The following is a 56,191-nucleotide window of genomic DNA, read 5'->3' on the forward strand; positions in this document are numbered from 1 at the left end:
CTGGCGGCGGCGAGCGTCGGGGCCGACGCGCGTGGCGCGGCTGGGCGCGCCACGCCGACCCGTCCCGCTGACGCCGCCCGCCGCCGGGCCGGGCTGCCGCAGTGGCTCAGCCGCGCAGCGGCTGCCGCTCGTCGATGTCCAAGTGGCGGGTCGGGATCGCCGGGTCGCCCTCGCTCAGGCGCCAGCCCTCATAGGGCAGCTCGGCACGCGCCACCTGGTGGCGTTCGGCCGCAGCCGTCAGCGCCTCCGGACCGCGGTGCTCCTCCACGATGACGCCGTCGCGTACCAGGTCTACTTGCAGCGGCCGCGCGCCGGCCGCCTCCAGGGCGGCCAGGCCGGAGGCCTCAGAGCGGGCCGAGACGATCAGCTCCTCGGTGGCCGAGCCTGCGGCGTTGAGTACCCGCCCGGCCCACTTGCGCCCTCCCACCGTCGACTTGCCGCCGGCGGAGAACTTGGCGACCTCCTGCATCTGCCCGTCACTGCCGGCGCGCTCGACCAGCTTGTACACCAGGGCTGCCGTGGGCCGCCCCGAGCCGGTCACCAGCTTGGTGCCCACGCCGTAGGAATCCACCGGCGCGGCGCCCAGGGCCGCGATCGCGTACTCGTCCAGGTCGCTGGTGACGGTGATGCGCGTCGTCGTCGCCCCCAGGCCGTCCAGCTGGGCGCGTACCTTGAAGGCCTCTGCCACCAGGTCCCCGGAGTCAAGGCGCACCGCGCCCAGCTCGCCTCCGGCAGCCCGGGCGGCGGCAACCGCGCGGGCCACGCCGCGCTCGATGTCGTAGGTGTCCACCAGGATGGTGGTGCCCGGGCCGAGGCTGGCCACCTGGGAGGCGAAGGCCTCCTCCTCGGTATCGTGCAGCAGGGTGAACGAGTGCGCAGAGGTGCCCACGGCCGGGATCCTGTAGCGCATGGCCGCCTCCAGGTCACTGGTGCCGACGAAGCCGCCCACGACGGCGGCGCGGGCGGCCGCCACCGCGGCGCGCTCGTGCGCGCGCCTTGCGCCGAACTCCACGCAGGGGCGCCCATGGGCGGCGATGGTCATGCGCGAGGCCGCTGCGGCCACCGCGCAGTCGTAGTTGTAGATGGAAAGGGCCAGCGTCTCCAGGATGCAGGCCTCGGCGAAGGTTCCCTCCACGGTCAGCAGCGGGGAGCCGGAGAAGTAGCACTCGCCCTCCGCGTATCCCCGGATCGTCCCGGAGAACTTGTACATGCGCAGGTAGTCGAGAGTGGCGTCGTCGACGATGCCGGCCGAGTGCAGGTAGTCGATCTGCGCATCGGTAAAGGTGAAGGCCTCAATGGCGTCCAGCAGCCGCCCCGTGCCCGCGACCACTCCGAAGCGACGTGAGGCGGGCAGGTTGCGGCCGAACAGCTCGAACACGCTGGTGCGCTCGGCGACGCCGGCGTGCAGGGCCGCCTGCAGCATGGTCAGCTCGTACATGTCGGTAAGCAGGGCGGTGCTGGGTGCGTCCGGGGTGGGGACATCCCGCAGATTGGCTGTCATGACACAAACTTATCGCAGGATGACCGGCTGCGGAACGAGCCCGTCCTCACAGGCCGCCGCGACTAGGGTGGAGGCATGCAGTCCGCAGAACCCGTCCATGCCGCCCCCGCCCCGGGGGCGGAGGCGCTGGCGGACGCCCGCACCGCCCCCGGGCGGCTGTGGTGCACCGTGGTCCACGACGACCCCGTTAACACGATGGACTACGTCACCTGGGTGTTCCACACGTATTTCGGCCTCTCGATCCCGGTGGCGCGCCTGCGCATGCTGGAGGTGCACACCACCGGCAGGGCCGTCGTATCCCGCGGTGCCCGTGAACGCATGGAGGTCGACGCCACTGCTATGCACTCCTACGGTCTGCACGCCACCATCGAGCCGCTCCCCGCCGGTGGCGAGGGAGCCGTCGGCGGGGGAAGCGGCCCGGCCGCGGGAGGCGCCTGATGCACGCCTTCCACCCTGACCCGCAGGGCTGGACCAGCGTGCTGGAGGCCTGGGAGCGGGAGTACCTGGCCGGTCTGTTCAAGCAGATCGCCGACCTGCTCGCCGCGGACACCCCGGCACCAGGCGGGGCCGGTGCCGCGGAAGCGGCCCCATCCGGGCCGGTTTCAGAGGGGCCCGAGTCGCACGCCACCGGCGTCCGGGCGGGTGAGACCCCGCGCGACGGGGACGTGCTGGCCGCACTCGACTTCGATCCCCTGCCCGACGATGCCTCCCGCGGGCGCACCGCCGGAGGGGTTCCCGCCACCCTGGCTCCACTGCTGGACGTGCTCCTGCCCGACGCCTCAGAGGACCCGGAGGTCGCCGTCGAGGTCTCCTCCCTGACCCGGGACCGGCTGCGGGAGGACAAGCGCTCTCGCCTTGAGGAAGTGGTATGGGAGCTGCTTGAGCCCACCGGGGCCGGTGGGGCAGTGCTCGTGCGCGCCGGCCAGGAGGGCCGCTGGCTGGGGGCCCTGAACGACGCCCGCCTGGTACTGGCCGAGCGCCTGCAAATCGATTCCCCCGAGGCGGGCGAGCGCGTGCATGCCGCGGCCTGGGAAGACGCCCCCGTCGGCGAGGGGGAGACGGAGCGCTGGAATCGGGCTATGGCGCTGTCCTACGACATGCTTTCCTGGTGGCAGGAATCACTGGTGGCCGTGCTATTGAATGGGGATGGGGCCGCATAGTCTCGGCGCTGTGAATGATGCGGCCATCGGGATGTTCGACTCCGGCGTCGGCGGCTTGACCGTGGCCCGCGCGGTGATCGACCAGCTTCCCGGTGAGCAGGTGCTGTACATCGGGGACACCGCCAATACCCCGTACGGGCCGCGCCCGGTGCAGGAGGTGCGCCGCCTGGCCCTGAGCATCATGGACGAGCTGGTCGACTCAGGCGTGAAAATGCTGGTGATCGCCTGTAACACGGCTTCCGCCGCCGTTCTGCACGATGCCCGCAGCCGCTACACGCGCGGCAAGGGCGTGCCCGTCGTGGAGGTCATCCACCCGGCCGCCCGCGCCGCCGCCCGCGTCACGCGTAACGGCCGAGTCGGGCTGATCGCCACCCAGGGCACCGTGGACTCCAATGCCTATGCCGATGCGCTGGCCGCCGTGCCCGGCGTGCACCTGTTCTCCCAGGCGTGCCCACGCTTCGTGGAGCTGGCCGAGCGCGGTATCACCACCGGCCCGGAGGTCATGGCCACGGCCGAGGAGTACCTCGCCCCCGTCAAGCGGGCGGGCGTAGACACCCTCATCCTGGGGTGCACCCACTACCCGCTGCTGGCCGGCCCTATCTCCTACGTCATGGGGGAGGACGTCACCTTGGTGACCTCCAGTCAGGAGACCGCCAAGGACGTCTACCGCGAGCTCGCTCGCCGGAACCTGCTACGCGCCCCCGACGCGCCGGCGCCCCGGCACGAGTTCCGCGCCACCGGCGATCCCGCCTCCTTCTCCGTGTTGGCGCGCCGCTTCCTAGGGCCCGAGGTCGGCCGTGTCCACCACGCCGAGATCGGCCCCGGCGCCCCGTCACCAGACGCCCCGTCACCAGACCCCGCCCCCGTCCCCAATTCGAGCGAGGATCCCGCATGAGACTCACGATCATCGGCTGTACCGGATCCATGTCAGGTCCTGAGGCCGCGGCCTCCTCCTATCTGGTGCAGGCCGACGACGCATCTGGTCGCACCTGGTCGGTCGTGCTCGACCTCGGCCCCGGCTCAATGGGGCAGCTGCTGCGCTACCTGGACCCGGCTGAACTGGACGCCATCGTCATCTCCCACTGCCACGCCGACCACATGGTGGACCTGGTGGGTATGCACGTGTTCCGGCGCTGGAACCCCTCCGGACGGCTTGCGCCGGTGCTGACGCTCGGGCCGGCGCAGCTGCGGAGCCGGCTCAACGGCGTCGACGGCACTTCGGAGCAGGAGACCTACGCGACTGAATTCGCCTTCCGCACGGCGTCGGCGGGTCAGAGCCTGCAGGTCGGGCCGCTGACTATCACCCCCTTCCCGGCGCTGCACCCGGTGGATGCCTTCGGCTACCGGGTGGAGGGCCCCGGCCGAGTCGGCGATCGCGTCAGCCTGGCCTTCACGGGCGACACGGACTTGTGCGACGGCATCGAGGCGATGGCCGACGGCGTCGACCTGCTGCTGTCCGAGGCGGCCTTCCTAGAGGGGCGCGACGCCGTGCGCGGCATCCACCTGACCGGTCGGCGGGCCGGACAGCTTGCCGCGGGTACCTCGGGGCGGGGCGGGCGCCGTCCCGCAGGCCGGCTGGTGCTGACCCACATTCAGCCGTGGACGGACCCGGATGATCCGCTGCGTGAGGCCGCCGCTGTGTATGACGGCCCACTGGCCCGCGCCACCCCCGGCGCCTCCTGGGAGATCTGAGCGGTGCGGCAGGAGTCTTCACAGTCGGGAGCCGCCCCGGAAACGCGTCCCGGGGCCGGTCCCCAGCGAGACGCCGGGCGCGGGTCCGCCCCGATCAGCTACACGCCGCCGGTGCCTGACGGGCCGGATCGTCCCTGGACGCGTGGGCGCCGCACCCGCTGGTGGCTGGTGCTGCTGGCCGACACGATTTCGGTCGCACTGATCGCCTGTTTCGCCGCCGCCTCGGTACACGACCTGGCCCAAGTGCCCGGGCTGCTCGTTCGCGGAGCGGTCGCCGTCGTCGTCGCCTGGGCGGTCGCATGGCTGGTGCGTCGCCCCGACGACCACCTGGAGGTGGGCTGGCCCGACGGCGCCTGGGTAATCGGCCTGACCTGGGCGCTGTGGGCGGGCCTCTACGCGTGGGGCGGGGCGTGGGGGGCTATCCCCGGAGCCGGTGGAACAGTGTCGTTCGCGGTGATGCTGGCCGCGTTCCTGGTGGTCTTCTGCGGCGGCTGGCGCAGCCTGTACGGCTACGTCAAGGCGCACGACTCGTTGGTTCCCAAGGGCGTGCAGCGGCGCCTTGACGCCCAATCCCGCCGAGACCGGCACTTGTAACACACCGAGACCGGCACTTGTAACACGCCGAGACCGGCACTTGTTACGTGCTGAGGTCGGTTGACGTGACCGGTGTCAATCGCCGGCGATCTCTCGCAGTGCGGCGACGTGATCCTCGAACGCCTTCAAGCCGCGCGGGGTGAGCGACACCCAAACCACATCCATCGCCCGAATTACACCGTAGTCGCGGTGGCGGCGGATGTAGTCCGCATCCTCCAGTGCCTTGAGCTGCTTGGACAGACTGGCGTCGGACAGGCCAACGGCGTCACGCAGCGCGGAGAACTTCATCTCGGTTCCGGTCCACACTAGGGCGCCGTCGTTCACGGCCCCGACTGACTTGAGCGTTGCGCAGATCCGCAGACGATTGATCGGGTGGATGACGGGGTCAAGCACGGCTGCCCTCCGGCCAGACCACGACGACGCAGTACCAGGCGTGAACCGTAGCGAGCAGAGCGAACACGACGGCGAGCACCGGATGTATGGATAGCCCCCGTAAGACGGCGCCCGCAACCAGCGCCCACACGAATAAGCTGTTTCGCCTCCACCACTGCCGATCGGTGCCGATGAGGTCGTCTCGGGTACGGACCCCGGGGCGGAGAAGCTGGTTCCGCAGCAGTACATGTATGAGCACGAGTGCGGCGACACCTCCGAGCAGCACCCAGTGCTGCTCGGTTAGTAGCGCACCAACCGTGCTGCCGAAGGCAATTGCGAACAGCGCGACCGCCCAGGTGGCGGGATGCCATTGTGCGGCCTCCTGCTCGGTGGCGGCGACATCGTGTAGGCGGCTGCGTGCCTCGTTAGGGGACACGGATGACGGTGGGGACGAGGACACGACTACACCTTCCTTTCTTGTGTGGAAAGTATGAGGTTTTCCGTAGCGGAAAGCAAGGGTTGGTGTCGGTGGAGTGGCGTGTCCGGTTTGGGGGTGTGGTGGATGTTTGGTGGAGGTCGCTTGGGCGGTGCTGACGTGGCCCGGCGTCCCGGCGGGCGCGACGTGGGGGTGTGAGCACGATGAACCACGGTGGATCGAGAGCGACGGTTCGTCATGTTCGGGTAGGCGGTCTGCTACCCGCTGCGACGGTTTGTGAGGTGGGCGCACGAACCGTCGTCGTTCATGCCGAGCCGTAGGTGGTACCTGGCGAACCGTCAGCCGACTGTGCGAGCCGTTCCCCGTGACGCCGCACCCTGAGGCCGTCCCTTAATGGCCTGCGCGTCACAGCCGTCCGGCGCCGCACGACACCAGAACCAACCACCACACCCACAAACTAGAAGAGCGGGTTGAAGCTCGTGTACTGGCGCGCATCTTCTACCGATCTCGGCACGTAACGTCTACCGACCTCGGCGGGCTAGGTGAGCAGGTCCCGCAGGGCGGGGGCCAGAGCGCGCAGGGCCTGGCCGCGGTGGGAGATGGCGTTCTTCTCCGCCGAGCTCATCTGCGCCGTCGTCCGCCCGGAACCGCCCGGGGCGTCCTCCTGGACCGGCACGAAGATCGGGTCGTAGCCGAAGCCGCCGGCGCCAACCGGCGCGTGCAGCAGCCGCCCAACCATGGAGCGCTCCACCACGGTCACTGATTCCGACTCGCCGTCCCGGCTCGGCACCACCAGTACCGCGGCACAGGTGAAGCGCGCCGTGCGGTGCGGGTCGGCGACGTCGGCGAGCTGCCCCAGCAGCAGCCGCAGGTTGCCCTCGTCATCGCCGTGGCGGCCCGACCAGCGGGCCGAGAAGATGCCCGGCGTGCCGCCCAGCACGTCCACACACAGCCCGGAGTCGTCGGCAACCGCCGGCAGCCCGGTGGCCTGCGCCAGGGCGCGCGCCTTGAGGGTGGCGTTGTCGGCGAAGGTCAGCCCGTCCTCCACCGGCTCGGGGGCGCCGAGCCCGGCCGAGGAGATGATCTGCTCGGCCGTAAGCCCGTCCACCAGCGGTGTCAGGATTGCGCGCAGCTCGGCCAACTTGCCGGGATTGTGGCTAGCCAGCACCAGCCGGGCACCTTCAGGCACAGTGACCGCAACTTCGGCCGACGCCGTCGTGGCGCCGCGCTGCTCGGACTGCGCTACCACCGTCAGCCCTCCTCGACGTCGGCCGCCGGGCCGGTCCCGGCGGAGGACTGCACGGCCTGGTCGGAGGTGGAGACGGTAAAGGGAACATCGTCGGGCCCGGCCAGCACGCGGGCCTGCAGTGCGGCCAGCTCGGCGTTGCCCTTGGTGGCCAGGTCGAGCAGGGTGCCGAGCTCGGCGCGGTCGAAGGGGGCGTGCTCAGCGGTTCCCTGCACCTCGATGAAGGCGCCGGCGCCGGTCTGGACCACATTCATGTCGGTCTGGGCGCGCACGTCCTCCTCATAGGGCAGGTCGAGGCAGGGGAGGCCGTCGATAATCCCTACGGACACCGCCGACACCGAGTCGGCGATGACCCGCTTGCCGGCGCGGGGCTTGACGTAGCCGCGGCGGGTGCCCCAGGCGACGGCGTCGGCCAGCGCCACGTAGGCGCCGGTGACGGCGGCGGTGCGGGTGCCGCCGTCGGCCTGCAGCACGTCGCAGTCCAGGGTGATCGTGTTCTCGCCCAGCGCGGCCACGTCCACCACGCCGCGCAGGGAGCGGCCGATCAGCCGTGAGATCTCGTGCGTGCGGCCGCCGATCTTGCCGCGCACGGACTCACGCCCGGAGCGCTCGGAGCCGGCGCGCGGCAGCATCGCGTACTCGGCCGTCACCCAGCCCTCGCCGCCGCCCTTGCGCCAGCGCGGCACGCCCTCGACGAACGAGGCGACGCACAGCACGCGCGTGCGGCCGAACTCGACGAGGACCGAGCCTTCGCCGTTGACCTGCCAGTTGCGGGTGATGGAGACGGGGCGCAGCTCGCTGGGGGAGCGGCCGTCCTTACGGGTCTTGGTGTCAGTCACGCGGATCAGGTTACCCGGATGCGTGCGGCCCCTGAGTCGGCGGGTCCCGTTGCGAACGTGGCATTGCGCGGCGCCGTAACTGGGCTGGTCTGCCGCGCCCGGGCGGCAGCGCCCGGTGGTGCGCGAGAAGGGACTCGAACCCTCACGCCCGAAGGCACCAGAACCTAAATCTGGGGCGTCTACCAATTCCGCCACTCGCGCTCGCGGCCGCGCCTGGCCGAACGTGCCAGCACCGTGCGGTGCCAGCCGGAGCGTTCGGTTGCCGGCCGGGCACAGCCTAGCAGTGGCCGGGGGCTGCGTGGGACGTGGGCCCGCCGGGGCGCCGACGACCTCCGCCCCCGCTCCCACGACCGGTGGTACTGCTACGCGGCAGCGGTGAGGTGTGGCGCTGGAACGCGGCGCGACCTACAGTTTTGGTATGGCGCTAAACAATTCCTCTCGCACAACCGACCGACTGCCCGCCATTCCCGATCCCGTCCTTCAGGCGCTGGCCGACGCCGACGCCCCCTTCGACCTGGCTGCCGCCGTGCCCGAGCCGCAGGACGCGCCCGTCCTGCGCTGGGGAATCCTCGGTGCGGGCGGCATCGCCTCCACCTTCGCCACCGACGTGCCTGCTTTCTCCTCGGGGCGGATCGTCGCCGTCGGCAGCCGCGACCGGGCCCGCGCACAGGCATTCATCGATGCCCACCCCGACGCCGGCAAGGGACAGCCGGTGCGCGCGCACGGCTCCTACGAGGCACTCGTCGGTGACCCGGAGGTGGACGCCGTATACGTCGCGACCCCGCACAACTTCCACTGCGAGCAGGCGCTGCTGGCGCTGGAGGCGGGCAAGCCGGTGCTGGTGGAGAAGTCATTTGCCCGCAATGCCGCCGAGGCGCGCCGGGTCTTCGACGCCGCCCGGGCTACGGGGCTGTTCGTCATGGAGGCCATGTGGACGCGCTTCCTGCCCGGGCAGGTGCTGCTGCGGGCACTGGCTGGCAGTGGCGCGCTGGGGGAGCTGCGTTACGTGCGCGCCGAGCACCTCCAGTCCCTGGAACACGTCGAGCGGTTGAACCGGCCCGAACTGGCCGGCGGCGCCCTGCTTGACCTGGGCGTGTACTCGGTCAGCTTCGTGCACTCGCTCCTGGGCGCGCCGACGTCGTTGAGCGCTGCCGGGAGGCTGTCCGCGGACGGCGTCGACCTGGATGAGGCGGTCTCCATGACCTACCCGCGCGCGCTGGCGGTGGCGACCTCAAGCATGTCCGCCGCCTCCGAGACCGGCGGCGAGGTGGTCGGCACCCGCGGCCGGGTGGTGCTGCCGACGCAGTTCTACCGGCCCACGCGCCTGGAAATCGTCCTGGGAGGGAGCCGCGGGGCGCCGCGCTTCGAGTGGGACGCCACCGTGCCCGGCGGCTTCCAGTTCCAGGCCGCCGAGGTCGCCCGCTGCATAGCGGCGGGCAGAACCGAGTCGGGGACCATGCCGTGGAGCGAGACGCTCGCGGTACTGGAGACCATGGATGAGGCGCGCCGTCAGCTCGGCGTGACCTACCCCGGGGAGTAGTCGCCGGTCGCTGCGCGCTTAGGCGTCCAGGCCGAGTTCGCGGCGCAGGCGGTCGACGTGGCCGGTGGCGCGCACGTTGTAGCGGGCCAGGGCGACGTCGCCGTCGGTGCCTACCACCACGGTGGAGCGGATCGGGCCGGTGGTGGTGCGCCCGTAGTTCTTCTTCTCTCCCCACGCGCCCCAGGCCTCCATGACGGTGTGCTCGGGATCGGAAAGGAGCGGGAAGGGCAGGGACTGCTTCTCGGCGAAGCGCGCCTGTGCGGCGGGCGGGTCAGGGGAGATGCCGACGACGGCGTAGCCGGCGCTGCGCCAACCGTCCAACGAGTCGCGGAAGTCGCAGGCCTCCTTGGTGCAGCCGGCGGTTCCGGCCCTGGGGTAGAAGTAGACGACGACGCCGCGTTCGGCGCCGGCGCGCAGGGTTGCCAGGGAGACCGGGCTGCCGGATTGGTCGGGGAGAGTGAAGTCGGGGGCGGTGTCGCCTACGGAAAGCTGTGGCACGGCGTCCTCCTGTTGTCTGCGGAGTTAGTGGTGACTGCGCAAATGTAGTCCGTCGCCGGCGCGGCGGGCATGACGAGGGCCGCCACCGCGGTGTTTGCGGTGGCGGCCCAAGCGTGTTCAAGGCGTATCCGACGGCGTCCGAGGCCTTGCGCCGAGTCGAACGCCGCCGGTCGTTTAGACCGGTCTGGCTGTGTCACGAGTGCCGGTCTTGGCACGTGATTGGTGCCGGTTTGGGTGCGTAAGTAGTGCCGGTTTCGCGGTTTTGGCGCCGACGATTACGGCGGCGCGAGACCCGCTCAGGCGGCGGGCGCGAGGGCGGCTTGCGCTGCGCGTACGCGCTCAAGCGCGCGCTCCAGGCGCGAGGGCGAGCTGGCGGCGCTCAGCGATTCCAGCTCGGCGCGGGCGGCGGCGAGCTCGCGCACCGCGGCGTCGTGACCGGTGCTAGAGGTGACTAGGTGCATCATGTCTTCCTTCCCTTCATGGCCCAGGTGGGCCCCTCTGTGCCGGGCGGAGCGCAGGCGCTCCCTGCAACCCGGCGTGGTGCTGTGGGTCTGCTCAGGCGCACCGAGGCTGCGCGTCTATGCAACGCCCCACGGCTTCGCCATGCCCGGCAGGAGGGTGGGCCGGCGCACACAGCGCACGGTGTCCGCTCACTTCGAGACCTGGAAGTGACTAGTCCCGCCTGGCTACGCAGGGGCAACAACAGATGCGGCGGGAGGTATTCCCCCGTGGCAATTACTGGTCTGTATGCCCGGCCGGATCGCCGCGGTGGCGGGAACAGTGCTCACCGAATCCGGTACCGTGCCGCAGCCACGTGCTGCTCCGCGTGGTACCCCCTCAGGGACTCGAACCCTGGACACCCTGATTAAGAGTCAGGTGCTCTAACCAACTGAGCTAAGGAGGCCTGGCCGTTCAGGCGCTTCCGCCTGGCGACGAGTAGGACTCTACGCGCCGAAGCCCCCGGCGTCCAATCGGAAGGCCTGAAAATGCCATTGTGTGCGCGATGTCTCAGTGCTCGCCCGGCTGGTGCGCCGCGCCGGCAACGGGGGAGAGGGCCGCCGCGAAGCGGTCGGTGGCAGTGATCAGCGCCGACAGCGTCTCCGGCTCGGCGAAGGAGTGTCCCGCCGTCGGCGAGATGTGCAGCTGCGCCTGGGGCCAGGCCCGGTGCAGCGCCCAGGCCGTGCCCATCGGGCAGACGACGTCGTAGCGTCCCTGGACAATGACTCCCGGAATACCGTGCTCGGCCAAAACGCGCGCGTCGGCGATCAGCTGTCCGTCGTCCAGCCAGCCGCGGTGGTGGAAGAAGTGGTTCTCGATGCGCGCGAAGGTGATGGCGAAGGCCGGGTCCTGCACCTCGTCGATGTAGGCCTGGTCGCGCAGCAGCGTGGAGGTGGCCGCCTCCCAAGTGGTCCAGGCGCGGGCGGCCGGGCCGTGCACCGCCGGGTCCGGATTGGTCAGCAACTCGTGGTAGCGGTCGATGAAACCGCCCGGGGCGACGCCCTCGCCGGCGGCCGCCACGTACGCCTCCCATTCGTCGGGCCAGATCATGTCCGCGCCGGCGCCCTCGTAGAACCAGTCCAGCTCGCGCTTGCGCAGCGTGAAGATGCCGCGTAGCACCAGCGCCAGGACGCGGCTCGGGTGTCGCTCGGCGTAGGCCAGTGCCAGCGTGGAGCCCCAGGACCCGCCGAACACCAGCCAGGCATCCACGCCCAGGTGCTCGCGCAGTCGCTCCATGTCCGCCACCAGGTGCCAGGTGGTGTTGGTGCTCAGGTCCGCCTCGGGCTCCCAGGCGTGCGGCAGGGAGCGGCCGCAGCCGCGCTGGTCGAACAGGATTATCCGGCAGCGCCCCGGGTCGAAGCAGCGCCGGTGCTCGGGGGAGCAGCCGCCGCCCGGGCCGCCGTGCACGAATACCGCGGGGATCCCGTCTGGGTTGCCGCAGGCCTCCCAGTAGATGCTTTGCCCATCACCGACGTCGAGCATGCCCGAGTCGTAGGGCTCGATGGGTGGGTAGAAGGAGCGACGCCGGCCGGGGGTGGATTCATGCATGAGCGCATTGTGCTGGATCGTGGGCGCGAGTGGGCCGCACGGGCCGTGGGCGGGCGGTACCGTAGACATGTGAACGCCCCGATCGTGACTCTTGCGACCTCAGCCGACTATGCGGACCTCGATGACGACGACCGCGGGCTGCCCGACGCGCTGCGCGAGCGCGGCATCGAGCCCCGGATCGCGGTGTGGAACGACCCGGACGTGAACTGGGACAACGCCGGCGTGGTGGTGCTGCGCTCCGTGCGCGATTACGCCAAGAACCGCAACTACGCCGACTTCCTCGCCTGGGCGCACTCGATTAAGCGGCTGATCAACCACGCCGACGTCGTCGACTGGAACTCCGACAAGCACTACCTGACGCGCATGGCGGAGCTCGGCGTCCCCATGATCCCCACCACCTGGCTGGAGCCGGCAGCCGGCTACTCCAAGCACCAGGTGCACACCCGCTTCCCCGCGCACGGCGACTTCGTGGTCAAGCCCGCCATCTCCTCCGGCGGCCGTGGCACCGGCCGCTACACCGCCACCGACGCCAAGTCCCGCGCCGACGCCATCAACGACACCATGCACCACCTCGGTCGCGGCCGCAGCGTCATGGTGCAGCGCTACCTGGAGGAGGTCGACCGCAAGGGGGAGCTGTCCCTGGTCTACTTCAACGGAGTGCTGTCCCACGCGGTGGAGAAGGCCCCCATGCTGCACCCCTCGTTCCGCTCGGTGGATGAGGTGCACGAGGAGATTGTCACCGCCCGCGAGCCCAGCGAGCAGGAGTGGCTGTGGGGTGAGAAGGTCCGCAAGGCCATCCACACCATCATCAAGGAGCGCTCGGGCCGGGACATGCAGCTGCTGTTCAACCGGGTAGACGTCGTCGGCGACGGCCAGGGCGGGTTCTACCTGATGGAGGTCTCCCTCATCGACGCCGGCCTCTACCTCGGCTCCGCCCCCGCCGCCCTGGACAACTTCGCCGACGCCATTGCCCAACGCGTCTTCTGGTGAACCCGCGGCCACTTGTGCGGCGGGCACGCGGTTCCCCTCAGGGGTGAATCAGGGGCTCCTCCTGCGCAAGGATGAGGCCGCCCCGGCGGGCGTCGGGTAGACAGGAGCCATGCGCACACTGCTCAACATCATCTGGGTGGTCTTCGGCGGCTTCTGGCTGTGGTTGGAGTACATGTTCTTCGGGGTCATCGCCTGCCTGCTGATTGTGACGATCCCCGCCGGCATCGCCTCCTTCCGTATCGCCTCCTACGCCCTGTGGCCCTTCGGCCGGCAGGTGGTGGAAATGCCGCAGGCGGGTGTGATGAGCGGCCTGTCCAATGTGATCTGGTTCCTGGCGGCCGGGCTCTGGCTCGCCATCGGCCACATCACCACCGCGGCCGCGCAGGCGGTCACCATCGTCGGCATTCCGCTGGCCGTCGCCAACCTGAAGATGATCCCGGTGACCTGCTTCCCCTTCGGCAAGCAGATCGTGCCCGGCCGCGGCATCATCTGAGCCGCCGGTATTGCCGCCTCTCAGCTCTGCGGGCCGACACGCAGCAGGTGGACGACGGCGGCCTCGGCCCGGTCGCATTCGTCCAGGTCCACCAGGGCCGTCAGCCGCCAGTCGTGGTCGCCCGCCGAGTCCTCCAGGATCTGGGTGGCCAGCCACACGCGCCGCCCCGAGCCGGCCAGCGCCTCGCGCAGCCGTTCCGACACCCCGGCCGCCGCCAGAGCCGCATCATCCGGCGCCTCATCCAGTGGTGCCAGCGCCACGGCCCGGGCGGGGGTGTCCGTGCTGATCCAGTCGTACTCGTCCCAGTAGCGTCCCAGTGCCTCGTCCCAGCGGTCCTCGCCCCAACCGGAGGCGGCGTCCAGCCGTCCCAGGCCCTCGACGTCGTCGCGAGCCATGAGCTCCACCCGGCGGAACATCTCCCGACGTACCGCCACCCGGAAGGCGTGCAGGTTGCGGGTGAAGGGCAGCTTGCCGTCGGCGTCGGCACCGAAGGCCCGTTCCGTCCCCGCGGCCTGATCGGCGCGATCCGGCTGTAGCAGCGCCGCACCCTCCTGTGCATTGCCGGACTGGGCGGCACCCAGCGCCTCCCACTCGTCCAGCAGGGAGGAGTCCACGGCGCGCACCAGGTCGCCCAGCCAGTCGGTCAGCTGCTCCACCTCCTCGGTGCGGTGCTCTTCGGGCACCACCTGCCGCAGCGCCCGGTAGGCGTCGGTCAGGTAGCGCAGCACCACGCCCTCGCTGCGCCCCAGGTCGTACCGGGAGATCAGGTCGGAGAAGGTCATGGCGCTCTCCACCATGTCCCGCACCACGCACTTCGGGCTGAGCTCGTACTCCGCCGCCCACGGGTTGGACTGCTTGTACATCTCCAGCGCCGGAGCCAGCAGGTCCGCCAGCGGCTGCGGCCAGGTGATGTCCTCCAGGGCCGCCATGCGCTCGTCGTAGTCCATGCCCTCGGCCTTCATGGCAGCGACCGCCTCGCCTCGGGCCTGCCGCTGCTGGGCGTACAGCAGTGGACGCGGATCGTCCAGGGTCGCCTCCACCACGGAGACCACGTCGAGCGTGTGCTCGGGGTCCTCCAGGTTCAACAGGTCCATGGCCGCCAGGGCGAACGGGGCCAGCGGCTGGTTCAGGGCGAACTCATCGGGCAGGTCCACGGCCAGGCGCAGTCGCGGGCGGCCGTCCGCGGCAGCCTGAGCGGAGGAGACGTGCTCCAGCACGCCGGCGGTACGCAGGGACAGGTAGATTTCGATCGCCCGGCGCACGTGCCTGCGCCGGGCCGCTTCCGGCTCGTGCACGCGCTCCAGCAGCTGCGCCATGGCCCGCACCGGGTCGCCGTCGCGCTCCATCAGGTTCAGCACCATGGTGGTGGTGACCTGGAACTGGCTGGTCAGCGTCTCCGGGGCGGCGTCGCGCAGCCGCTCGAAGGTCTTGTCCGTCCAGTTGACGCGCCCCTCGGGCGCCTGCTTGCGCACGATCCGGCGGCGCTTGCGCGGGTCGTCGCCCGCCTTGGCCAGGGCGCGCGCATTCTCGATGACGTGCTCGGGCGCCTGCACGATCACGTAGCCGCGGGTGTCGAAGCCGGCCCTGCCCGCGCGCCCGGCGATCTGGTGGAACTCCCGCGCCGTCAGGTGCCGCTCCTTGGCGCCGTCGAACTTGACCAGGCTGGTCAGCACCACCGAGCGGATGGGCACGTTGATGCCCACCCCCAGGGTGTCGGTGCCGCAGATGACCGAGAGCAGTCCGGTGCGGGCGAGGCGCTCCACCAGCCGACGGTAGCGGGGCAGCATGCCGGCGTGGTGCACGCCGATGCCCGAGCGCAGCAGCCGTGACAGGGTGCGCCCGAAGCCGGTCCCGAAGCGGAAGTCGCCGATCGCCGCCGCCAACTCATCCTTACGCTTCTTGGCGCCCAGGTCCACGCTCAGCAGCGCGGAGGCCCGCTCCACCGCCTCCTTCTGGGAGAAGTGCACCACGTAAACGGGCGCCTTGTCCTGCTCCACCAGCCGCTGCAGCAGATCACCGATCGGCTCGATCGCGTACTCCCACTCCAGCGGTACCGGCCGCACGGCGTCGTCGACGACGGCGACCTCCCGGCCCGTGCGCTCACGCAGGTCCCGCACGAAGAAGGACACGTCCCCCAGCGTGGCCGATAGCAGCACCATCTGCGCCTGCGGCAGCTCCAGCAGCGGCACCTGCCAGGCCCAGCCGCGCTGCGGGTCGGCGTAGTAGTGGAACTCGTCCATCACCACCGTGTCCACGTCCAGCGCCTCGCCCTCCCGCAGCGACTGGTTGGCCAGGATCTCCGCCGTGCAGCAGATGATGGGGGCGGCCGCGTTGATGGAGGTGTCGCCGGTGACCATGCCGACGTTGTCCGCCCCGAACAGGCCCACCAGCTCGAAGAACTTCTCACTGACCAGCGCCTTGAGCGGGGCCGTGTAGTAGGAGCGGCCGCCGCGCGCCAGGGAGGCGGTGTGCGCGGCCAGGGCGATCATGGACTTGCCCGAGCCGGTGGGAGTGGCGGCAATGACGTGCCGACCGGACAGGATCTGGCTCAGGGCCTCGTCCTGGTGCGGGTACAGCGGTCGCCCGGTGGACTCGGCCCACTCGGCGAAGGCCACATAAACCTCCTCCGGCTCCGGGACGCGCTCCGGGTCGTCGGCGGGGATGAGGGCGTCGAGCATGACGTTGAGCGCGGGCGCGGAGGTGGCGGGCATGGCGCCCATCGTTTCACATGCGCGTTGAACACCGCGGCGGTGCTGAGCCACCCGGGGAAGCGGAGTGGTCCGGAGCCCCGAGAAGTGGCAACGCGTATGAACATGCGGACGGTTGTCGGGCCGGTGCGGGGATTGTGCGATGATGCCGCGCGTTCCCGTATCCCCACGTGGAAGGCCGCTAGTTCATGGAAGCTCTCGCCGACAGCCTGCTTTCGATCGCCGACTGGATCACCGCGCACATCACCATGTGGGTGCTGGTCGGCACCGGGCTGTTCCTGACCATCCGCACCCGCGGCGTCCAGGTGCGCCACCTGCGGGACATGTTCCGGGCGGTGACCTCCTCGCGCACCGGCGCTCACGGCGGCATCTCCTCCTTCCAGGCCTTCGCCATCTCCCTGGCTGCCCGCGTGGGGGTGGGCAACATCTTCGGGGTGGCCGCCGCCCTGCTCATGGGCGGTCCCGGTGCCGTGTTCTGGATGTGGGTGGTGGCCCTGGTGGGCATGGCTACCGCATTCTTCGAGGCCACCCTCGCCCAGATCTTCAAGGTCCGTACCGACGACGGCTCCTTCCGCGGCGGTCCCGCCTACTACATGCGCGCCGGCGTGGGCAGCCCGGTGCTGGCCGGCGTCTACGCCGTCATCACCCTGGTCACCTGCGGCTTCATCATCACCTCCGTGCAGTCCAACGCGGTGGCCGGCACGCTCCTGGGCGCCATTGGCGACGACGGCGCCGCCATCGAGGGCTTCGGTGGTCTGTCCGCCGCCCAGCTGGTCATCGCCGCCCTGATCTTCGTATTCACCGCCATGGTCATCTTCGGTGGCATCCGCACCGTCGCCCGCGTGACCGAGTGGATGGCCCCGATCATGGCCGGTATCTACATCGTCCTGGTGTTCATCATCTGCCTGATGCACCTGGGCCGCTTCGTGGAGGTGCTCGGCCTGATCATCTCCTCCGCCTTCGCCCCCCAGCCGCTGGTCGGCGGCCTGGGCGGCGGCATCCTCGCCGCCGTCGTCAACGGCACCAAGCGCGGCCTGTTCTCCAACGAGGCCGGCCAGGGCACCGCCCCCAACGCGGCCGCCACCGCCACCGTCGCCCACCCGGTGCAGCAGGGCCTGATTCAGTCCCTGGGCGTGTTCATCGACACGATCGTGGTGTGCACCGCCACCGCCTTCGTCATCCTCATCGCCGGCCCCGAGGTCTGGGGCGCCGACGGCGCCAACCCCTCCACCCTGACCATCATGGCCGTCTCCCACGAGCTCGGCGGCTGGACCATCCTGCCCATCGCCGTCCTGATCTTCGTGCTCGCCTACTCCTCGATCATCGCCGCCTACGTCTACTCCGACACCAACATGTCCTTCCTGACCGGTGGCAAGACCTGGGCCACCTGGACGGTACGCGTGGTCTCCGTCGTCTCCGCCACCGCCGGCGCTGTGCTGTCGCTCGACGTCGTGTGGAACGCCGTCGACATCGCCATGGCCGTCATGACCGTCACCAACCTCGTCGCCCTCATCGCGCTGTCCAAGTGGGGTGTGGGTGCCCTGCGTGACTGGGAGAGCCAGCGCCGCGCCGGGGTTGAAGAGCCCGTCTTCGTTGGACACGACAACCCCCACCTGCCCGCCGACGTGCCCGGCGACGTCTGGAACTGACCGCCTACTGCCTCCCAGCCCGCCCCCTAGAGCCCCACCCGCAAGGAGCCCCGATGCCTCAACCCGCCATGAGCCTCGCGAACCTGGAGAACACCCTCAATCAGGTCGACGACATCTTCTACACTTACTTCCTGGCTGCCCTGCTGATCGCCGTCGGCATCTACGTCACCATCCGCACCCGCACCGTGCAGCTGCGCCACTTCGGCTCCATGCTGCGGGCGGTGGCCTCCTCCCGCTCCGGCGCCCAGGGCGGCATCTCCTCCTTCCAGGCCTTCGCCGTTGGCCTGGCCGCCCGCGTCGGCATCGGCAATATCGCCGGGGTGGCGCTGGCCGTCGTGGCCGGCGGCCCCGGCGCCCTGTTCTGGATGTGGGTGGTGGCCCTGATCGGCATGGCCACCAGCTTCACCGAGTCCACCCTGGCCCAGATCTTCAAGGAGCGCGGCCGCGACTTCACCTTCCGCGGCGGCCCCGCCTACTACATCAAGAACGGGCTCGGCTCCAAGACCTGGGGCGCCATCTTCGCCGTCATGTGCATCGTCAGCGTCGGCGTAACGGTGGTGATGGTGCAGACCAACTCCCTGGCCGGCGTCGTCAACGCCACCGTGCCCACGGTTGAACCCTGGATGGTCGGTGTGGCCCTGGTGCTGCTGACCGGCCCGGTGGTGCTCGGTGGGCTGAAGTCCGTGGCCCGCGTCACCGAGGTCGTCGCACCCCTGATGGCCCTGGCTTACGTGCTGGTCACCCTCGTTGTCATCCTCATGAACCTCGGTGAGATCCCCACCGTCTTCTGCGAGATCTTCCGCGGCGCCTTCGGCCGGGACCAGGCCCTGTTCGGCACCGCCGGCGGCATGCTCGCGGCCGTCCTCAACGGCGTGCGCCGCGGCCTGTTCTCCAACGAGGCGGGCCTGGGCACCGTCCCCAACGCCGCCGGCACCGCCACCACCACCCACCCAGTCCGCCAGGGCCTGATCCAGTCCTTCGGCGTATTCGTGGACACCGGCCTGGTGTGCACCGCCACCGGCCTGCTGATCCTGCTGGCCACCGACACCTACCAGCCCGGCAACGAGGGACTGGTCGGTGCCGTCCTCACCCAGCAGGCCGTAGCCGAGCACCTGGGGCAGTGGACCACCTGGCCGATCGTCGTCCTGATCTTCGTGCTGGTCTTCTCAACCGTGCTCGGCTGCTACTCCTACTCGCAGGTCAACGTCAACTTCCTGGGCGGCGAGCAGCGCGCCGAGCAGGCCTTCGGCATCCTGCTCACCGCCGCCGCCTTCGCCGGCACCGTGCTGACGCTGCCGATCGTGTGGGCGCTTACGGATATTGCGCTGGGGCTGATGGGCGTTATCAATCTGGTGGTGATCGTCCGGCTGTTCCCATGGGTGCGCGGCGCCCTGCGTGACTGGGAGGCCCAGCGCGGCGTCGGCGCCATACCCGTGTTCGTCGGCCATGGCAACCCGCTGATGCCGGGGGACACGATGCCGGGTGTATGGGAGCTGGACACCGACCCCGCACTCGCCCATAGCCTCGACCCCGAAGATGCGGCACCCGCAGCACCCGACCACCTGGGGAACTGAACTATGAGTACCCTCAACGCATTCCTGACCAGCGTCTCCAACCTACTGTTCGGCACGATTCTGATCTGGCTGCTCCTGGGCGCAGGCGTGTGGTTCACCATCTGCACTCGCGGTCTGCAGCTGCGCCACCTCGGCTCCATGATTCGCTCGGTGGCCTCCTCCCGCTCCGGGGCGCGCGGCGGTATCTCCTCCTTCCAGGCCTTCGCCGTGGGGCTGGCCTGCCGGGTGGGTACCGGCAACATCGTCGGCGTTGCCCTCGCCCTGGTCCTGGGCGGGCCGGGCGCCGTGTTCTGGATGTGGGTGGTCGCGCTGCTGGGCACCGCCACCGCATTCGCCGAGGCGACCATGGGACAACTGTTCAAGGTGGGCCGCGGAGACGGCACCTACCGGGGCGGTCCCGCCTACTACATGGCCCGCGGCATGCGCCTGCCCGTCCTGGGAGGCATGTTCGCCGTCGTCTTCATGGTGGCCAACGGCCTGGCGATGCCCATGGTGCAGGCCAATGCGATGACCGCCGCCCTGGGTGCCTCCGCCGACGTGACGCCCTGGCAGGGGGCGGTGATCGTCACCGTGCTAGTCGCCCCGGTGCTGCTCGGCGGCCTGCGCTCGGTGGTGCGCGTAACCGAGTGGCTCGCACCCGTGATGGCGTCGGTGTACCTGGCGCTGGTACTGGTCATCATCGTCACCCACCCGCTGCAGGCCGTAGCGGCCATCGGTGACATCTTCGCCGCGGCCTTCAACCTGCGTGCGGGCCTGGCCGGGGTTGCCGGCGGCATCACCGCGGCGCTGCTCAACGGCGTGCGCCGGGGACTGTTCTCCAATGAGGCCGGCCTGGGCGGGGCCGCCTGCGCCGCCGGGTCGGCCACCGTGGCGCACCCGGCTCAGCAGGGCTTCGTACAGGTCTTCGGCGTACTGGTGGACACGCTTTTCGTCTGCACCGCAACGGCCCTGGCCATCCTCATCGCCGGCCGCACCGACGGTGCCGTCTACACTCCCGGCGTCACCGGGCTGGAGGATCCAGACGTGTCCGGAACCCTGACCCAGACGGCGATCGGGGCCACGCTGGGGCAGTGGACCAGCTGGCCGATGACGCTGCTGGTGCTCGTACTGGCATACTCCACCATCCTGGGCGCGTTCTCATATGCCGAGGTGTGCCTGGACTACCTGACCCGGGCCCCCTGGGCCACGACCACGCTGCGGGCTGCCGCCGTGGCCTGCACCGGCATCGGGGGAGCGGCGGCCCTGAGCACCGTCTGGACCGCGGCCGATGTGCTCCTGGGTATCGGGGCCGTGCTGAACCTGATCGCCCTGGTGGTGCTGACGCCGTGGGTGGTCGGTGTGCTGCGCGACTGGGAGGCGCAGCGCGCCCGCGTACTCGCGGGGACGCAGACACACGCGGAGATCAGCTTCTCGGCGGTCGGCAACCCGTATTTGCCCCACGCGCTGCCCGGAGACGTCTGGGATGCCTCCGGCGCCTACACGCCCTCCGCGCCGGGACAAGCGACTCGCGGAGGCTGGGGATACTGATTCCGCGGGACGCGGCGGACGCTGTACCACGGCTTCTCGCGGCGGCCCTCCTGGGCCCGGGTGGCATATGAGATCGCATACATTGCGGGCACGTGACGCGCTGAAGTCAATACAGTGTGTTGCGCTACCGTCTCAGCCCAGGCTTCGGCGCCTGCGGTGCCGGGACGGATGCAACTGACAAGTGCCTGTCCCAAGGGACCGGCCCGCGCCCTCCCACTGGCGCATCCCGACTACGTCCGGAGACCTATGAACCCCATGCTCCTGCCGACCGCCGGCTTCTTCGACGAGCCCGCCGCCGTACTCGAGAACATCTCCGATCACCTGTACGGGCAACTGCTCGCATGGCTGCTGCTAGCCGCGGGATTGTGGTTCACCCTCCGCACTCGCGGGTTGCAGGTGCGGCTGTTCCCACAGATGCTGCGCGCCATTACCGTCTCCCGGGGCGACGTCGGCGAGGGCATGTCCTCATTCCAGGCCTTCACCGTGGGACTGGCCTCCCGCGTGGGTACCGGAAACATCGTGGGCGTCGCCATTGCCATCACCATGGGCGGGCCGGGCGCCGTGTTCTGGATGTGGGTGGTGGCGCTGGTTGGCATGGCCACCGGCTTCGTAGAGTCCACGCTCGCCCAGCTGTTCAAAGTGGCCCACCCGGACGGCACTTTCCGCGGAGGGCCCGCCTACTACATCCACAAGGGCCTGGGATCCAGGACGGTCGCCAGCGTCTTCGCCGTCGTAATCACCTTCGTGTTCGGCTTTGCCTATGAGGCCACCCAGGCCAATGCCATCTCCAATGTCCTCAAGGGCACATTCGACGTCGAGCCCTGGAAGACGGCCATTGTCCTGGTGCTGATCACCACGCCGGTGGTGTTCAAGGGCATCAAGCGGGTGGCCGCCATCACCGAGTGGCTGGCTCCGCTCATGGCGCTGATCTACGTCATTATCGCCGTGGTCATCCTGGTGCTCAACGTTGGCGCCATCCCCGCGGCCCTGGGCTCGGTGTTCAAGGGTGCATTCGGACTGGACCAGGCCTTCTGGGGAATCGGCGGCGGCTTCATGGCCGCAACCCTGAACGGCATCAAGCGCGGCCTGTTCTCCAACGAGGCCGGCGAGGGGTCCGTCCCGAACGCGGCCGCCACCGCCACGGTGCACCACCCCGTGCAGCAGGGGTTCATCCAGTCAATGGGCGTGTTCGTAGACACCATCGTGGTCTGCACCGCCACCGCCCTGATCATCCTGCTGTCCGGCGTATACGACCCCGCCACTGCGAGTATGGATGCCGCCGGTACCCTGACCGTCAACTCCGTCAGTGCCGTGCTCGGCCCCTGGGCCAAGTACCTGATGGCCGCGGTAGTGTTCGTATTCGCCTACTCCTCGCTCCTGGGCAACTACGCCTACGCGGAGGTCAACATGGACTTCCTGCGCGGCATGGGCCGTAGCCACTACGGCGTGCGGGCCATGATCGTGGTGGCCGCCGCGCTGGGCTCGGTCGCGTCCCTGTCCTTCGTGTGGAACCTCTCCGACGTAGCCATGGGTGTCATGGCGATCATCAACATCATCTCGGTGGTGCTCCTGGGTAGATGGGCCTTCGGCGCCCTGCGTGACTGGGAGCAGCAGCAGCGCGAGGTCCGCGCGGGCGTGCGGGACAGGATCTACTTCGTGTCCACCGGTAACCCGTACCTGCCTGCCGAGCTGCCCGATGACGTGTGGACCGAGGCTGCCGCCGTCCGGCGCGAGGCCGCTCCCGTTCCCGTCACGGGCGACGACGGCTCGGGCGCCACGCTTGGCTGAGTCCGGCGGCTGCGCCGGCGCGACCTGGACCGTGGAAGTCGTCTCCCCCGCGGGCGCGTCAATCCTCTAGGGTCATCCCATGAAGATCGCGCGCTTCTCCACGGGAGACGAACTCCGCTACGGCATCGTTGACGGACTACCGGCCGGGGAGGCCACCCCCACCGGCGAGTCCTCCGGCCGCCTCCTCGTACTCAAGGGCGACCCCCTGTACACGGCTCCCGAAGCCACCGGGGAGGTCATCCCCCTCTCGGAGGCACGCCTGGTCTCCCCGGTCATACCGCGCTCCAAGGTGGTGGGGATCGGAAAGAACTACGCCGCCCACGCCGCCGAGATGGGCGGGGCCGCCCCGGCCGAGCCCATTGTGTTCATCAAGCCGAACACCTCGGTGATCGGCCCCGATGCCCCAATCGTCCTGCCCGCATGGTCCAATGAGGTCCACTACGAGGCGGAACTTGCCGTTGTCATCAAGTCGATCGTCAAGGACGCCACGCCGCGTGAAGCGGCTGCCGCGATTCTCGGCTACACAGTTGCCAATGACGTCTCAGCCCGGGACTGCCAGCGCGCGGACGAGACCTGGACGCGTGCCAAGGCCTTTGACACCTCCTGCCCGTTGGGCCCCTGGATCGAGATCCCGCAGCCTGGGGGCGCCGGCTTCGACCCCGCCGACGCCGTAGTGCGTGCGCGCGTTGACGGGAGCATCGTGCAGGAGGGGACCACCGCGGACATGATCCGCCCGGTTCCTGAATTGATTGCCTACGTCTCAGGTGTGTTCACGCTGCTGCCTGGTGACGTCGTGCTAACGGGCACGCCGGCCGGCGTCGGCGAGATCCGCGCCGGCCAGCGCGTCGAGGTAGCAGTGGAGGGCATCGGCGCCTTCGGCAATCCCGTGGTGCGCCGCTGAGACCCGGGCAGGGCCCGGTGGCCCGTATCACGGCCGCCGGGCCCTGCTGCCTCAGGCCGTGAGCCGGGCGACGGCGTCGGCCAGGCGCTGCACGGTCTGCTCCTCGATCCGCCGGCCCGTGGCCAGGTTGAGTCGGCAGAAACGCTCGTACCCGGATCCGAATGCGGCGCCGTCGTTCATGACGACCCCGGGTTCGCGGCGGAAGAACTCGGCCGGGGTGACGTCCTCGGGCAGGGGCAGCCCGGAGCAGTCCAGCCAGGCAAGGTATGTGCCGGACGGCACCGTGATCTCCACGCCCTCCACGTCCGCCAGCGCCTGCTCCGCGAGCTGCGCATTGGCGCGTATGTATCCGCGCACGCAGTCAATCCACTCCTGCCCGTCCGCAAGCGCGGCCACGGTCGCCTGCGCGCCGAGCAGCGACGCCTCATTGGCCAGGTGCTTGGACAGGGGGCTGTCATCCCAGGCCTGCCGCGCCCCGGCGGAGGCGATCAGCTGCGCGCACTTCAGGCCGGGAGTGTTCCACCCCTTGGAGGCGGCGGTGGCGGTGAAGGTCAGATCGGGGTCGGTGCCGGGGCGCGAGGCATAGGGGGTGTGCACGGCCTGCGGGTCCAGGATTAGGGCGTTGTGGATCTCGTCGGCGAAGACCGGCACCCGGTAGCGGGCGGACAGCTCGGCGACGGCGTCCAGCTCGGCGGGCGACAGCACCCGCCCCACCGGGTTCCAGGGGTTGCACAGCACCAGCAGGCCGGCGCCGGCGGCCATCGCCGCCTCAATGCGGTCCAGGTCCAGCGCCCAGGCGGCACCGGAGTCGGTGGTCCCGGTGCGCAGGGACGGTACCTGCACGCATTCGCGCCCGTACAGGCCGGGATAGGACAGGAACGGCATGTAGGCCGGGGTCGGCACGATTACGGCGCTGCCCGGGCGGGTGTGGTGGGCGATCACGGCGCCCAGGGCGGACAGCACGTCCGGCAGCAGGCTCACGTCCTGCGCGTCCACCTGCCAGCCGAAGGCCTCACCCTGGAAGCGGGCGGTCTGCTCGCTTACGGACTCAGCGATTCGCGGCGGCAGGTAGCCGTAGGAGCCGTCCATGACCGCGCGGTGAAGAACCGCAGTAACCGACGGGGCAGTGCCCAGATCCATCTCGGCCACCCACGCGCCGATCACGTCCCCGGGATACATGGTCCACTTCAGCGATCCGCGTTTCCGCATGACTTCGGGGGTCAGGGCGTCAAACTCGGCGATAGTGCGCGTGGCGTCGAAGGCGGGCGCCGGCTCGTCCAGGGAAGTTCCGGATACTTGGTTTGCGGCGTTGAGTTCGGGTGTAGCCATGCGGGCAGTGTACGAAACGCTGACCATGCCGCCGCCCCCGTACCGGCGGGGCGGGTACGGGGGCGGCTGACGGCGTTGCGTGCAAGTGCCTGCGCGGTCGCGTCAGGGACCGGCGGGTCAGACCATGTCATCGCTTCCGGTTGAGGAGCCGCTGGAGGACTTCCCAACCACGCCGTCCTCCATCTTGGCCGGGCCCGGGTTGACGATGTGGGTGTCGGAGACCATGTCCTCAAGCTCGGTCTCATCAATGGCGTTGGCGATGCAGGTGTAGTGCAGCGACATCATGGTGGGCGTCTGGATCGTGGTGAAGACGCGCATCCAGGTGATCGCCTTGATATCGCGCCCGTTGTTCTGGTAGCTGGTCTGAACCTTGATCATCTCCACCGGGTTGCCCGACATGTCGGTGACGGTGGTGTCGGTTGTCTGCGTGGACTCGACGTCGCCGTACTCGTCCTCAAGGTACTCAACCCAGGCGTCGGCCTGGTACACGGTCTCCGCGGTATCGCCGTACTCGGAGTCCTCGTAGAGGAACTGGCCACTCTCGTACAGGCAGTTGCCGTCCGCCCGGTCCAGCTCGTTGCGGCCTTCCTCGTCGATCGTCTCCGGGTACCAGCCGTCGTACAGCAGGGGGAATGACCAGTACGTGGAGTCGTCGTCGGCATTCTCGATGGGGCTGTCAGTGGACCGCTGCAGCGGGCGTAGGCCGACACCGGGCTCGGCGTCATCTGCCGACGGACTGGGGGTGGGGGTAGAGGACTGCTCGGGCGCGGCCTGAGTCTGCTCGGTCTCTGGGGCTCTAGCCACCGGAGCCTCGTCGTTGCAGGCGACAATGCCGGGCAGGGCGAGCCCGAGCGCCAGCAGCGTCACTGCGCCGCGGCGGATGGCGGGTGACGTCTGGAGGATCGTCGTGTTCATGGGATGCTCCTGAAGTGGAATAACGGGTTCATCACGTACGTTAGCGGCATACGGCCCGTGGCGCCATGGGGAGCGTTCCCCGGCGTCGTCCTTGATGCGCGCGGCAGGCGGAGCGTGGCGCGCAGGCACGGCCGAACCGATGCGGAAACAGCGCCGGGGGCGGCTAGGGTTGGCCCATCATGAGTGACGACATCTCCACACCGGTTCCCACCCCGCCCGCTCCCGGCTCGACGCCGCTCCGAGTCCGCTTCTGCCCCTCGCCCACCGGCACCCCGCATGTGGGCATGGTGCGCACCTGCCTGTTCAACTGGGCCTACGCACGGCACACCGGCGGTACCTTCGTGCTGCGTATTGAGGACACCGACGCTGCCCGCGACTCCGAGGAGTCCTTCGAGGCGATCCTCGACTCGCTGCGCTGGCTCGGCCTGGACTGGGACGAGGGCGTTGCCAAGGGCGGCCCCCACGCCCCCTACCGCCAGTCTCAGCGCACCGAGCTGTACCACCAGGTCGCCAAGGAGCTGCTGGAGGCCGGGTACCTGTATGAGTCCTTCTCCACGCCCGCGGAGATCGAGGCGCGCCACCGCGCCAGGGGGGAGGACCCCAAGCTCGGCTACGACGGTTACGACCGCGACCTGACCGAGGAGCAGAAGGCCGCCTTTCGGGCCGAGGGGCGCCTGCCCGTGCTGCGTATGCGCATGCCGGACGAGGACATCACCTTCCACGACCTGGTGCGCGGTCCGGTCACCTTCAAGGCCGGCTCCGTGCCCGACTATGTGGTGGTGCGCGCAGGCGGAGACCCGCTGTACACGCTCGTCAACCCCGTCGACGACGCCGCCATGGGCATCACCCACGTGCTGCGCGGGGAGGACCTGTTGTCCTCCACCCCCAGGCAGGTGGTGCTGTACCGCGCCCTTATGGACATCGGGCGGGCGCAGCGGGTACCAGAGTTCGCCCACCTGCCCTACGTCATGGGGGAGGGGAACAAGAAGCTGTCCAAGCGTGACCCCGAGTCCAACCTGCTCATCCACCGCTTCCGCGGCATGGCGCCGGAGGGACTGCTCAACTACCTGGCCCTGCTGGGCTGGTCCCTGTCCAAGGACGAGGACGTGTTTACCCCCGAGCAGCTGGTGGCCGCCTTCGACATCGCCGATGTCAACCCCAACCCGGCCCGCTTCGACGCCAAGAAGTGCGAGGCCATCAACGCCGAGCACCTGCGCCGGCTGGAGGGTGACGACTTCCGCGACCGGCTGGTGCCCTACCTCGCCGACACCTACCCGGATCCGGCCGATCCCGAGTGGACGGCCCGCCCCCTGGTCAGCGCCACCACCTTCGCCGAGCTGCCCGAGCGTGAGCAGAGGATCCTCGCTGCGGCCGCGCCGCTGATCCAGACGCGCATCCAGCTGCTGCGCGAGTCCCGTGAGATGCTCGGCTTCCTGCTGGTGGATGACGCGGCGCTCGAGCTCGATGAGCGCGCCGTGGCAAAGCTGAAGGACTCCGCCCCGCAGGTGCTGGACGCCGCGATCGCAGCCCTTGAGACGCTGCCGGGACCGTGGCGCACCGAGGTGCTGGAGGAGGCTCTGCGGGCGGCCATCGTCGATGGGCTGGGGATCAAGCCGCGCCTGGCGTTCGGGCCCCTGCGCGTGGCCGTGACCGGGCGGCAGGTCTCTCCGCCGCTGTTTGAGTCGATGGAGATTCTGGGGGCCGACTCCTGCCTTACGCGCCTGCGCGCTCTGCGGGCCCGCTTGGGCTGACCCGCGACGGCTGACGCCGTCGCGCGGCCCGCCCGGCGGCGTCAGCTGCTCATCTTGCCTGCCTTGAGTCCCTCGATGCGAATACCCGACAGGATCGTGTGCCACTGGGCCGCGGAGACGTTCCTGCCACTGGAGCAGATGATCTCCACGCTGAAGTCAAGCCCGGCGTTGCCCACGGCGCGAGCGAACTTGTAGCCCTCGACGGACTCGGTGGTGCCGTCGTCGTAGTTGAAGGTACCGGTCCAGGTCACCGAGTACCCCTCCATGGTGCCGCCGTCGTCGCGCACCAGGTCCAGGGTCTCCCGACCGGTCTCGTTGTAATCGGTGATGACGGAGTCGTTCACCGGAACCAGCAGGGAGCTCATGGTGTCGTCATCCAGGCCGAGGTCGTGGATACGCTCAGAGATGTCCCGGGTCTCATAGCCGATGCAGGCGTTGTCCCAGGTTCGGTAGCCCTCAATGTTGCCGTTGCTGGAGACGGCATCGGTGTTCACTACCGAGTCGTCCTGGTACCAGACGGAGGTGTCCTCGTTGTAGAACTTCAGCGTCGGCGGGCTCCACGGCTCCTCGGTCTGCTGGGGAGTGGCGGAGGGCGGTGCCTCGGAGCTGCGGGCGCTCAGGCCGACGCCCGAGGACGGGCTCGGGGTCGGGGTGGGCGTCAGCGTCGGGATGGGCTCTTGAGTGGACGCGCGCAGGGACAGGCCGGATCCGCCGGAGGCGGCGGTCGACTCGCTGGCTTTGCCGGAGCCTGAGCCACAGGCGGCCAGGGCGAGGCCGGAGGTCAGGCACAGGGCCAGGGCCAGGGCGCGCGTGGCCCGGCGCGCGGACGGGCGGCGCGGGGTACGGGGAGAAGTCATCTTTCCTCCGGGAGGGGAGTCGTGTACGGCTTTGTGACCTTGAAATACAGTAACGGTGAGTGACGGCAGTTTAAAGCGGTCCGTCTCCAGGCGCAGCCGCCGGGGTGGGGGAGTGGTCCCCATGCACGTGGGCGCTGCCGGCGGCCTGCAGGAGTCGGGTCGGAGCGGGTGTGGCTGCACTCACGATGATCTGACTTGGCGTTCGCGGGGAGGCCGTGTAAATTACCGATCGCTGCCGGGGCGCTAGCCGCTCGGGCGCACCAATCTCTTGGGGTATGGTGTAATTGGCAACACAGGTGATTCTGGTTCATCCATTCTAGGTTCGAGTCCTGGTACCCCAGCCGAGTGCTGATAAGCCGTATTACTGCCGTCGCGATTGACGGATGAGTGCGGCCTCGGCGGCTCATACAAATCAATATCCGAGCCCCGTTCGTCTAGCGGCCCAGGACACCGCCCTCTCACGGCGGCAGCACCGGTTCAAATCCGGTACGGGGTACGAGCCACGGCTCCCGCGTGGAGCTCGTTGGCAGGCCCCGTTCGTCTAGCGGCCCAGGACACCGCCCTCTCACGGCGGCAGCACCGGTTCAAATCCGGTACGGGGTACTCACCGCGGCAAGTGAGCCCGCGTCTCCAGCCCGGCCCTGGCGGCCGGGCTTTTCCGTTTTTGCCCTGGGCGTGCGGGGGCGCCCAGGGCTGTCTCGGGCAGTCGGTCGCCGGGGATCTCCGGCGGCGTGGCGGAACGGTGGGCTTGGGCGCGGCGCGCTCCCACCGCATGAGTGGCTAAACTCGCCGCCGTGACCAACTTCCCCAAGCTCAGCGCCCCCGGCCCGCTCTCCGACGGTGCGATGCGCATCGTCCCACTGGGCGGACTCGGCGAGGTCGGGCGCAACATGACGGTTTTCGAGGTCGGCGGCAAGCTGCTCATCGTCGACTGCGGCGTGCTGTTCCCCGAGGAGGACCAGCCCGGTGTCGACCTCATCCTGCCGGACTTCACCTACATTGAGGACCGCCTCGACGACGTCGTCGCGATGGTGCTGACCCACGGGCATGAGGACCACATCGGCGGTGTGCCCTACCTGCTGCGGCTAAGGGAGGACATCCCCCTGGTCGGCTCGGACCTGACCCTGGCCTTCGTCTCCGCCAAGCTCTCCGAGCACCGCCTGCACCCGGTGCTGCGCGTAGTGGAGGAGCACGAGCGGGTCAGCTACGGCCCGTTCGACCTTGAATTCGTCGCGGTGAACCACTCCATCCCCGACGCCATGGCCGCCATGATCCGCACGGATGCGGGCTCGGTGCTGATCACCGGGGACTTCAAGATCGACTCCCTGCCCATCGACGGGCGCATCACGGATCTGCGCTCCTTCGCCCGTTTCGGCGATGAGGGCGTGGACCTGTTCTGCGTGGACTCCACCAACGCCGAGGTCCCCGGCATGATCGGGCATGAGAATCAGATCGGCCCGGTCCTGGACGGTGTCTTCGCCGAGTCCGACCAGCAGATCATCGTGGCTTCCTTCGCCAGCCACGTCCACCGGGTGCAGCAGGTGCTGGACGCGGCTGCCCTGCACGGTCGCCGCGTGGCCCTGATCGGCCGCTCCATGGTGCGCAATATGGGGATCGCTGCCGAACGTGGCTACCTGAACGTTCCAGAGGGGGTGCTCATCAACGCCCGCGACCTGGCGTCGCTGCCCCCGGACGAGCGGGTGCTGATGGTCACCGGTTCCCAGGGCGAGCCCATGGCGGCCCTGTCCCGCATGGCGCACGGCGAGCACCGCTCGGTGACGGTGGAGCCCGGAGACACGGTCATCTTCGCCTCCTCCCTGATTCCCGGCAATGAGAACTCCGTCAACCGGGTTATCAACCGGCTCATGCGCCTGGGGGCCCGGGTGGTCCACCAGGGCAATGCCAAGGTGCACGTTTCCGGCCACGCCTCCTCCGAGGAGCTGCTGCACGTGTACAACATCGTCGGCCCCCGCAACGTCATGCCGATCCACGGCGAGATCCGCCACCTGGTGGCCAATGGCGCCCTGGCGGTCAAGACCGGCGTCGACCCCAAGCGGGTGATGCTGTGCGAGGACGGGGTGGTGGTTGACCTGGCCGACGGCAAGGCCCGCATCGCCGGCTCCGTGCCCTGCGGCTACGTTTACGTGGATGGCTCCTCAATCGGCGAGATCGACGAGTCAGAGCTGAAGGACCGGCGCATCCTTGCCGAGGAGGGCTTCGTGTCCGTGTACGCCGTGGTAGAGACCTCGACCGGCACCATCTTGGCCGGGCCGGACATTCAGGCCCGCGGCGTCGCCGAGGACCCGGCTGTATTCGACGAGGTCCTGCCGGACGTCACCAACGCCTTGGCCGATGCGCTGGACAAGGGCAATGCCGATGCCCACTCCCTCCAGCAGGCCATGCGCCGCACGCTGGGCCGGTGGATCGGTCGGCGCCTGCGGCGGCGGCCCATGATCGTTCCCGTGGTAATCGAAGCATGAGCTGGATACGTAGCGGACTGATCAGCAAGGGCAATGGGCACAAGGCCATGCGCCGCCCGGCCTGCTTCATCTCCACCGGATCAGTCCTGATCGACCTGCCCCTGCACGTTGCGCGCATTCCCGCTCCCGGCGGCGCCGTGACCGCCACTTCCGCCGGGCCGACGGTCGGCGGCGGCTACACGGTCGTGTCCGCCGTCGCCCGCCAGGGACTGCCCGCCGCCCTGGCTGCGACCCTGGGGACCGGGCCCAACTCGGCTCAGGTGCGTGAAACCATGATGCGCGACGGCGTGGAGCTGCTCGTGGAGGAGCTGGTGGGTGACATCGGCACCTGCACCACCTTGATCGAGCCCAGCGGCAGGCGCACCTTCATCACCACCGAGGGCGTGGAGGCCGAGCCGCAGCTGGAGGACCTACAGCGCCTGGAGCTGCAGGCGGGTGACTGGGTCTACGCCACCGGCTACGACTTGGTGCACCGGTCCAGCCGCGATGTGCTCACCTCGTGGCTGCTGACCCTGCCCGACGGCGTCGGCCTGGTCATTGACCTGGGACCCGTGCAGCCGGAGATTCCCGACCACGTGCTGATGCCGATTCTGCGCCGCACCACGCTGCTGACCGGCAACCACTTCGAGACCACTCAGCTGACTGCTCGCCTGGGCAGTCCCGAGGCGCTGCGGCGAGCCTGCCCCAACGGGTTGCTCGTGCGCCGCACCGGCGTGCACGGCTGCGTGATGTGGCCCGTCGACGGCGATCGCATCGAGGTTCCGGGATTCGCCCGTGACGTGGTGGACACGACCGGCGCCGGCGACACGCACACGGGTGTGCTCGTGGTGGGACTCATGGACGGCCTCGATGTGGTCTCCGCCGCCAGGCGCGCGAACGCCGCGGCCGCGGAGGCAGTCAGCCGGATCGGTCCGGCCCGCGCCCCGCGACGAGACGAGATCGACGCGTTCCTGCGCGCCTAGTCCGGCGTGGCAGGCGCATGGCTCCGCGAGCACGCAGGTAGCGTGGTGACCACCATGGCCAAAACTCGCACGAAGACCTTGCCGCCCCCCTCCCAGCCCTCCGGCGGGCGCTATCGCCGCACAGGCTGGGCGTTCGTCGTACTGGCGCTAGCCGTCGTTGTCGGATTGCGCGAGTGGTTCGGCATCTCCGGTGCCGCAGGCGGCGTGCTGCACCACATCGCCGCGGGGCCCCTGGGAGTGCTCGGGATCATCGTGCCGGTGCTGCTCGCCGGACTGGGCGTGGCCATGCTGCGCGCCCGCGCCATGAATGCCACACACGTGCGTGTGGGAGTCGGCAGTCTGGGCGTGCTCACCGGGGTGGCGGGCATCATCCACGTGTGCTCCGGCAACCCGTCGCTCGATTTCGGCATCGGATCGCTGGAGAATGCGGGAGGGCTGCTCGGCTGGGTGGTCGGCTACCCCCTGGCCACCCTGTTCAGCGCCATCGGCGCGGTGATCCTGTTCATCTTGCTGATCGCCTTCTCCGCCCTGGTGATATCCGGCAAGACGGTTGCCGAGATCCGGGAGTGGCTGGCTGAACGGCGCGGTTCCGCGGTCGAGGCCCCCAGTCTGGCCACCCGGACGCTGAGCCGGGTGCGCTCGGCCGTGTCCGGCCCGGACGCAGCCGATGCCGCCCCCACGGCGCGGCTGGACGCATATGACGGCGACGAGCCCTTCCGCAGCGCCATCGCGACCGATGAGCGGCCCCGCGGCAGTGGCCGCCGCAAGCGGTCCAAGGTGCGCAGCGATCGCAGCGATGCGGCCCCCGCCGTCGTTCCCAGCGATGCCGAGACCAGCGTCCTGCCGGACCCCCCGGTAGATGTTCCGCTCGACTCCGAGGCCGCCGCACCCGCGCCCGCACGCCGCGCGCGCAGGGGGGCCAAGGGTGGTGGCAAGGCCAGGTCGGAAGCGGCTGCGCCCAGCGCGGCCGCTGCGCCCGCCGAGCCCGACGCCGTCACGCAGGAGACTCCCGCCGTCGCCGATGAGCCGGACTTTGCCGATGCGATCGCGCTGGGGCAGATGGAGCTGCCCGACGGCTCCACTTACAGCCTGCCCGAGGACTCCCTGCTCGAGCCCGGCCACGGCCATGCCACCCGTACCGACGCCAATGACGCCATCGTCAACAAGCTGCAGGACGTGTTCACGGAGTTCGGCGTGGACGCCACCGTCACCGGCTATACGCGCGGCCCGCAGGTCACCCGTTACGAGGTGCACCTGGGTCGCGGCGTGAACGTCTCGCGCGTCACCAGCCAGGCCAAGAACATTGCCTACGCGGTCGGCTCCGACGAGATCCGCCTGCTCACCCCGATCCCGGGCAAGAGCGCCATCGGGGTGGAGATCCCCAACTCCGACCGGGAGATGGTCAAGCTCGGAGACGTGCTGCGCTCCCAGGCCGCCAAGAAGCAGGCGCACCCGCTGGTGGTGGGACTGGGCAAGGACGTCGAGGGCGACTACGTGGTCACCAACCTGGCCAAGACCCCGCACCTGCTGGTGGCCGGCCAGACCGGCTCGGGAAAGTCCTCCTTCGTCAACTCCATGATCACCTCCATCATGATGCGGGCCACCCCCGAGGAGGTGCGCATGGTGCTGGTGGACCCCAAGCGCGTGGAGCTGACCATCTACGAGGGCATCCCGCACCTGATCACCCCCATCATCACCTCCCCGAAGAAGGCCGCCGAGGCCCTGGAGTGGGTGGTGCGGGAGATGGACGCCCGCTACGACGACCTGGCCTCCTTCGGCTTCAAGCACATCGACGACTTCAACAAGGCGGTGCGCGCCGGCGAGGTACAGCCCCTGCCCGGCTCCCAGCGCGTGATCGCCCCCTACCCCTACCTGCTGGTGGTGGTCGACGAGCTGGCGGACCTGATGATGACCGCCCCCAAGGACGTCGAGGCCTCCATCCAGCGCATCACCCAGTTGGCCCGCGCCGCCGGCATTCACCTGGTGCTGGCCACCCAGCGCCCGGTCGCCCAGGTGGTCACCGGACTGATCAAGTCCAACGTGCCCTCGCGCCTGGCCTTCGCCACCGCCTCCCAGCTGGACTCGCGCGTCATCCTGGACCAGAACGGCGCCGAGACACTTACCGGCCAGGGCGATGCGCTCTACCTGGGTCCCGGCGCCTCCGCCCCCGTGCGCGTGCAGGGCTCCTGGGTCACCGAGTCGGAGATCCGCGCGGTAGTGGAGCACGTCAAGGGCCAGCTGCAGCCCGACTACCGGGAGGACGTGATCGTTCCGGAGGTCAAGAAGCAGATCGACGAGGAGATCGGCGATGACATGGACCTGCTGCTGCAGGCCGCAGAGCTGATCATCACCAGCCAGTTCGGCTCCACCTCCATGCTGCAGCGAAAGCTGCGGGTCGGCTTCGCCAAGGCCGGCCGGCTCATGGACCTGCTTGAGACGCGAGAGGTCGTAGGCCCCTCCGAGGGCTCCAAGGCCCGCGATGTCCTGGTGCAGCCCGAGCAGCTGGAGGAGACGCTCGCCTGGATCAAGGGGGAGGGCGCCGCTCCCGGCAGCGAGCAGGACGAGGCCGGGGGCACCGGGGAGGACCTGGAGGCGGTCGGCCAGGCCGATACCGGCGCCACTGCTGCGCCGCCGTCCGACCGCTACGGGGAGGATCCCCTGGAGGCGGACCGGGGAGTCCCCGAGTCGGAGTCATGGGAGGACCTGGGTGCTGAGGAGGAGTCCGAGGACGCCTGGAGCCTGACCGGCCGCGGCGCCTCCTGGTGACTCAGTCGGCGGATACCCACCGCCCCCTCGCCGAGGTCGGTAGACGTTACGTGCCGAGGTCGGTCGTAGGGGCTGTACCGGCCCCAATCATCTAGGCTGGTGGCGATGAACACCACACCCACCGAGGCGGGCGCCGCCCGGGGCGCTGATGCGCCTCCGCTGCTCAATGTTGCCAACGCCCTGACGGTGCTGCGGCTGGTACTGGTCCCTGTCTTCATCTGGCTCATGCTCCAGCCCGGTGAGCCGATTCGGCTGGCCGCGACGGCGGTGTTCGTAGTCGCCGCGCTTACGGACAAGCTGGACGGGCAGCTGGCCCGCTCCCGGAATCTGATCACCAGCTTCGGGAAGATCGCCGATCCCATCGCCGACAAGGCACTGACCCTGTCCGCCTTCGTCTTGCTGTCCGCGGACGGGCGCCTGTGGTGGTGGGTGACGGTAGTCGTCATCGTGCGCGAGCTAGGTATTACGCTGCTGCGGTTCGTCATGCTGCGCCGCGCCGTCATGGCCGCCTCCCGCGGGGGCAAGCTCAAGACCACGCTGCAGATGACCGGCATTATCGGGCTGCTGACGCCCTGGGCACTGTTCTTGCCGGAGGCGCCGGCCAACGCGCTGACGGCGCTCGCATACGTAGCGATCGGAGCCGCTGTGGTGGTCACGGTGGTTACCGGGGTGGATTACGTGCTCCAGGCCAGTCGCATCGCTCGAGGGGAGGCATCCGCGTGACGACGCCGATGGAGCAGGCCCCCGCCGGTGGGAGCGCGGCCGGGGAGCCGGTGGCGGACGGTAGCCGCGGCACACTCGTGGAGGCTGCACGCTTCCTGCTGGCCAAGGCGGAGGCGAAGAACCTCACGCTGGCCGTGGCCGAGTCGTTGACCGGCGGCGAGGTGACCTCAACACTGGTGAGTGTTCCCGGGGCCTCCGCCGTCGTCGTCGGCGCCGTAGTCGCCTACGCCACCCGGATCAAGGAGCAGGTCTTAGGAGTTGACCCCGAGCGCCTGGCCGCCACTGGACCGGTGGATGGTGAGGTCGCCAAGCAGATGGCGGTGGGCGTGGCACGGCTCATGGGTACGGACCTCGGCCTGGCCACAACGGGTGTGGCCGGTCCCGGGGACGCCGATGGGCATCCGGCGGGAACCGTGCATGTGGCCGTGGCCTCCCCCTGGGGCGTGCTTGCGCGCGAGCTTCATCTGTCCGGGGACCGGATCGCCGTGCGCGACAACACCACTACTGCGGTGCTGGCCCTGGCCGGGGCACTGCTGGAGGCCGCTCCGCCGGCGTGACCCGGTCGCTGGTGGAGGCGAGTGGACTGGCAGGGACGGCTTTGCCTGGCGGACCTCGAGGACACTTACGCGACCTCCAGGTTCCTCCCAGATTTCTCGGCGAGGATCTGGGCAGCGCCGCCGGGGAATGATCCGCCGGAGGCGGGAATGAAACCGGCAGATGAATGGTTGTGCCACACGATGAACAACGTGACTCACACCCGCACCAACCGCTCCGCGCGCCCGGTCGGCCGCGCGCCGATGCGGCAGGCCCCCGTGGCGGGGCGCGGCGCCGTCGTAGAGAACACGGCGAGTAAGCATGACAGTATCCTCCTGCGTCGGGAGATCGGCGAGGTACTCCGCTCGGTTCGCCAGCACCAGGGACGCACCCTGCGTGAGGTCTCCGGGCAGGCCCGCGTGTCCCTCGGCTACCTCTCCGAGGTGGAGCGTGGGCAGAAGGAGGCCTCCTCGGAGCTGCTGGCCGCGATCTGCCAGGCACTGGACGCCCCCCTGTCCGCGGTACTGCGTGAGGTTTCCGACCGCATCGCCGTGGCCGAGGGCGTGGCCGTGCCGGACACGATTCCGGATGAGCTTGTTCGGCAGCAGGGCATGCCCCTGCGCTGACCGCCGACTCGGCTGTATTGACTCGGCCAGAGACATTCGGAGGCTGAGCAGAACTGTGCCCGGGTGCTGCCGCTGCGGCGGTGAGCGCCCGGGCACAGCTGCGTCGGACCGGTGAACCGTTGTGGCTTCCCGGCAGGCACGCCGCCGACGGCGGTCCGTGTGGGCGAGCTCGCAGTGGCCTGCGGCGGGATCCCGGCACCGGCACCGGAAAATGGGCTGCGGCTCGGCAAGGGGCGGTCCGCGATACCGCTCCAGGTCCGGTCGGCCCCGGTGAAGAAACGCATGAAGCACGATGTGAGGCAAGATGAAGCACTCGGAGTTCTGGCGCGCGGTTGACGCTGTGTTCGGCTCGGTTTACGGGCGCTCGCTGGCCCAGGACCTGGTCCTGACCGGCATCGGGCGCACCAGCGTGGAAGCTCTGAACGCGGGAGTGCCGCCGCGTGATGTCTGGCACGCCCTGTGCGATGACACTGATCGCAATGAGGCGGAACGCTGGGTGTTCCGCGATGACCCGCGCGCTCGCCGCCGCGACACGCGGTGAATACAGCCGCTATTCGAACAGTTGTTCGCCTACTGTTGTCCACAGGCGGCGTTGACGCACCCCGCGTCCACAGGGACGGTTAAGCGGTGGTGATACATGTCAGTGGTCCGGCATAACGTCGCTCGTGAGCCCCGGAGAGGGGTACCGCAACCAGGACCAGACGTAGCCACCGCGGCGGAGAGCCGCACGAGAACAGAGGAATACCAATGCCCGCTGCAACCCAGACGCAGGACCGCTCCAAGGCCCTGGCCACCGCCCTCGCCCAGATCGATAAGTCCTTCGGCAAGGGCTCCGTCATGCGACTCGGAGACGACTCCCGGCCGCCGGTGTCGGTAATCCCCACCGGCTCCGTCGCACTCGACGTCGCCCTGGGCATCGGTGGACTACCGCGTGGCCGTGTAGTAGAGATCTACGGGCCGGAGTCGTCCGGCAAGACCACAGTCGCGCTGCACGCCGTCGCCAACGCGCAGAAGGCCGGCGGCAATGCCGCCTTCATTGACGCCGAGCACGCCCTGGACCCGGTCTACGCCAAAGCTCTGGGCGTAGACACCGACAACCTGCTGGTCTCCCAGCCGGATACGGGCGAGCAGGCCCTGGAGATCGCGGACATGCTCATCCGCTCCGGCGGACTGGACATCATTGTCATCGACTCCGTAGCCGCCCTCGTGCCCAAGGCTGAGATCGAGGGTGAGATGGGCGACTCGCACGTCGGCCTGCAGGCGCGGCTGATGAGCCAGGCGCTGCGCAAGATCACCGGTGCCCTGTCGGCCACCGGTACCACAGCCATCTTCATCAACCAGCTGCGTGAGAAGATCGGCGTGTTCTTCGGCAACCCCGAGACCACCACCGGCGGCAAGGCCCTGAAGTTCTACGCCTCCGTGCGTATCGACGTGCGCCGCATCCAAACCCTTAAGGACGGCGACCAGCCGGTTGGCAACCGCACCCGGGCGAAGGTCGTCAAGAACAAGATGGCTCCGCCCTTCAAGCAGGCCGAGTTCGACATTCTCTACGGACAGGGCATCTCCCGGGAGGGCGGCATCCTTGACCTGGGCGTGGAGAACGGCATTGTGCGCAAGTCCGGCGCCTGGTTCACCTACGGCACCGACCAGCTCGGCCAGGGTAAGGAGAACGCGCGTACCTTCCTCAAGGACAATCCTGAGCTCGCCGATGAGATCGAGTACAAGATCCTGGCTGCTCTCGGCATTGGCGAGCCGGGCCGGAAGGCCCGCGAGGAGGCGGAGCAGGAGGCTGCGGAGCAGGCCGCCGCTGCGCAGACTGCCCCTGCGGGCGGGAAGGGCACTGCGGCAACTGCGTCCAAGGCGGGCGGACGCAAGAAGAAGGCGGCTGCGGCCGAGGAGGCCGACGCCATGTTCGGTGAGGACGCCGGCGGCTTCTGATGCCCTGGCTCACCCCGGATGCGCACACCGAGCAGGTCGAGGTGGCCAGGGATATCGTCCTGCGCCGCCTCGACCGCTCCGCTGCACCGCGCGCGGCACTGGCGCTGCTGCTGGAGCGTAAGCAGACCGACCCCGCCGTCGCCCGGGAGGTTCTGGACCGGCTTGAGGCGGCGGGGGTGATTGACGACGCCGCCTATGCCGCCCGCCTGGCCCGTACCCGCTTTGCGGAGAAGGGAGCCGCCCGGCGCGCTATCGCGGACGAGCTACGCCGCAAGGGCCTGGGGGAGGGACACATCCACGCCGCCCTGGCCCAGATCGATGGCGAGGACGAGGATGCGGCCGCCCTGGTGCTGGCGCGCAAGCGACTAGCTGCCAGCCGTGGGCTTGAGCCCGCTGTACGTCGGCGCCGCGCCCTGGCCGCACTGGGCCGCAAGGGGTACGGCGCCGACGTAGCCGCGCGTGCCGTCGAGCGTGCTCTGGCGGAGGAGGGGGCCGGCACCGGGGCCGTGCGCATGAGCCCGGAGGCTGCATCGGAAACCGAGTGGGGCGCCTAGGTCGTATTGCCTATGTGGGGGTAGGGGCTGCGTGGTGTGCGGCCAGTTGCGCCCACTTAGACGGTGCGCCCAGCGCTGGGTGCAGGCGCGCACCCTGCCGGAACTCGGCTGGGGATGACACCCGGTGTCACTCCTGCGGCAGCGTCAGGTCACGGTAGTCGTAGACGTCTACGAACGTGACCTCGGCGCCGTCGGTGATTTGGACGATGTAGTCGGAGTGCACCTCAGTCGAGTTGAAAGTGTTGTCCAGCTTCACGGCCTCTGAGCGGTCCGCCGGAACCAACCAGGTGCCCTGCACATCGGCCCCGTATAAGGTCGAGGTGAGCAGCAGGCTGCCGTCGGAGAACTCCCCGGCGATCTTGGCGTCCGCAGTGGGAGCGAGATCGGCCAGGCACTCCAAGGAGTGATCATCAAGGGTGACGCGAGCGAGGCCTGCATACAGGGCGGTGTCGGAGATGGTCGGGTACTGGTGGTTCTCACCCAGCTCGCAGGCGCTGGTGTCCACCTCGACGACGGCACCCGTCTCATCCACCAGCCACAGGTCCTCGTTGTGCTTCAGCCCCAGGTGCGTGGGACCAGGGATGAACCGAACGCTGTCACTGTCGGCGATCAGCAGCTCGGCGGGGCCGAGCTGCACGATGTTGTTGGTGTCAACCTGCTTGTCGGTGAGGGTGAACAGCGGCGTGCCATTCCACTGGGCCACGTCGCTCAGCTGGAAGTCGCCCTCGGCTGAGAGCAGCTCACCCCAGCTCGATCCGGTCAACGAGAGGTCGGCGTTGACGTACAGCACGCCGGAGGTCGTTGAGTCGTCCTCCATGACGATCGCGCCCGCGAAGTTCTCATTGGAGCGCACCGACACGCCCGCGTACTCGAATGCCGCCGTCGCCAGATCCTCGGAGGCGGCCCGGCCGGTCTCCAGCTCCAGCCAGGTGACCTGATTCGCCATGGCCTCGGTGTTCCGCAGGAGGATCTCGTCCTCACTCGTCTCGTCTGGTCCGGCGAACCACACCGAGACGACGCCGATCCCCGGGTCCGCGCTCAGCCGCAGATGCATGTCGGCCACGTCGTCGGGCACCGCCACGGCGGTGGACCAGGCTTCGGTACCGTCCCACAGCGCACGCCGAACCGTCAGGTCCGCGGAGGCGTCCGTGCGCGGTTCGATGTAGGTAACACCTGCCTCGTCCGCGTAGACCGTGCCCGTTTCTGCCTTGAAACTGAGCGTGGTGGCGGTTAGTCCCGAGGCCTCAAAGTTACCCGCCAGAGGGGTCTGCGTGCCGTAGGTGGTGCGGCTAGGCGAGGCTGCCGCGGAGGAGCCGGCCTGCGTCGCCGTGGGGGAGGAGCATGCCGCCGCAGCGGCCAGGGCGGAGGCGGCGACCAGTGCGGCCGTACGGCGGGGGAGATTACGAAGTCGCATTACTAAGGCTCCTGGGTCAATGTCTGGGACAACGGGGAGTAAAACAGGCATGTCACGGTTTTCGCAAGCGTTATTTCCCTGGGTGTCACCGGGGCGGGCTGGTGCCGTGGCACGGGCGGTACGCGGCTGGTGCCGGGCTGTTACAGAAGTTGGCCTGGGGCGCGCGGGGACGCAGGTGTGAGGTGAATCATGGGGAGCGGCATCGGCATTGATTTCCTCTTACGTAAGGCAACCCTTACATTTTCCCTATGAGACGTCCTGTCGCCATCGCCATGGGCGCCGCGGGCCTCGCCGCTGCGGGCGCCGCAATCGCCCTCACCGCCCGCACGCCCCGTCCGCGCGTGCCCGCCGTCTCCGTCGACGCCGACCGTCACCGCCCGCCACGCGTGATCATCGCCGGTGGCGGCTACGTCGGCTTCACCGTAGCCCGGGCGCTGCGCAGGCGGCTGAACACCGACGAGGTCGAGATCGCCGTCGTCGACCCGCGCCCGTACATGACCTACCAGCCCTTCCTGCCGGAGGTCGCCGCAGGCTCCATCCAGCCGCGGCACGTGGTCGCCTCCCACCGCCGCAGCCTGGACGGCATCACCATCCTCACCGGCTCGGTCACCGCCATTGACCACGCCAGCCGCACCATCACCATCACGCCCCCGGTCCCGGAATCCACGCTCGTGGCCCCAGAGCCGTACCCGCTCGCCTATGACTACCTGGTGCTGGCCCTGGGCGCCGAGGCCCGCACCCTCCCCATTCCCGGCCTGGCGGAGCAGGCCCTCGGCTTCAAGCAGGTGGAGGAGGCCCTGGCGCTGCGCAACCGGGTGCTCTCCCGTATCGAGGACGCCGCCTCCACGTGGGACCACGACCGCCGTCGGCGCCTGCTGACCTTCGTGTTCGTCGGCGGAGGATTCGCCGGCGTGGAGGCGATTGCCGAGCTGGAGGACATGGCTCGCGCCGCCGTCGCCAAGATTCCCAGCATCGCACAGGAGGACGTGCACTTCGTGCTGGTGGAGGGCACCCGCCGCATCCTGCCGGAGCTGACCGAGGAGCTGTCCGGCTACGGCCTGCAGCAGCTGCGCGAGCGGGACATCGACGTGCGGCTGTCCACCTTCCTTAACTCCTGCGTCGACGGGCACGTGGTCCTGTCCGACGGAACCGAGTTCGACGCCGACACCATCGTGTGGACCGCCGGCGTGAAGGCAGCCCCGGTACTGGCGGACTCCGATCTGCCGATCGATGCGCGCGGTCGCGTGACCGCCCTGCCCACGTTGCAAGTGGCCCGCGACGGCGTCGTCGTCGCGGGCGCCTGGGGGGCCGGCGACTGCGCGGCCGTGCCGGACCTCACCAGCGCAGAACCGGACGCCACCTGCGCCCCCACCGCCCAGCACGCCGTGCGCCAAGCCAAGGTACTGGCTGAGAACCTGGCGGCCACCTTGGCGGCCGGCGGCGCTCACGAGCCCCGGCTGAACTCCTACCGGCACGAGAATCTCGGCACCGTCGCCTCCCTGGGTATCGGCAAGGGCGTGGCCCGCATCATGGGCCACAACCTGCGCGGTTTCCTGGCCTGGACCGCTCACCGGGGCTACCACGTCTACGCCATGCCCACCTTGAACCGGAAGGTGCGCATCATGATGGACTGGCTGGCCGCCGTCGTCTTCCGCCGCGATCTGGCCAGCTTCGGCTCAGTGGCCGCGCCCGGTGCCGCCTTCGCGGCGGCCGCCGAGCACGATGCCCGGCTCGCCCGGCGGCGCGAGCAGTCCCGCCCCTCCGCCTGAGCGCTCGGGCTCAGCGCGGCTGCTGCGGCGTCGTCGGGGCGGGAATGTCCGCCACATCCGCCGCGGTGGCGATGCCGGTGACCGTAGTCATCTCCTCGCTGGTGCGGCGGCTGAGCCGGTCCGCCAGCCGCTGCGCCAACCAGGACATCCCGAAGTTGAGCACCACGAAGATGGCGGCGGTCACGATCAGGGACGGGATCAGGTTCGCCTTCGCGCTGCCCAGCAGGCTGCCCGCGGCCAGCAGCTCGGAGTAGGTAATGATGTAGCCCAGCGCCGTGTCCTTCAGTGCCACGATCAGCTGGCTGATCATGGCCGGCATCATCGCCACCAGCGCCTGGGGCAGCTCGATGAGTCGGCGCGAGCGCGTCGGGGTGAGCCCAATCGCCAGGGCCGCCTCCCGCTGGCCGGAGGGCAGGGAGTGGATACCGGAGCGGACCAGCTCGGCCACCACCGAGCCGTTGTACAGGGTCAGGGCCGTCACTACGCCCCAGAAGGCCGCCGAGCTCGCGGGGACGAAGGAGACCTGGGAGAACATGAAGTAGAAGAACAGCATGAGCACCAGGACTGGTACCGCCCGGAAGAACTCCACCACTACGGTGCTCAGCCAGCGCACCAGGCGGGCGTCCGCGAGCCGCCCCAGGCCGAAGGCAACACCGAAGACGAAGGCGGCCACCAGTGCCACGGCCGCGGCACGCAGCGTCGCCCACAGGCCGGGCAGCAAGTAGTCAGTCCAGGCGGACGCGGTCAGGAAGGGCGCCCACCGCGCGGCTGTGAACTGGTCCTTGGCGGCCAGGGCCGCGATCACCCACGCCCCCAGCGCCACCAGGAGGATCACGCCGATTACGTTGCCGATGCGCTCGCGGCGCAGGGCCTTGGGGCCCGGCAAGTCGAATAGGAGCGACTGGTCGTTCATCGTGCCACCGCCAGCTTTCGGGAAAGGGAGGTTGTGAGCAGCCCGATCGGCAGGACGATGATGGTCCAGCCGATCGCGAAGATGGCGAAGATCGCCAGCAGGTGCTGCGGGGAGAACTCGAACATGTCGGACATGACCGAGGCGGCCTGGGCGACGCCGGCGGCCGAGGCGACCGTGGTGTTCTTCGCCAGGGCGATCAGCGTGTTGCCCAGCGGTGCCACCGCCCCGCGCAGCGTCTGCGGCAGGATGATCGAGCTCATGGTCTGCCCGAAGCCCAGGCCGATTGCACGGGCGGCCTCTGCCTGCCCGCGCGGGACGGTGTTCAGGCCGGAGCGCAGCGCCTCGCACACGAAGGTCGCCGTGTACACGCTCAGGCCGATGACCGTCAGCCAGAAGGAGTTGCGCGCCAGCCACTGGTCACCCCACCGGCCGGAGACCACGATGCCGAGCTGCCCGTAAAGGCCCAGTGAGCAGGCCAGGATGATCAGGGTCAGCGGGATATTCATGACGATGTTGGTGAAGGCCGTGGCGAATCCGCGCAGTGACCCCATGGGGCTGACCCGCATGATCATCAGGACCGTGCCCAGCAGGGCGGCGCCGAGCGCGGAGAAGACGGTCAGCTCGATATTGACTAGGAACGCGCCAAGGATGTTGTACTGGGAAAGCAGCTCACTCAATGACTCTTCCTTTCCTTGATCCGGGAGTGGGCGGGGCTACTCGCACAGCGAGTCGTCGACCGCAGGCGGGTTGAGCGCCGTGTCGGGATCGAAGGACGTGCCCACGGATTCCTCCAGGAGCCGGCTCCAGGTGCCCTCGGCGATGATCTGGGTGATGGCCTGGTTGACCGCGCGGCAGCGCTCGGCGCCGTCCTTGGGCAGGCCGACACCGTAGTGCTCCTCGGAGAAGGCGTTGCCGACTACCTCCACCTTGCCGGTGTAGTTCGGCTGTGCGGCGAAACCCGCCAGGATGATGTTGTCGGTGGTAACCGCATCCACCGTGCCCGCCGCCAGGAACTCCACGCACTGGGAGTAGGAGCGCACTGGGAACAGCTGCACGGAGCCGGAGGAGTAGTTGTCGCGGATGGTCTGTGCCGAGGTTGATCCCTCCACTGAGCACAGGATGTGCCCGTCCATGTCATCGGGCCCGTTGATGTCGGAGCCGGTGCGCACGAGCAGGTCCTGGCCGGCTATGAAGTATGGCCCGGCGAAGGTGATCTTCTCCCGCCGCGCGTCGGTGATCGAGTAGGTGCCGATGACCATGTCCACCTGCCCGTTCTGCAGCATTGTCTCGCGCTGGGCGGAGACGGCCTCGATCCAGGTGATCTCGTCCTCGGTGTAGCCGAGCTTGCCCGCTATGGCGCGGCCCATCTCGACGTCGAAGCCGGTGTAGCGTGCGCCGTCCTTCAGGCCCATGCCGGGCTGGTCGAACTTGATGCCGATGCGGATGGTGTGCCCGGAGCCGGCGGAGTCGGCACCGCAGGCCGCCAGCGGCGTCATGACCACCGCCAGGCCGATGATGACCGCCGCCAGGGCGCGGGCGCGAAGACCCGGGCCGGTGCGCGGGCGCCGTCGGCCACGAGGAGTGTGAAGGATGGGTGCCATGCCGGCCTCCTGTGTGAATGGTTGTCGCTGGGGTGAGCCGAGTGACGCGCCGTAGCGTCGGCGACCGCCCGCACGCTTAGTGCGTGATGAGTTTGGACAGGAAGTCCTTGGCCCGGTCGGTGCGCGGGCTGGTGAAGAACTGGTCGGGCGGAGCCTGCTCCACGATGGCGCCGTCAGCCATGAAGACAACGCGGTCGGCGGCCTGGCGGGCAAAGCCCATCTCGTGAGTGACGATGATCATAGTCATGCCCTCAGCCGCCAGCTCGGTCATGACATCGAGGACCTCCTTGACCATCTCGGGGTCCAGGGCGGAGGTGGGCTCGTCGAAGAGCATCACCTTAGGGCGCATCGCCAGGGCCCGGGCGATGGCGACGCGCTGCTGCTGGCCGCCGGACAGCTGGGCCGGGAACTTGGCTGCCTGGGTCTCCACGCCCACCCGCCGCAGCAGCTGGCGCGCCTGCTCCTCGGCCTCGGCCCTGGGGGTCCCGCGCACCTTGATGGGGCCGAGGGTGACGTTGTCGAGAATGGTCTTGTTGGCGAACAGGTTGAAGGACTGGAAGACCATGCCGACGTCGGCCCGTAGCCGGGCCAGGTCCTTGCCCTCCTGCGGCAGCTCCTGGCCGTCAATGCGAATGATGCCGGAGTCGATGGACTCCAGCCGGTTGATGGTGCGGCACAGGGTCGACTTTCCCGATCCGGACGGCCCCAGGACTACGACCACCTCCTGCCGGTGCACGGAGAGGTTGATGTCCTTGAGCACGTGCAGATCGCCAAAGTGCTTGTTGAGGCCAATGATCTCAACGAGCGCCTCCCGGTGGTCAGCGTGCCCGGGCACTGGCGTGGGTGTGGCATTCATGCCGCAATGACATCCGCAGTCCATGTCGGCAATGGGCCAGGTGTGTTTCTGGCATGTTACGGCGGGTGGGCGACGACGTTACGGAAATCACCCGAAAGGCCTGCCGGGGCGAAAGGTCCCACGTAAGCCCATGGGGTAGGGGTGGGCTCTAGACTGCTGGCGATGACCGTCACCGATACACCCCGTACCAGTGTTCCCCACGCAGCCGCGCCTGCGCCCGCACTCACGCCCGTGCGCGAGCTGCTGCCGCGCACATACCACGTGCGCACGCTCGGCTGCCAGATGAACGTCCACGACTCCGAGCACATGGCCGGCCTGCTGGAGCAGGCGGGCTACCGCCGCGCCGAGGATGTTCCTGAGGTCGCGGCGCGCGCCACTGCGGCCGGCGACGGCGGTGCGGACGTCGTCATCATCAACACCTGCTCCGTGCGGGAGAACGCCGCCACGCGCCTGTTCGGCAACCTGGGGCAACTCGCGGCCGTCAAGCGGGAGCGGCCCGGCATGCAGATCGCCGTGGCCGGCTGCCTCGCCCAGCAGATGGGGGAGGGGATCGTTGAGAAGGCCCCGTGGGTCGACGTCGTCTTCGGCACCCACAACATCGACGTGCTGCCCGCGCTGCTGGACCGCGCCCGCCACAATGCCGAGGCCGCCGTCGAGATCGAGGAGTCGCTGAAGGTCTTCCCCTCCACCCTGCCCACGCGCCGCGAATCCGCCTACGCCGCCTGGGTGTCCATCGCGGTGGGCTGTAACAACACCTGCACCTTCTGCATCGTGCCCTCCCTGCGCGGCAAGCAGCGCGACCGGCGCCCCGGGGACGTGCTGGCGGAGGTGGAGGCCGTGGCCGCCCAGGGTGCCATCGAGGTCACCCTGCTCGGTCAGAACGTCAACTCCTACGGCGTCGGCTTCGGTGAGCGCGGTGCCTTCGCCGGCCTGCTGCGCGCGGCCGGGAACGTGGATGGCATTGAGCGGGTGCGCTTCACCAGCCCCCACCCGGCCGCCTTCACCGACGACGTCATCGATGCCATGGCCGACACGCCCACGGTCATGCCCAGCCTGCACATGCCGCTGCAGTCCGGCTCGGACCGGGTCCTGCGGGCCATGCGACGCTCCTACCGCACCCGCCGGTTCCTGGACATCCTCGAGCGGGTGCGTGACCGGATGCCGCAAGCCGCCATCACCACCGATCTGATTGTCGGCTTCCCCGGGGAGACCGAGGCGGATTTCCAGGCCACCCTCGACGTCGTCGAGCAGGCCCGCTTCGCCTCCGCCTTCACCTTCGAGTTCTCCCCGCGCCCGGGTACCCCGGCCGCCGGCATGCCCGACCAGGTGCCGCTCGAGGTGGTCAAGGAGCGCTACGCCCGGCTGGATGAGCTCGTGCGCCGCATTACCCGGGAGGAGAACGAGCGCCAGGAGGGGCGTACCGTCGAGATCCTCGTGGCCGAAGGTGAGGGGCGCCGCGACCAGGCCACGGCCCGCATCTCCGGCCGCGCCGACGACAACCGCCTGGTGCACGCCGCCCTGCCCGTGGGGCTGGCTGCCGACGACTACGCCGCCGGTGCCCCGCGGCCCGGCGACATGCTTACCGTCCGGGTGACGCACGGCGCCCCCCACAATCTCATTGCCGACTCCGCCCGCTGCGGCACCGGGGCCGGCGGTGCGCTCGCGGCCGATTCGGTGCGGAGCGCCGGGGACCGCATCTGGACGGACGACGGCCCCGCCCTTTTCGAGGTGCGGCGTACCCGCGCCGGGGATGCCTGGGAGCGGCGGCGCCGTGAGGCCCACGCGGAGCCCGAGCCGGACGCGGCGCCGGTGGCCATCGGTATGCCGATGATTCGTCCCGGGGCGCATGGGCCGCGGTAGGCCGCCTGCGCGGCTTCGCGATCAGGAATGGTGATGCCTTGAGGGCGCGCGTCGTGAGCGGCTTGGATTCGATGGGCGTACCCGCGCGAGTTGACTCCCTCGCCGTGTACTGACACACTGGGTGTGTTGATACACTGAGTGGGAGGTCGAGATGTCGGCATTCGTCATATGGGTAATCGTCGCCGCCGTCGTATTCCAACTGCCCGCCGCGAGCGCGCTCCGGGACGGCCCCGGCTCTGGCCGGGATCAACGCACAGAGGACTACCTGGCCGGACAGGGGCTCGCGCTGCCGCCCGACCTTCGGCAACAGGTTCTCTCACGCCTGCGTCTCCGGTCGCGTGCCGCCATCGCCTGGGGCTGGGGTGGCTGGGTGGTGGGAGTCGTGGTGGCCGTGGCGGCGCAGGCGGTCGGTGCCGCCCACCTCGTGCCGCTGATCACGCTCCTGGCGACTGCGCTTGGACATGCGACCGGCGCCATCATCGGGCTGATGCGGGAGGCGGTCGATCCTCTACCCACCGCACCCCGGGTGGCGCGCGCCCGAGCCACGACATGGAGGGAGTACTGCGATCGCTGGGACCGCCGTGCGGCGCTCCTATCGGTCCTGGCCACCGCCCTCGCCTGCGTCGCCGCCCTGGGGGTGTGGGCACTGACCCCGCTGCGCCCGGATGGCGGGTGGCTGGTGCCCGCGGCAGTCATCGCCGCAGGGGTGTGCCTGTGCGCGGCGGAAGTCTTCTGCCTGCGGCTCGCAATGGTTCTGGCCGAGCGCCCCCAGCGGGCGCACAGCGACCTCGAGCTCGCCTGGGATGATGCGCTGCGCTCGGGCGCCGTCCGGGGGGTGCTTGACGTGGTCGTCGGCGCCGGGCTCCTGGCGACCCTGGTTGTTCTTGGGACCTCCGCCACCTGGTTGATCGCCCCGGAGGTGCGCGCCCGGGGGATGGAGCTGACCGCGCTCCTGGGGCTGGCAGCCCTCCTCATGGGGCTCGTGTGCTGGGCGGTGATCCTCGTGCCGTGGCAGCGTGGACGGCGGGTGCGCAACCCCTCCCTGGTGCTGTGGCGCGACTATGACCTGTCGGCGTCGGCGCAGGGGGGCCGGGCGTGCTGAAAGTCGACGCTTCCGGTCAGACTCCCCCCTTCGAGCAGATCCGGGACCAGTTGCGGGCGCAGATCGTTGCGGGGGACCTCGACGTCGGGGCGAGACTGCCCTCGGTGCGTCGGCTTGCGGCGGACCTCGGGGTCGCTCCGGGGACCGTCGCCCGAGCGTACCGGGAGCTCGAGCAGGCCGGTCTGGTCCGCACCAATCGGCGCACCGGCACGATCGTCGCACCGCCCGCGCCCATGGGCGGGCGCAGCGCCGCCGAGCTGGCGGCGTACTGCGTAACTGGCATGCGGGAACTCGGGCTCACTGACGAGCAGATCGTGGCGGCCGTGCGCGACTGCCTGCTGCGCGATCCTCGGCCAACGGCCGACCCGGGTACGTAACGCCTACCGACCTCGGCACGTAACGTCTACCGACCTGGGTGAGGGGAGGTGAAGAGCTCGGCGGGCAGGTCGCGCCAGGTGCGGGAGGCAGCCGCGGAGCCGTCGGCCCGCAGCAGGGCGAAGTCGTAGTCGAAGCCGGCTGCGGCCAGGCGGGCCGGATCGGCCACGAACAGCGCCGTGGCCAGCCCGTCGGCCTCCGCGCAGCTGCGTGTCACCGTCCAGGTGGCGACGACGGCGCTCGCCCCCGCCACGGGCAGGCCCGTGTACGCGTCCAGGATGTGGTGCAGGCCCGGGCCCCAGGTGCGGCGGGAGACCCCCGAGGCGCACACGGCCCCGTCGGTCAGCTCCACCACGCCGATCACCTCCCCGGTGCTACCGCCCGCTTCATGGGCTGCCCCCCTGCCCTGCGCGCCCGGGTGCCCGCCCGCCCCGGGAAGCTCCAGCCCGATGCGTACCGGCTCGGCGCAATGCACCAGCAGATCGCCCCCGGCGTCGATCAGGTACTCCTCGTAGGCGGCGTCTCGCAGCCAGTCGGCGAGCAGGTCGGCCAAGAACCCCTTGCCGGCGGCACCGACGTCGATTAGCGCCGGCCCGCGCAGCACCAGCAGGTCGCCGCGGTGGCAGGCCCAGCCGGCCCAGGTGGCGCGTCCGTGTACTGCACCCAAGCGATGGGCGGCGCCATCGCGCACCGCGAAGCTGTATTCGGCGTCGTAGCCGAGCTCCGCCAGGTCCGCGCCGGCCAGCGGGTCGAGGCGTCCGTCCGTGACCGCATGCAGTCGGTCGTACAGGTCCAGCAGGGTGCCTGAGCCCGGGGGCAGGCTCAGCTCCACCCCGCCGTCGGCCCGGCGGGGAAGGGCTCCGGCGGCCGCGCGCCGGACCAGTGAGCCGGGCCGGAAACGGGACCAGACGTCCTCGAACGCACTGATGCGCTCCGTGATCCGTTTGCGCAGCGTGTCGGGAAGTCGATCGCGTGTAAGGACCTTCCAGGGACAGCCGGTGGCCTCGAAGCGCCAGGCCTGGACGAGCCCGCTCGGGGTACTCGGTGCGCGCATACAACCTCCCTGACCTGGCGTTTTGCGTCGCATCCGATCATGACGCGGCGTCAGCCGGCAAGTGATTCGGCTTTGACGTATCCAATTATGTGAGCTTACTCTTTCGGATACAGGCCAGCCTCGCCTAAGCATAGGGAGGCTCGCCTGACCCCGCTCATCACGCGAAGGAATCCGGCCACATGCCCAGTGCCCCTACCCAGGAACGCCGCGTCTCCAGCCCGGCGCGCGCCGTCATCGCGCTAGGTGTGGCATTGCTGCTTGCCGGTGTGCTGGGCGGATTGTGGTCCCCGGCCCGTGCCGCCGAGTCCGACACGGACTACGACTCCTGGACCGCCGTGGCGGACGCCATCTCCGCGCAGCTCGACGCCGCCGCCGACTCCTACGCCGCAGGCGACACCTCCGGCGCCGCCGCCGCCTTCCAGCGCGCCTACAACTCCGGATACGTCGCCTCCAACATGCAGGTCGTCACCACCGACAACCTCGGCGCGGAAACCGCATCCGAGCAGCGGCAGGACTTCACCGACCTGCGCCGGGCCGCCTACGCCCCCGGTAATGACGAGGCCATCGACTCCGGCGTCACCGGGTTGTCCGACTCCCTGACCGAGAGCGCCGGCCGGCTCGACGAGCTGGCCGACCTGCCCGACCCGCGCACCTACGCCGCCGACCAGGCTGCCGCCATCGCCACCGAGCGGGCCGAGCTCCAGGCCAACAAGACCCGCGTCAATGAGGGCCGCGGTGAGCGCACCTGGGCGGACGTGGCCGCCGAGATGAACGAGCTCATCGACTCCGGTGTGGACAAGGCCGCCTCCGGGGATCGCGAGGGCGGCGCCGCAGACGTCAACAACGCCTACTACGGCTACTACGAGAAGCTCGGGTTCGAGAAGACCGTCATGTCCGCCATCTCCGGAGCCCGCGTATCGGAGGTGGAGAACCAGTTCAAGGTCGTCCGCAAGGCCATGGTGGGCGGCGCCGACATTACGCAGATCACCGCAGAGGCCGAGACGCTCAAGAACTACCTGACCGAGGACGGTGCGGCGCTCGACGGCGGAGCGGCCGAGAGCATCAGCCCGGTCAGGGCCCTGCTCACTGGTTCCTTCGGGCAGGCCTTCGTGATCCTGCTGCGCGAGGGCCTGGAGGCGATCCTGGTGGTCGCCGCGGTTATCGCCTACCTGCTCAAGGCGGGCATGCGGGAACGAGTCAAGTACATCTACGCCGGCGTGGTACTGGGGCTGGCCGGCTCCGGGTTGGTGGCGCTCCTTTTCGCCTGGCTGTACGACTCCGCCTCCGCCCACCAGGAGATCCTGGAGGGCGTGGTGGCGCTGGTCGCCATGGCCATGCTGCTGTTCACCTCCAACTGGATGCTGTCGAAGTCCTCGGTTGCCTCCTGGAACCGCTACATCAAGGACAAGGCGGAGGCCTCCATCTCCGACGGCGGCTTCTGGGCGCTGGCCTCCCTGTCATTCCTGGCGGTCTTCCGTGAGGGTGCCGAAACCGTCATGTTCTACGAGGCCCTGTTCGCCATGGACCCCTCCGGCTCGGCCAGCATCTGGCAGGGCTTCGCCGCCGGGGCGGTGGTGCTCGTGGTCGTCTTCCTGCTCATCCGCTTCACCAGTGTGAGGATTCCGCTACGGCCCTTCTTCGCCATCACGAGTTTCCTCATGGCCGTCCTCGTCGTGATCTTCGCCGGCGGCGGCGCCCACGCCCTGATTGAGGGCGACATCATCCCGGCGACCTACGTCGAGGGGTGGCCCACGCAGGACTACCTGGGCCTGTACCCCTACCGGGAGACCCTCCTGTTCCAGGCATTCATGGCCGCAGTCGTCGTCCTCCTCTCCGCCGTGTCCGTGCTCCGCCACCGCAGGGCTGACGCAGCCCAGGCCGCTGCAGACGAAGACGCCGCTGCAGCGGCCGAGTAGTCCTGGGCACTGCAGAAACAGCCAGCACAAACAACCAGAACTAACAACCAGAACTAACAACCAGAACTAACAACCAGCACCAACAACCAACGAAGGAAACACATCATGCGATCCCTCAAGCTCATCAGCGCCGCGGGCGCAATCGTCCTGGCCGGGAGCCTCGGACTGGCCGCCTGCTCATCCAACGACTCGGGCACCTCCGCGGATACGGCCACCGAGGCTGCCGCGGACGCCGGCGACGCCTCCGACAACGAGGCCGGATTTGAGGAGTTCGACGTCAACGAGTCCCAGAAGGACCAGGAGGCAGAGGGCCAGATCAACGTCAACCTCGTCTACTTCCAGCCGGTCGATATGGAGCCCGCCGGTGCCGCCGGACTGCCTGCCTCGCAGGCGGACCTGCACCTGGAGGCCGACGTCACCGCCCTGGCCGACAACACCCTCGGCTACGGCGCCGGAGACTTCGTGCCCGGACTGACCGTTGACTACTCCATCGCCCCCGCCGACGGCTCGGGCGAGGCCGTGGAGGGCACCTTCATGCAGATGAACGCCTCCGACGGCCCCCACTACGGCGGCAACATCGCCCTGCCGGACGCCGGCCAGTACACCGTCACCATCACCATCCACAGCCCGGAGGAGAACGGCTGGGTGCTGCACACCGACCCCGACACGGGCGTCAAGGGCCGCTTCTGGACCGAGCCGATAGAGCTCACCTGGGACTGGGACTACACCCCCATGGAGTGGTGAGATCACGGTGACGGCGCCGCCGTCGCGCGGCCCGCAGGCACGGGTGAACAGACATAGGCAATCGATACCGAGAGGAGCACCTGCGGAGTGTTGGAGCGCTTTGTTTCCGTTGTTGGCGGGGCCACCCTGCCCTTCCTGCTGTACGCCGCCCTGGCGGTGGTGCTGACACCCACAGCCGTGGAGGGGTGGCCGCGCGCCAGCCGCTGGCGCCTCGCCTCCGCCCTGACCGGTACCGCCGGAGCCCTCGTCTTCGCCGTCCTGCGGGCCACCTCCGTGATCGACCGGCGCACCACCGTCAACATTCCCACGCTCATCGCCTGCGTGGCAGTCGATGCGGTCCTGATCGTGGTGCTCGCCCTGCTGGTACGGCGGCCCACCTGGGGCGTGGACGGGCGCCTGGGCACAGTCGCGCAAGTCGTCGGCTGCCTGGCGATCGCCCTGGCCTTCTTCCGCGCCGTGCCTGAGGCAGTGCTGCAGCTGGCGGCCTTCATCGAGCCGGGCGAGGAGGTACTGTCCTCCCAGATGCTGCTGCGTGCGCTCGGCTTCATCGGCGGCTGGATCGCGGTGGCCCTGTTCGCCTTCGTCTACTATCGCGCCGCCCGCCGGGCCCCGGTGCGGCCCACGCGGATCACCCTGCTGGTGTTCGTGCTTGCATTCGGCACCGTTCATGTCTTCCAGCTGGCGCGGGTGCTGCAGTCCACCCACCGGATCCGGCTCGGCGGAGACGCTTTCCGCGTCATGTCGTGGGCTACCAACAATGCCGGCGGCGTCGTCCTGCTGACCGCGGCGGCCGTCTGGCTGGTTCCCATGGGCTTCGCGTTGGCCCGGGCTGTCGGGCGCACCCCGGTCCAGGCCAACCCGGCGCGCACCCGTGCCCTGCGCGCCGAGCGGCGCCGCTCGCGCCGCTGGGTACTCGCCTCCGGCATCGGCTTTGCGGCGCTGGTGGCCACTCGCACCGTCGCCGTCGCCAAGGTCAACGAGGTCCCCACCCTGTCCGATCCGGAGCCCTACGAGGTCACCGCCGACGCGGCGGTGGTCTCCGCCGCCGTCCTGGGAGACGGGCACCTGCACCGCTTCGCCTACGCGACCTCCGACGGCACCGAGGTCCGCTTCATCATGATCCTGAAGAACGGCGGCGCCTACGGGGTGGGCCTGGACGCCTGCGAGTCCTGCGGTCCGGCCGGCTACTACGAGGGTGCTGGCAAGATCATCTGCAAGCGCTGCGATGTGGCCATCAACCCGGCCACCATCGGCTTCAAGGGCGGCTGCAACCCCATCCCCATCGACTTTGCGGTTGCCGACGGCACCGTCAGCGTGCCCCTGAGCGCCCTGGAGGACAGCGCGGAGGTGTTCGCCTGACGTGTTCTTCTCACGCCTGCTGCACCGCTCCTTCACCCGTCAACTCTGGCGCCGCTCCCTGGTCGGCCTGACCGTGGCCCTGTGCGCCTCCATCTCGGTTGCCATGCTCGGCGTCGTGCTCGACGTCGGCGACAAGCTGAACGCGGAGCTGACCGCCTACGGCTCCAACATCGTCGTCCAGCCCAAGGCCGACGCCGTCGTCTCCAGCCTGTACGAGACCACCGCGGACACCGAGTCCACGGCATTCATCGCCGAGGAGGAGGTCGCGAACATCAAGACGATCTTCTGGGCGTACAACATCGTCGACTTCACCGCAGAGCTCACCGGCCACGTGGATGCGGCCTCGGCCTCCGGGCAGGCCACGGACCTGGCCGTCACCGGCACGTGGTTCGACAAGGAGCTCAGCCTGTCCACGGGCCAGACGACTGTCGCCGGCGTGACCACCCTGCGCTCTTGGTGGACGCTGGAGGGCAGCTGGCCCGCTGACGACGCCGACGAAGCCGTGGTCGGCTCCTCCCTGGCCCGTCGCCTGGGCTTGGGAGCAGGTGACACCGTAACCCTGTCCACCGCCGCCGGGGACCGTTCCCTGACCGTAACCGGCGTGTACACCTCCGGCGACGAAGACGATGACTCCCTCTACGCCCCACTGGCGATCATCCAGGACCTGACGGGGCATGCCGGCCAGGTGGACGAGGTAGAGGTCAAGGCCCTGACGACTCCGGAGAACGACCTGTCGCGCAAGGCGGCCCGCAACCCCAACGTGCTGTCCGCCGCCGAGTGGGAGACCTGGTACTGCACCGCCTACGCCTCCTCCATCTCCTACCAGATCGAGGAGGTCATTCCCGGCGCCGTCGCCAAGCAGGTGCGGCAGGTCGCCGCGGTGGAGGGCAAGGTGCTGGAGAAGACCCAGGCGCTGATGATCCTGATGACCGCACTCAGCCTGGTCGCTGCGGTGCTGGCCGTCGCTTCCCTGACCACCGCCTCCCTGGTGGAGCGCACCAGCGAGTTCGCCCTGCTCAAGGCGGTGGGTGCCTCCTCCGCCTCCATCAACCGGCTGATCCTGGCCGAGACCGCCGTCATCGGCGCGATCGGCACGGCGGTGGGGGCGCTGGTCGGCTCCGGCATCGCTCAGCTGATCGGGCAGGTGGTATTCGGCTCCTCCATCACCATGCGGCCCATGGTGTACGTGCTGGTGGTGGTGCTGGTGGCACTGGTGCTGCTGGTGGCCACCGCCTCCTCGCTACGCACCATTCTGAGGATCCAGCCCGCGACCGCCCTGCACAGGCGGTGAGGAGCACCATGACCGAACGCTCTGCGAACAAGCGCTCTGCGACCAGCCCTCCTATGACCAACCGGCGCATGTTCGCCACCATGCTCATCGGCGCCATGTTCCGGCGCCGCTCCCGCGCCCTCGCGGCTATCGGCTCCTCCGCAGTCGGGGCGGCCACCCTGTTCTGCCTCGCGGCCATCTGCCTGGCGGTCCCCGCCCAAATGAGTGCGGAGATGCGCCAGTTCGGCGCCAACCTGATCGTCACTCCCATCGACACCGATTCGAACTCAGCCACCGCCGGTACCACTACGGACGCGGCTGCTGGGACGGCGGGAGTCGGCGGGGCGCAGCCGGCGCGCATCACCGACGCCGACCTGGATCTGGTCGACGTCGCCGTCGCCGCGGCCACCGACATCGGCATCGACCAGCTGGCCACCGCCGCCTACCGCTACGAGACCATCCGCATCAACCGGTCCCCCTACCTGGTGGCGGGCATCGACGTCGATGCGGTGCGCGCCCTGAACGGGCACTGGGAGATCGACGGCGATTGGCCGGGCGAGGGGCAGGTGCTGGTCGGCACGAATGTGGCCGATGCCGCTGGGCTGAGCCTCGGCTCCAGCGTCACCGCCGAATACCTCTCCAGCGACAACCTCGCCTCCGTGGGCGAGCCCGCCGCCACCGATTCGGCCACCGCCCCAGCAACAGACTCGGCTGCCGGCTCAGCCACCGGCGATCCGGCGAAGTCGGACGAGGCCGCAGCGGGTAAGGCCCAGTGGCGGGTGTCCGGCATCGTGGACACCGGTGGGGAGGAGGACGACATCGTCTACGTTCCCACCGCCGCGCTGGAGGCCCTTACCGCCACCGCCGACGCTGGCTACGACGTGGTGGAGTTCTCGGTGGACACCTCCACGGTCAGCGTGGAGGACGTCGCCGGCGCCGTCGCCGACTCTGACGCGGCCGGCCGCGTCG

At 69.5% G+C, this 56,191-nt stretch carries 49 protein-coding genes, 5 tRNA genes and 1 pseudogene; 35 read left to right on the forward strand and 20 right to left on the reverse strand.

Annotated features, from left to right (window positions below):
* Positions 1-106: 106 nt before the first annotated feature.
* Positions 107-1,501 (reverse strand): nicotinate phosphoribosyltransferase, encoded by a 1,395-nt coding sequence (locus GZ998_RS07140; protein WP_219109454.1) that lies wholly within the window; start codon positions 1,499-1,501, stop codon positions 107-109.
* A 75-nt stretch (positions 1,502-1,576) separates the two neighbouring features.
* Between GZ998_RS07140 and clpS the strand changes: the two genes are divergently transcribed.
* From clpS to GZ998_RS07165, 5 genes are all read left to right on the forward strand, one after another.
* The gene (gene clpS, locus GZ998_RS07145) at positions 1,577-1,939 is read left to right on the forward strand and encodes an ATP-dependent Clp protease adapter ClpS (protein ID WP_219109455.1); all 363 of its coding nucleotides are present in this window, start codon (positions 1,577-1,579) and stop codon (positions 1,937-1,939) included.
* On the forward strand, positions 1,939-2,661 hold the full coding sequence (locus GZ998_RS07150) for a DUF2017 family protein (protein WP_219109456.1): 723 nt from the start codon (positions 1,939-1,941) through the stop codon (positions 2,659-2,661). The genes clpS and GZ998_RS07150 overlap by 1 nt, the downstream gene beginning before the upstream one ends.
* 31 nt (positions 2,662-2,692) lie before the next feature.
* Entirely contained in the window at positions 2,693-3,556 is an 864-nt protein-coding gene (murI, locus tag GZ998_RS07155; RefSeq protein ID WP_219109503.1) for a glutamate racemase, read from the forward strand.
* Complete coding sequence (locus GZ998_RS07160) at positions 3,553-4,353, forward strand: MBL fold metallo-hydrolase (RefSeq protein ID WP_219109457.1); 801 nt, start codon at positions 3,553-3,555, stop codon at positions 4,351-4,353. The genes murI and GZ998_RS07160 overlap by 4 nt, the downstream gene beginning before the upstream one ends.
* Before the next feature lie 111 nt (positions 4,354-4,464).
* Positions 4,465-4,947 carry a DUF3054 domain-containing protein gene (locus tag GZ998_RS07165; RefSeq protein WP_308807181.1) on the forward strand — a complete coding sequence of 161 codons (483 nt, stop codon included), beginning with the start codon at positions 4,465-4,467 and terminating at the stop codon, positions 4,945-4,947.
* 75 nt (positions 4,948-5,022) lie between these two features.
* Here the strand turns inward: GZ998_RS07165 and GZ998_RS13385 are convergent, their stop codons facing one another.
* The 5 genes from GZ998_RS13385 to GZ998_RS07190 form a co-directional block, all read right to left on the reverse strand.
* The gene (locus tag GZ998_RS13385; RefSeq protein WP_203233908.1) at positions 5,023-5,340 is read right to left on the reverse strand and encodes a transcriptional regulator; all 318 of its coding nucleotides are present in this window, start codon (positions 5,338-5,340) and stop codon (positions 5,023-5,025) included.
* A complete protein-coding gene (locus GZ998_RS13390; RefSeq protein WP_202616180.1) occupies positions 5,333-5,779 on the reverse strand; it encodes a hypothetical protein in 447 nt (148 codons plus the stop codon). The genes GZ998_RS13385 and GZ998_RS13390 overlap by 8 nt, the downstream gene beginning before the upstream one ends.
* Before the next feature lie 514 nt (positions 5,780-6,293).
* Complete coding sequence (gene rdgB / locus GZ998_RS07180; RefSeq protein WP_162678647.1) at positions 6,294-7,004, reverse strand: RdgB/HAM1 family non-canonical purine NTP pyrophosphatase; 711 nt, start codon at positions 7,002-7,004, stop codon at positions 6,294-6,296.
* A gap of 2 nt (positions 7,005-7,006) precedes the next feature.
* Complete coding sequence (rph, locus tag GZ998_RS07185) at positions 7,007-7,840, reverse strand: ribonuclease PH (RefSeq protein ID WP_219109458.1); 834 nt, start codon at positions 7,838-7,840, stop codon at positions 7,007-7,009.
* A 116-nt stretch (positions 7,841-7,956) separates the two neighbouring features.
* Positions 7,957-8,041 (reverse strand) — tRNA-Leu (locus GZ998_RS07190).
* 217 nt (positions 8,042-8,258) lie between these two features.
* On the opposite strand from GZ998_RS07190, the gene GZ998_RS07195 reads away from it, so the two are divergent.
* Positions 8,259-9,380 carry a Gfo/Idh/MocA family protein gene (locus GZ998_RS07195; RefSeq protein WP_162678649.1) on the forward strand — a complete coding sequence of 374 codons (1,122 nt, stop codon included), beginning with the start codon at positions 8,259-8,261 and terminating at the stop codon, positions 9,378-9,380.
* Between the two features lie 18 nt (positions 9,381-9,398).
* Here the strand turns inward: GZ998_RS07195 and GZ998_RS07200 are convergent, their stop codons facing one another.
* The 4 genes from GZ998_RS07200 to pip all read right to left on the reverse strand — a co-directional run bounded on the left by GZ998_RS07200 (position 9,399) and on the right by pip (position 11,924).
* Positions 9,399-9,878 carry a peroxiredoxin gene (locus GZ998_RS07200; RefSeq protein WP_161924487.1) on the reverse strand — a complete coding sequence of 160 codons (480 nt, stop codon included), beginning with the start codon at positions 9,876-9,878 and terminating at the stop codon, positions 9,399-9,401.
* Positions 9,879-10,174: 296 nt separating this feature from the next.
* On the reverse strand, positions 10,175-10,342 hold the full coding sequence (locus GZ998_RS07205) for a hypothetical protein (RefSeq protein ID WP_202616179.1): 168 nt from the start codon (positions 10,340-10,342) through the stop codon (positions 10,175-10,177).
* Positions 10,343-10,705: 363 nt separating this feature from the next.
* Positions 10,706-10,782 (reverse strand) — tRNA-Lys (locus tag GZ998_RS07210).
* Positions 10,783-10,886: 104 nt separating this feature from the next.
* The gene (gene pip, locus GZ998_RS07215; protein WP_219109459.1) at positions 10,887-11,924 is read right to left on the reverse strand and encodes a prolyl aminopeptidase; all 1,038 of its coding nucleotides are present in this window, start codon (positions 11,922-11,924) and stop codon (positions 10,887-10,889) included.
* A gap of 69 nt (positions 11,925-11,993) precedes the next feature.
* Here pip and GZ998_RS07220 point away from each other — a divergent pair, with 69 nt between their 5' ends.
* Both GZ998_RS07220 and GZ998_RS07225 read left to right on the forward strand, forming a co-directional pair.
* On the forward strand, positions 11,994-12,914 hold the full coding sequence (locus GZ998_RS07220; RefSeq protein WP_161924484.1) for a RimK family alpha-L-glutamate ligase: 921 nt from the start codon (positions 11,994-11,996) through the stop codon (positions 12,912-12,914).
* Positions 12,915-13,023: 109 nt separating this feature from the next.
* Positions 13,024-13,407 carry a YccF domain-containing protein gene (locus tag GZ998_RS07225; RefSeq protein WP_162678651.1) on the forward strand — a complete coding sequence of 128 codons (384 nt, stop codon included), beginning with the start codon at positions 13,024-13,026 and terminating at the stop codon, positions 13,405-13,407.
* 20 nt (positions 13,408-13,427) lie between these two features.
* Here the strand turns inward: GZ998_RS07225 and GZ998_RS07230 are convergent, their stop codons facing one another.
* The gene (locus GZ998_RS07230; RefSeq protein ID WP_219109460.1) at positions 13,428-16,118 is read right to left on the reverse strand and encodes an RNA helicase; all 2,691 of its coding nucleotides are present in this window, start codon (positions 16,116-16,118) and stop codon (positions 13,428-13,430) included.
* Positions 16,119-16,303: 185 nt separating this feature from the next.
* Between GZ998_RS07230 and GZ998_RS07235 the strand changes: the two genes are divergently transcribed.
* The 5 genes from GZ998_RS07235 to GZ998_RS07255 all read left to right on the forward strand — a co-directional run bounded on the left by GZ998_RS07235 (position 16,304) and on the right by GZ998_RS07255 (position 23,554).
* Positions 16,304-17,764 (forward strand): sodium:alanine symporter family protein, encoded by a 1,461-nt coding sequence (locus tag GZ998_RS07235; RefSeq protein WP_219109461.1) that lies wholly within the window; start codon positions 16,304-16,306, stop codon positions 17,762-17,764.
* Between the two features lie 68 nt (positions 17,765-17,832).
* A complete protein-coding gene (locus GZ998_RS07240) occupies positions 17,833-19,338 on the forward strand; it encodes a sodium:alanine symporter family protein (protein WP_219109505.1) in 1,506 nt (501 codons plus the stop codon).
* A gap of 3 nt (positions 19,339-19,341) precedes the next feature.
* Positions 19,342-20,865: a sodium:alanine symporter family protein gene (locus GZ998_RS07245; protein WP_219109462.1), complete on the forward strand. Its 1,524-nt coding sequence runs from the start codon at positions 19,342-19,344 to the stop codon at positions 20,863-20,865.
* A gap of 246 nt (positions 20,866-21,111) precedes the next feature.
* A complete protein-coding gene (locus tag GZ998_RS07250) occupies positions 21,112-22,653 on the forward strand; it encodes a sodium:alanine symporter family protein (RefSeq protein ID WP_219109463.1) in 1,542 nt (513 codons plus the stop codon).
* Positions 22,654-22,732: 79 nt separating this feature from the next.
* The gene (locus GZ998_RS07255; protein WP_161924480.1) at positions 22,733-23,554 is read left to right on the forward strand and encodes a fumarylacetoacetate hydrolase family protein; all 822 of its coding nucleotides are present in this window, start codon (positions 22,733-22,735) and stop codon (positions 23,552-23,554) included.
* 51 nt (positions 23,555-23,605) lie between these two features.
* Here the strand turns inward: GZ998_RS07255 and GZ998_RS07260 are convergent, their stop codons facing one another.
* Together GZ998_RS07260 and GZ998_RS07265 are read right to left on the reverse strand one after the other, a co-directional pair.
* Positions 23,606-24,883 (reverse strand): MalY/PatB family protein, encoded by a 1,278-nt coding sequence (locus GZ998_RS07260; RefSeq protein WP_219109464.1) that lies wholly within the window; start codon positions 24,881-24,883, stop codon positions 23,606-23,608.
* Between the two features lie 117 nt (positions 24,884-25,000).
* Entirely contained in the window at positions 25,001-25,798 is a 798-nt protein-coding gene (locus GZ998_RS07265) for a hypothetical protein (protein ID WP_161924478.1), read from the reverse strand.
* 179 nt (positions 25,799-25,977) lie between these two features.
* On the opposite strand from GZ998_RS07265, the gene gltX reads away from it, so the two are divergent.
* On the forward strand, positions 25,978-27,549 hold the full coding sequence (gene gltX / locus GZ998_RS07270; RefSeq protein WP_219109465.1) for a glutamate--tRNA ligase: 1,572 nt from the start codon (positions 25,978-25,980) through the stop codon (positions 27,547-27,549).
* A 41-nt stretch (positions 27,550-27,590) separates the two neighbouring features.
* On the opposite strand, the gene GZ998_RS07275 is transcribed toward gltX, so the two are convergent.
* Complete coding sequence (locus GZ998_RS07275) at positions 27,591-28,406, reverse strand: hypothetical protein (RefSeq protein WP_161924477.1); 816 nt, start codon at positions 28,404-28,406, stop codon at positions 27,591-27,593.
* A gap of 269 nt (positions 28,407-28,675) precedes the next feature.
* On the opposite strand from GZ998_RS07275, the gene GZ998_RS07280 reads away from it, so the two are divergent.
* The 12 genes from GZ998_RS07280 (at position 28,676) to GZ998_RS07335 (ending at position 38,989) form a co-directional block, all read left to right on the forward strand.
* A tRNA-Gln gene (locus GZ998_RS07280) sits at positions 28,676-28,747 on the forward strand.
* A gap of 82 nt (positions 28,748-28,829) precedes the next feature.
* Positions 28,830-28,902 (forward strand) — tRNA-Glu (locus GZ998_RS07285).
* A gap of 34 nt (positions 28,903-28,936) precedes the next feature.
* Positions 28,937-29,009, forward strand: a tRNA-Glu gene (locus tag GZ998_RS07290).
* A 242-nt stretch (positions 29,010-29,251) separates the two neighbouring features.
* Complete coding sequence (locus GZ998_RS07295; protein ID WP_162678695.1) at positions 29,252-30,886, forward strand: ribonuclease J; 1,635 nt, start codon at positions 29,252-29,254, stop codon at positions 30,884-30,886.
* A 47-nt stretch (positions 30,887-30,933) separates the two neighbouring features.
* Positions 30,934-31,848 (forward strand): PfkB family carbohydrate kinase, encoded by a 915-nt coding sequence (locus GZ998_RS07300; protein WP_162678696.1) that lies wholly within the window; start codon positions 30,934-30,936, stop codon positions 31,846-31,848.
* A gap of 54 nt (positions 31,849-31,902) precedes the next feature.
* A complete protein-coding gene (locus GZ998_RS07305; RefSeq protein WP_219109466.1) occupies positions 31,903-34,614 on the forward strand; it encodes a DNA translocase FtsK in 2,712 nt (903 codons plus the stop codon).
* A gap of 105 nt (positions 34,615-34,719) precedes the next feature.
* A complete protein-coding gene (pgsA, locus tag GZ998_RS07310; RefSeq protein ID WP_161924475.1) occupies positions 34,720-35,337 on the forward strand; it encodes a CDP-diacylglycerol--glycerol-3-phosphate 3-phosphatidyltransferase in 618 nt (205 codons plus the stop codon).
* A gap of 8 nt (positions 35,338-35,345) precedes the next feature.
* On the forward strand, positions 35,346-35,894 hold the full coding sequence (locus tag GZ998_RS07315; RefSeq protein ID WP_161925391.1) for a CinA family protein: 549 nt from the start codon (positions 35,346-35,348) through the stop codon (positions 35,892-35,894).
* Between the two features lie 180 nt (positions 35,895-36,074).
* Positions 36,075-36,497, forward strand: coding sequence for a helix-turn-helix domain-containing protein (locus GZ998_RS07320; protein ID WP_202616177.1), 423 nt, complete (start codon positions 36,075-36,077; stop codon positions 36,495-36,497).
* Positions 36,498-36,801: 304 nt separating this feature from the next.
* On the forward strand, positions 36,802-37,038 hold the full coding sequence (locus tag GZ998_RS07325; protein WP_162678659.1) for a DUF3046 domain-containing protein: 237 nt from the start codon (positions 36,802-36,804) through the stop codon (positions 37,036-37,038).
* A gap of 206 nt (positions 37,039-37,244) precedes the next feature.
* Entirely contained in the window at positions 37,245-38,435 is a 1,191-nt protein-coding gene (gene recA, locus GZ998_RS07330; protein WP_161924473.1) for a recombinase RecA, read from the forward strand.
* The gene (locus GZ998_RS07335) at positions 38,435-38,989 is read left to right on the forward strand and encodes a regulatory protein RecX (RefSeq protein ID WP_162678660.1); all 555 of its coding nucleotides are present in this window, start codon (positions 38,435-38,437) and stop codon (positions 38,987-38,989) included. The genes recA and GZ998_RS07335 overlap by 1 nt, the downstream gene beginning before the upstream one ends.
* A 127-nt stretch (positions 38,990-39,116) precedes the next feature.
* Here the strand turns inward: GZ998_RS07335 and GZ998_RS07340 are convergent, their stop codons facing one another.
* On the reverse strand, positions 39,117-40,403 hold the full coding sequence (locus GZ998_RS07340) for a hypothetical protein (RefSeq protein ID WP_219109467.1): 1,287 nt from the start codon (positions 40,401-40,403) through the stop codon (positions 39,117-39,119).
* Between the two features lie 248 nt (positions 40,404-40,651).
* On the opposite strand from GZ998_RS07340, the gene GZ998_RS07345 reads away from it, so the two are divergent.
* Positions 40,652-42,172, forward strand: a complete 1,521-nt coding sequence (locus GZ998_RS07345) for an NAD(P)/FAD-dependent oxidoreductase (RefSeq protein ID WP_219109468.1) — start codon at positions 40,652-40,654, stop codon at positions 42,170-42,172.
* Positions 42,173-42,182: 10 nt separating this feature from the next.
* Here GZ998_RS07345 and GZ998_RS07350 read toward each other — a convergent pair whose 3' ends face one another.
* The 4 genes from GZ998_RS07350 to GZ998_RS07365 form a co-directional block, all read right to left on the reverse strand.
* Positions 42,183-43,085 (reverse strand): amino acid ABC transporter permease, encoded by a 903-nt coding sequence (locus GZ998_RS07350; protein WP_161924469.1) that lies wholly within the window; start codon positions 43,083-43,085, stop codon positions 42,183-42,185.
* Entirely contained in the window at positions 43,082-43,762 is a 681-nt protein-coding gene (locus GZ998_RS07355) for an amino acid ABC transporter permease (RefSeq protein ID WP_161924468.1), read from the reverse strand. Before GZ998_RS07355 ends, GZ998_RS07350 begins: the two co-directional genes overlap by 4 nt.
* Positions 43,763-43,798: 36 nt before the next feature.
* A complete protein-coding gene (locus GZ998_RS07360; RefSeq protein ID WP_161924467.1) occupies positions 43,799-44,686 on the reverse strand; it encodes a glutamate ABC transporter substrate-binding protein in 888 nt (295 codons plus the stop codon).
* A 76-nt stretch (positions 44,687-44,762) separates the two neighbouring features.
* The gene (locus GZ998_RS07365) at positions 44,763-45,542 is read right to left on the reverse strand and encodes an amino acid ABC transporter ATP-binding protein (RefSeq protein ID WP_161924466.1); all 780 of its coding nucleotides are present in this window, start codon (positions 45,540-45,542) and stop codon (positions 44,763-44,765) included.
* Positions 45,543-45,704: 162 nt separating this feature from the next.
* On the opposite strand from GZ998_RS07365, the gene miaB reads away from it, so the two are divergent.
* From miaB to GZ998_RS07380, 3 genes are all read left to right on the forward strand, one after another.
* Positions 45,705-47,402, forward strand: a complete 1,698-nt coding sequence (miaB, locus tag GZ998_RS07370; RefSeq protein WP_219109469.1) for a tRNA (N6-isopentenyl adenosine(37)-C2)-methylthiotransferase MiaB — start codon at positions 45,705-45,707, stop codon at positions 47,400-47,402.
* Positions 47,403-47,553: 151 nt separating this feature from the next.
* Entirely contained in the window at positions 47,554-48,504 is a 951-nt protein-coding gene (locus GZ998_RS07375) for a hypothetical protein (RefSeq protein ID WP_219109470.1), read from the forward strand.
* On the forward strand, positions 48,498-48,881 hold the full coding sequence (locus GZ998_RS07380; RefSeq protein ID WP_162678667.1) for a GntR family transcriptional regulator: 384 nt from the start codon (positions 48,498-48,500) through the stop codon (positions 48,879-48,881). Before GZ998_RS07375 ends, GZ998_RS07380 begins: the two co-directional genes overlap by 7 nt.
* 26 nt (positions 48,882-48,907) lie before the next feature.
* Here GZ998_RS07380 and GZ998_RS07385 read toward each other — a convergent pair whose 3' ends face one another.
* Positions 48,908-49,933, reverse strand: coding sequence for an FAD:protein FMN transferase (locus GZ998_RS07385; RefSeq protein WP_219109471.1), 1,026 nt, complete (start codon positions 49,931-49,933; stop codon positions 48,908-48,910).
* A 179-nt stretch (positions 49,934-50,112) separates the two neighbouring features.
* Between GZ998_RS07385 and GZ998_RS07390 the strand changes: the two genes are divergently transcribed.
* From GZ998_RS07390 to GZ998_RS07410, 5 genes and pseudogenes are all read left to right on the forward strand, one after another.
* The gene (locus GZ998_RS07390) at positions 50,113-51,849 is read left to right on the forward strand and encodes an FTR1 family protein (protein WP_162678669.1); all 1,737 of its coding nucleotides are present in this window, start codon (positions 50,113-50,115) and stop codon (positions 51,847-51,849) included.
* 102 nt (positions 51,850-51,951) lie between these two features.
* Complete coding sequence (locus tag GZ998_RS07395) at positions 51,952-52,593, forward strand: iron transporter (RefSeq protein WP_272927779.1); 642 nt, start codon at positions 51,952-51,954, stop codon at positions 52,591-52,593.
* 87 nt (positions 52,594-52,680) lie between these two features.
* Entirely contained in the window at positions 52,681-53,952 is a 1,272-nt protein-coding gene (locus GZ998_RS07400) for a DUF2318 domain-containing protein (RefSeq protein ID WP_219109472.1), read from the forward strand.
* 1 nt (position 53,953) lies between these two features.
* Positions 53,954-55,243: an ABC transporter permease gene (locus GZ998_RS07405; RefSeq protein WP_161924458.1), complete on the forward strand. Its 1,290-nt coding sequence runs from the start codon at positions 53,954-53,956 to the stop codon at positions 55,241-55,243.
* Between the two features lie 8 nt (positions 55,244-55,251).
* A pseudogene (locus tag GZ998_RS07410) lies at positions 55,252-56,191 on the forward strand (hypothetical protein); the annotation flags it as partial.

The organism is Actinomyces sp. 594 (genome assembly GCF_019325145.1).
Taxonomy (GTDB): domain Bacteria; phylum Actinomycetota; class Actinomycetes; order Actinomycetales; family Actinomycetaceae; genus Actinomyces.

Coding starts and splice junctions, on each gene's coding strand:
- GZ998_RS07140 (WP_219109454.1), bottom strand. CDS start 1,501: ATGACAGCCAATCTGCGGGATGTCCCCACCCCGGACGCACCCAGCACC.
- clpS (WP_219109455.1), top strand. CDS start 1,577: ATGCAGTCCGCAGAACCCGTCCATGCCGCCCCCGCCCCGGGGGCGGAG.
- GZ998_RS07150 (WP_219109456.1), top strand. CDS start 1,939: ATGCACGCCTTCCACCCTGACCCGCAGGGCTGGACCAGCGTGCTGGAG.
- murI (WP_219109503.1), top strand. CDS start 2,693: ATGTTCGACTCCGGCGTCGGCGGCTTGACCGTGGCCCGCGCGGTGATC.
- GZ998_RS07160 (WP_219109457.1), top strand. CDS start 3,553: ATGAGACTCACGATCATCGGCTGTACCGGATCCATGTCAGGTCCTGAG.
- GZ998_RS07195 (WP_162678649.1), top strand. CDS start 8,259: ATGGCGCTAAACAATTCCTCTCGCACAACCGACCGACTGCCCGCCATT.
- GZ998_RS07205 (WP_202616179.1), bottom strand. CDS start 10,342: ATGATGCACCTAGTCACCTCTAGCACCGGTCACGACGCCGCGGTGCGC.
- pip (WP_219109459.1), bottom strand. CDS start 11,924: ATGCATGAATCCACCCCCGGCCGGCGTCGCTCCTTCTACCCACCCATC.
- GZ998_RS07225 (WP_162678651.1), top strand. CDS start 13,024: ATGCGCACACTGCTCAACATCATCTGGGTGGTCTTCGGCGGCTTCTGG.
- GZ998_RS07230 (WP_219109460.1), bottom strand. CDS start 16,118: ATGCCCGCCACCTCCGCGCCCGCGCTCAACGTCATGCTCGACGCCCTC.
- GZ998_RS07235 (WP_219109461.1), top strand. CDS start 16,304: ATGGAAGCTCTCGCCGACAGCCTGCTTTCGATCGCCGACTGGATCACC.
- GZ998_RS07240 (WP_219109505.1), top strand. CDS start 17,833: ATGAGCCTCGCGAACCTGGAGAACACCCTCAATCAGGTCGACGACATC.
- GZ998_RS07245 (WP_219109462.1), top strand. CDS start 19,342: ATGAGTACCCTCAACGCATTCCTGACCAGCGTCTCCAACCTACTGTTC.
- GZ998_RS07250 (WP_219109463.1), top strand. CDS start 21,112: ATGAACCCCATGCTCCTGCCGACCGCCGGCTTCTTCGACGAGCCCGCC.
- GZ998_RS07255 (WP_161924480.1), top strand. CDS start 22,733: ATGAAGATCGCGCGCTTCTCCACGGGAGACGAACTCCGCTACGGCATC.
- GZ998_RS07260 (WP_219109464.1), bottom strand. CDS start 24,883: ATGGCTACACCCGAACTCAACGCCGCAAACCAAGTATCCGGAACTTCC.
- GZ998_RS07265 (WP_161924478.1), bottom strand. CDS start 25,798: ATGAACACGACGATCCTCCAGACGTCACCCGCCATCCGCCGCGGCGCA.
- gltX (WP_219109465.1), top strand. CDS start 25,978: ATGAGTGACGACATCTCCACACCGGTTCCCACCCCGCCCGCTCCCGGC.
- GZ998_RS07275 (WP_161924477.1), bottom strand. CDS start 28,406: ATGACTTCTCCCCGTACCCCGCGCCGCCCGTCCGCGCGCCGGGCCACG.
- GZ998_RS07295 (WP_162678695.1), top strand. CDS start 29,252: ATGCGCATCGTCCCACTGGGCGGACTCGGCGAGGTCGGGCGCAACATG.
- GZ998_RS07300 (WP_162678696.1), top strand. CDS start 30,934: ATGCGCCGCCCGGCCTGCTTCATCTCCACCGGATCAGTCCTGATCGAC.
- GZ998_RS07305 (WP_219109466.1), top strand. CDS start 31,903: ATGGCCAAAACTCGCACGAAGACCTTGCCGCCCCCCTCCCAGCCCTCC.
- pgsA (WP_161924475.1), top strand. CDS start 34,720: ATGAACACCACACCCACCGAGGCGGGCGCCGCCCGGGGCGCTGATGCG.
- GZ998_RS07315 (WP_161925391.1), top strand. CDS start 35,346: ATGGAGCAGGCCCCCGCCGGTGGGAGCGCGGCCGGGGAGCCGGTGGCG.
- GZ998_RS07320 (WP_202616177.1), top strand. CDS start 36,075: ATGAACAACGTGACTCACACCCGCACCAACCGCTCCGCGCGCCCGGTC.
- GZ998_RS07325 (WP_162678659.1), top strand. CDS start 36,802: ATGAAGCACTCGGAGTTCTGGCGCGCGGTTGACGCTGTGTTCGGCTCG.
- recA (WP_161924473.1), top strand. CDS start 37,245: ATGCCCGCTGCAACCCAGACGCAGGACCGCTCCAAGGCCCTGGCCACC.
- GZ998_RS07335 (WP_162678660.1), top strand. CDS start 38,435: ATGCCCTGGCTCACCCCGGATGCGCACACCGAGCAGGTCGAGGTGGCC.
- GZ998_RS07340 (WP_219109467.1), bottom strand. CDS start 40,403: ATGCGACTTCGTAATCTCCCCCGCCGTACGGCCGCACTGGTCGCCGCC.
- GZ998_RS07345 (WP_219109468.1), top strand. CDS start 40,652: ATGAGACGTCCTGTCGCCATCGCCATGGGCGCCGCGGGCCTCGCCGCT.
- GZ998_RS07350 (WP_161924469.1), bottom strand. CDS start 43,085: ATGAACGACCAGTCGCTCCTATTCGACTTGCCGGGCCCCAAGGCCCTG.
- GZ998_RS07360 (WP_161924467.1), bottom strand. CDS start 44,686: ATGGCACCCATCCTTCACACTCCTCGTGGCCGACGGCGCCCGCGCACC.
- GZ998_RS07365 (WP_161924466.1), bottom strand. CDS start 45,542: ATGAATGCCACACCCACGCCAGTGCCCGGGCACGCTGACCACCGGGAG.
- miaB (WP_219109469.1), top strand. CDS start 45,705: ATGACCGTCACCGATACACCCCGTACCAGTGTTCCCCACGCAGCCGCG.
- GZ998_RS07375 (WP_219109470.1), top strand. CDS start 47,554: ATGTCGGCATTCGTCATATGGGTAATCGTCGCCGCCGTCGTATTCCAA.
- GZ998_RS07385 (WP_219109471.1), bottom strand. CDS start 49,933: ATGCGCGCACCGAGTACCCCGAGCGGGCTCGTCCAGGCCTGGCGCTTC.
- GZ998_RS07390 (WP_162678669.1), top strand. CDS start 50,113: ATGCCCAGTGCCCCTACCCAGGAACGCCGCGTCTCCAGCCCGGCGCGC.